Origin of the sequence: Mycobacterium sp. 1274761.0 (genome assembly GCF_001668615.1) — a bacterium.
Lineage (GTDB): Bacteria > Actinomycetota > Actinomycetes > Mycobacteriales > Mycobacteriaceae > Mycobacterium.
The window spans coordinates 1-56668 of sequence record NZ_LZMC01000108.1 but is presented as its reverse complement, the minus strand read 5'-3'; the positions used below and the strand labels follow the sequence as shown (position 1 = coordinate 56668).

Genomic DNA, 56668 nt, shown 5'->3' with positions numbered 1-56668 from the left:
ACTCCGAGCTGCCGATGAGCACGCTGGTCCTACACATCAACCGGGAGGTCATCCATCACGGCGCCGAAATCGCCTGTGTCCGAGACCTTTACGCGAACCAGAAGGAGAACTAGCCCATGCCAGGAATGCCCCCGCCGGCCGCCGACGAACGCCAGACGTTGATCGAGTTTCTTCGCCACCACCAGAACGCCTTCTTCGCGGCGGCCTACGGCCTGACCGATGAGCAGGCCCGCTCGACGCCATCGGTCAGCGCGCTGTCCATCGGAGGCCTAATCAAGCACGCCGCCGGCGTGCAGCACAGCTGGACGGCGCGGGTGACCGCGGCACCCGACTCACCGCCCCGCGACGACCGGCCTTTCAGCGAACAGGCCGCCGAATACCAGGACCAGTACGTGATGCGCGACGACGAGACGCTCGACGATCTGCTGGCCCGACTGACCGCCCAGAACGAGGCGACCGTGGCGGCCTTCGCCGACGTCGACCTCGACACGGCGGTCCCCGTCCCACACGATGTGCCGTGGTTCCCGCAGGATCTGGACTTCTGGAACGTGCGGTGGGTCGCGATGCACCTCGTCGAGGAACTGGCCCGGCACGCGGGTCATGCCGACATCATTCGCGAATCCATCGACGGCGCAACGATGTACGAGCTGATGGCCGCCCACGAAGGCTGGCCCGAGACCGACTGGATCAAACGTTGGAAGCCGACTACGCGGTAGAAAGGATCCAATGCAGACCCGAACAGGCACTGCGCGCTGCGGCGACGTCGCGTTGTTCTACGAGGAACTCCGTCCTTCTCGCTCCTCGCGTGCGCGGTGTGACCCCGACGCGCCGCCCGTCGTGCTGATCATGGGCGTCGGGGCGCAGCTCGCGCAGTGGCCGGACGGCTTCTGCGAGCGGCTGACCCAACAGGGCTACCGCGTCATCAGATTCGACCACCGCGACACCGGCCTGTCCACGAAGATGAGCGGCACACGAGCCGCCGGATCCGTCTACCCACGGGTGGCGCGCTATGTCGTGGGCCGACGAAGTCGCGTGCCGTACACGCTCGTCGACCTTGCCGATGACGTCCGGGGCCTGCTTGACCACCTCGACATCGACCGCGCCCACATCGTCGGCGCGTCGATGGGCGGGATGATCGCCCAGGTGTTGGCGGGCAGCCACGGCGACCGGGTGGCGTCGCTGGGCCTGATCATGTCCGGTTCGGGCAAGCCGCTGTCCGCGCTGCCGCGCTGGCGGGTGATCAAGCTGGCGCTCAGGGCGCCCGGCAAGGACGCCCCATGGGAGGACCGGCTGGCCAATGAGGTGCGCAACATCTCAATCATCAACGGCCCCAACTTCTTACCGTCGGTCGACGAACTGAGACAACGCGTTGAGATGCTGCGCGCCCGAAGCGATTACCCGCAAGGCATGCTGCGGCAGTTCGACGCAATTCTGGGCACCGGCAGCCTGATGCGCTACACCCGCGCCGTCACCGCGCCAACCGTCGTCATCCACGGCACCGCCGACCCGCTGGTGCGCCCGCGCAACGGCCGCACGTTGGCGCGTGTCATCCCCGAGGCGCGCTTCGTCGTCGTCGACGGCATGGGTCACGATCTGCCCGAGCCGGTGTGGCGGCCCATCGTCGAGGCCCTCACGGAGAATTTCGCACTGGCGGCCTAGAGGACCAGTGCCACCGCGTGGTCGACGACGGCGTCCAGGTCATCGCCGAGGTTGCCCGCCAGCCACTGCTGGGCGAGCTCGGCCATCGCGCCGGTGAAGATCGCTGCACCGACTGCGGCGGCGACGGGGTCGGACTTCGCGGAAAGCCGACCGCCCTCGCTCAGCACGCCCTGACGAAGAAGTTCCTGCGCGGCCGCCCGCCGCTTGGCCAGCACTGGGTTGGCCCGCGCCTCGGTGAAGAGCACCTGGCCGCGGCGCGGGTCGGCCGAGCTGAAGCCGAGCACGGCGGCGATGCCGGCCCGCGTGCGGGCCCGCACCGAGTCGTCGGCCTGCTCGATCGCGGCCCCGACGACACCGACCAGCTCGGCACTGACTCGGTCATACACGGCGCCAAGAAGCTCGTCGACGTCGGCGAAGCTCTGGTAGAAGTAGCGGGTGTTGAGCCCGCATTCGCGGCACACCGACCGCACCGATACCGCCGACTCGCCCTCGTCACCGAACAGCCGAAAAGCCGCGTCGACCAGCAACGCACGCCGCTCGGCGCGGCGGTCCGATAGCGGCACACCGGCCCAGCGCGTGGGGCTCGACATCGGGCCAGACTACGTCGACCCGGGTCTGGTCACGCCTGTACCCAAAAGGTATTCTGGTTACAGGCGTGACCAGAAACGGAGACATGCATGTTCCTGCCGCATCAATTCGCCGGCCAATTGCTGAACAAGAAGTTCGACGCCGCCATCCGCCGCCACTACTTCAAGGGCATGGAGTTCGCGGCGCCGGTCGGCGATCCGGGCTGGTTCGGGCCCGGCAGTGCGGTGTGGCACGTGCACTCGCACATGCACGCGTTGATCTTCGGCCTGCAGTGCGCGGCCTATATGGAACGCCTTGACCCGTCGATCTACTGGATGGGCATGCACCATTCCCGGTTGGTCAAGCGCGACCCCGAGACCGGGGAGGGCCGACCGGTGATCGACCCCGCTGGCGCGGCGGTGCGACTGGGACACTCAATCGCGTTCTTCATCGGGACCGCGTACGGCTCAACGGAAAGCGCCGAGCGGCTGGCCAAGTCGGTGCGGGCCATGCACCACACGATCAAGGGCACCCGCCCAGACGGCGCCCGCTACGACGCCGACGACCCCGACTGGTTGCGCTGGAACTACGCCACGGTGGTGTGGGGGCTGGCCACCGCTCATGAGATGTATCACCCACAGCCCTTGCGCGGCAAGAAGATTGACCGCTACTACGGTGAGTTCGTGCGCGTTGGGCACGCGCTGGGCGGCACCGATCTGCCCGCCACCAAGGCCGAGACGCTGGACTGCCTCGAGTCATACCTGCCGAGGCTGGCCGTCACCCACGGGACCGCGACAGCGACGGGCCCCGGACTGCCGATGGCCCAGAGCGCGATCGACTGGGCGATCCGGGACACGTTGCCGAAGTGGGCCGCGGAGCTGGTGCAGCACACCAACCCGAACATCGTCGAGCGCACGGCCCGGCGCGCGGCGGTGTGGACCGTCATCAACGGGTTGACCGCCGCCACTGGCCCCATCCCCGAGTTCCGGCAGGCCGAGGCACGGGTGAAGGGCGGCACCCCCGTGCCTCACACGCTGCCGACCTACGTGCCGGGCAGCGATACCGTGCTCAGCCGCGCCGAGGTCGAGCACAGCTTCGCCTGAAGCCGACGTTCACCGGCGTTTAGTCGGCGATCGATGGGGCTATGCGCTGTGGGCGCACCGGTGGCCAAGCCACCACAACCGCACGTCATTGTGACCCCGTCCACAGGTTTTCGCGGGTCGAAGTCGATTTTGAGAGACTGTAAGGCATGAGTGCCACGCAAAAAACGCAGCACCGCGAGGTGGCCAAGCTCGCCCGGGTCCCGTTGCCCCTTGAGGCCGCCCGCATCGGAGCGACGGGTTGGCAGCTCACCCGCACCGGCGCACGGGTCGTCACCAAGCTCGCCGCCCGCGGCTCGCTGCAACAAAAGATCATCTCCGAAATCCCGAAGACGTTCGCCGACCTCGGCCCCACCTACGTCAAGTTCGGCCAGATCATCGCGTCCAGCCCGGGCGCGTTCGGCGAACCGCTGTCCCGGGAGTTCCGCAGCCTGCTCGACCGGGTGCCGCCCGCCGACAGCGACGAGGTCCACAAGCTGTTCGTCGAAGAACTCGGCGATGAGCCCGGCAACCTGTTCTCCAGTTTCGACGACAAGCCCTTCGCGTCGGCGTCGATCGCGCAGGTCCACTACGCGACCCTGCACACCGGCGAAGAGGTCGTCGTCAAGATCCAGCGGCCCGGCATCCGTCGCCGCGTAGCCGCCGATCTGCAGATCCTCAAACGCGGCGCGCGACTAGTCGAGCTAGCGAAACTGGGCCAACGGCTGTCCGCACAGGACGTCGTCGCCGACTTCGCCGACAACCTCGCCGAGGAACTCGACTTCCGCCTTGAGGCGCAGTCGATGGACGCCTGGGTGTCCCACATGCACGCCTCTCCGCTGGGCGCCAATATCCGTGTCCCGCAGGTCTATTGGGATTTGACCAGCGCACGCGTGCTCACCATGGAGCGCATCCAGGGCACCCGCATCGACGACGTCGCCACCATCCGCAAGAAGGGATTCGACGGCGAAGACCTGGTAAAGGCGTTGCTGTTCAGTGTGTTTGAGGGCGGGCTCCGGCACGGGCTGTTCCACGGCGACCTGCACGCCGGCAACCTCTACGTCGACGACGACGGCAAGATCGTGTTCTTCGACTTCGGCATCATGGGCCGCATCGACCCCCGCACCCGCTGGCTGTTGCGCGAGCTGGTCTACGCGTTGTTGGTCAAGAAGGACCACGCCGCCGCCGGCAAGATTGTGGTGCTCATGGGCGCCGTCGGCACCGTCAAGCCCGAGGCCCAGGCCGCCAAGGACCTGGAGAAGTTCGCGACGCCGCTGACCATGCAGAACCTTGGTGACATGTCGTATGCCGAGATCGGTAAGCAGCTCTCGGCGTTGGCCGACGCCTACGACGTGAAGTTGCCCCGCGAGCTGGTGCTGATCGGCAAGCAGTTCCTCTACGTCGAGCGCTACATGAAGCTGCTTGCGCCTCGGTGGCAGATGATGAGTGATCCGCAGCTGACGGGTTACTTCGCCAACTTCATGGTCGAGGTCAGCCGCGAATACGAGGATCCGGAGAAGTCGGTCGAGGGGGTCGAGGGGGTGGAAGCCTAAGTGGAGATCCGCACGGGGACAGCGAAATCCGGCGACCCAAAAGACCCGATCGACATCTACTACGAGGACATGGGCGACCCGAATCATCCTCCGGTCTTGCTCATCATGGGGCTCGGCGCGCAACTGATGTTGTGGCGCAACGGGTTCTGCGAGAAGCTCGTCAACCAGGGCCTTCGGGTCATCCGCTACGACAACCGCGATGTCGGCCTGTCGACCAAGATCACCGGCCGTCATACGGGCGCGGCGTTGTTGCCGCGAATGGTCCGCTCGTTCCTCGGCCTGCGCAGTCCGGCGGTCTACACGTTGGAGGACATGGCCGACGACGCCATCGCCCTGCTGGACCATCTCGGCATCGAGCGCGCGCACATCGTCGGCGCCTCGATGGGCGGGATGATCGCGCAGATCGTCGCGGCCAGATTTCCTCAGCGCACCCAGACCCTGGGTCTGATCTTCACCAGCAACAACCAGCCGCTGCTCCCGCCGCCGGGCTATCAGCAGCTGCGCGTGCTGCTGCAGCGGCCAGCCGACTCGTCGGAGGAAGCGATCATCGCCAACGCGGTGCGCGTCGCCAACATCATCGGCAGCCCCGGCTACCGGCAGTCGGAGGAAAGACTGCGCGCCGACGCCGTCGAGGGTTACCAGCGCTCCTACTACCCCGCCGGCATCGCTCGGCATTTCGCGGCCGTGCTGGGCAGCGGCAGCCTGCTGCACTACGACCGCCGGATCACCGCACCGACAGTGGTCATCCACGGCAAGGCCGACAAGCTCATGCGCCCGTTCGGTGGCCGCGCCATCGCCCGTGCCATCAAAAACGCCCGCCTGGTGCTGATCGCCGGCATGGGCCACGACCTGCCCGAAGAGCTGTGGGACCAGATCGTCGGCGAACTCAAGACGAATTTCGCCGAAGCCCGCTGACCAGGCAGTTTCGCCGATTCGGCGGTTGCGGGGAAATGGGTTAGCATTCCGACCCGGGGGAAGTGCAACCGGGGTGATCCGGAATTGAACTATTGCGCCTCCCCGGGCAGTGTTTCGGTGACATCTTTCGAGAACTGCCTTCGCGATCTAGAGAGGCACCACACATGGCCGACAAGGGCAAAGCGAGCCTGAAGCCGCACTTCGAAGACGTTCAGGCGCACTACGACCTGTCTGACGACTTCTTTGCGCTGTTCCTGGACCCGTCGCGGACCTACAGCTGCGCGTACTTCGAGCGCGACGACATGACGCTCGAGGAGGCACAGCGGGCCAAGGTCGACCTGGCGCTGGGAAAGCTGGGCCTCGAGCCGGGGATGACGCTGCTCGACGTCGGCTGTGGCTGGGGCGCGACGATGATGCGTGCCATCGAACGCTACGACGTCAATGTCGTTGGCCTGACGCTGTCAAAAAACCAGGCCGCCCACGTCGAGAAGGTCTTCGAGCAGTCCGACAGCCCCAGGACCAAGCGGGTGATGCTGAAGGGCTGGGAGGAGTTCGACGAGCCCGTCGACCGCATCGTGTCGATCGGCGCCTTCGAGCACTTCGGCTTCGACCGCTACGACGATTTCTTCAGGTTCGCCTACGAGGCGATGCCCGACGACGGCGTGATGTTGCTGCACACCATCACGGCGCTCACCGGTCCGCAGATGGTCGAACGCGGTATGCCGCTGACCTTCAACTTCGCCCGGTTCGTCAAGTTCATCATCACCGAGATCTTCCCCGGCGGCCGGCTGCCGTCGATCGAGAAGGTCGAAGACCACAGCAGCAAGGCGGGTTTCACGCTGACGCGCCGCCAGTCGCTGCAGCCGCACTACGCCCGGACCCTGGACATCTGGTCCGACAACCTCGAGGCCAAGAAGGACGAGGCGATCGCCATCCAGTCCGAGGAGGTCTACGAGCGGTACATGAAGTACCTGAGGGGTTGCGCCGACGGCTTCCGGGTCGGCTACATCGACGTCAACCAGTTCACACTGGAAAAATAGATGGTCGACCGGACCGCGGCGTCGACGAAGAAGCGCAAGAGCGTCGACGAGGTCAGGGCACACTACGACCTCTCCAACGAGTTCTTCCAGCTCTTCACAGACCCGTCGGTCACCTACAGCTGCGCGTACTTCCCCCGCGAAGACATGACGATGGAAGAGGCGCAGATCGCCAAGCTTGATCTGAGCCTCGGCAAGCTGAACCTGAAACCCGGCATGACGCTGCTCGATGTGGGCTGCGGCTGGGGCTCGATGATGAAGCGCGCGCTGGAGGTCTACGACGTCAACGTCATCGGCGTGACGCTGTCCAAGAACCAGTACGAGTTCTGCCGGCGGGTCCTCGCCGAGGCAGACACCACGCGGTCCTACAAGGTGCTGCTGGCCGACTGGTCGGAGGTCCAGGAGCCGGTTGACCGGATCGTCGTGGTCGAGGCGTTGGAGCACTTCGGGTTCGAGCGCTACGACGACTTCTTCAAGTTCGCCCACGACCTGATGCCCGACGACGGCGTGATGATGGTGCACGCGATCTGCGGGCTCACCCCCCAGGAGATGAAGGACCGCGGAATCCCGCTGACGTTTTCGTTCGCGCGCTTCATCAAGTTCGTGATGACCGAGATCTTCCCCGGCGGACGGCTGCCCTCTGTCGAGAAGGTGGAACAACACTCGACCAAAGCCGGGTTCACAGTGACCCGCATCCAGTCACTGCAGTCCGACTTCGCCAAGACATTGGACATGTGGGCCGAGGTGTTGGAGTCCCGCAAAAACGAGGCCATCGCCATCGCGTCCGAAGAAGTCTATGAGCGGTATATGAAATTCCTGCGCGGCACCGCCGACGGTTTCCGAATCGGCTACGTCGACATCAACCAGTTCACGCTGGAAAAATAATTCAAATTAATAATCGTCGAATTTCGCCGGCCGACCGGCCGCCACGTCAATGGCTTCGAGGTGGTCATCGCGTGTATGGTCGTTCAAATTATTAGGGAGGCGAGTTGACGGAGACGGTCGCGCGCACGGGTCAGATGAAGCCCCACTTCGAGGAAATTCAAGCGCATTACGACCTTTCCGACGACTTTTTCGGGCTATTTCAAGATCCGACACGGACCTACAGCTGTGCGTACTTCGCACGCGACGACATGACGCTCGAAGAAGCCCAAATTGCCAAAGCAGATCTGAATCTCGACAAACTAGACCTGAAGCCTGGCATGACACTGCTCGACATCGGGTGCGGGTGGGGCGCGACGATGAAGCGGGCGCTGGAGAAATATGACGTCAACGTGGTCGGCTTGACGTTGTCGAAGAACCAGCACGCCTACTGCGAGCGCCTGCTGAGCACCGTAGATACCGACCGCTCGCATGAGGTGTTGCTGCGCGGCTGGGAGCAGTTCAGCCAACCCGTCGACCGCATCGTGTCCATCGAGGCCTTCGAACACTTCGGTTTCGAGCGCTACGACGACTTCTTCTCCAACGCGTTCGAGATCCTGCCCGACGACGGGCGGATGACGATCCAGAGCAGCACCGCGTTCCACCCCGACGACTACGTGGCGCGCGGTAAAAAGCTGACGTTCGATGTGGCGCGGTTCATCAAGTTCATCATCACCGAGATCTTCCCCGGCGGCCGCATCCCCACCGCCAAGAAGATGGTGCAGCATGGCCAGAAGGCGGGATTCGTTGTGCCCGAATGCCTTTCATTGCAGCCGCACTATGTCCGCACGCTTCGCACCTGGGCCGACACTTTGGAGGCCAAGAAGGCCACGGTGTTGGACGTATGTAGCGAGGAGATATACGACAGGTACATGAAGTACTTGCGCGGCTGCCAACATTATTTCGCCGACGAGATGCTCGACTGCAATCTCGTCACCTATCTGAAGCAAGGCGCCGCGGCCTAGCCGCCAGCGCCTTTCCTGGGCCCCTAACGGGTGCCCAGCGTCCCGTCGAGGTACTCCGCGCGGCACGCCCGTCGAGCCAGCTTGCCGCTGGTGGTGCGCGGGATGACACCCGCGGCGACCAGCCGCACGTCGTACACGTTGACGACGTGCTTGCGAGACACTGCCCGCCGGACAGCGTCGGCGATAGGTTGTGGATCGGCACGGCCCGCTCCGGGACCCCGCTCGGCGACGATGATCAGCTTTTCGCTCGTGTCGGTCGGCGAACCATTGGGCAGCTCTCGCGCCGGCACTGAGAACGCCGCCACGAAGCCGGCTCGAATGGCATGGGATGACTCGGCGACGGTTGCTTCGATGTCCTGCGGATAGTAATTGCGTCCATCGACGATGACCATGTCCTTGATCCGGCCCGTGATGTAGAGCTCGCCGTCGATGTACACGCCTAGGTCGCCCGTGCGTAACCACGTCGCATCGTCGTCGGCCCCGTCCGCGTGGGTTCCGGATTCGAGCCGGGACTGCAGCTTGTTGCCGAATGTGTGCTCGGTCTCCTCCGGCCGTGCCCAGTATCCACGACCGATGTTGTTGCCGTGCAACCAGATTTCGCCCACACACTCGTCGGGCAGCTCTTCACCGGTCTCGGGATCCACGATCGCGGCCCATTGGCTCACCGACACGTGTCCGCAGGACACCTGGGCCAGGGCGGTGGGTGCGTCGGGCTCGACGCGAACTGCGCGCCCCTTGCCCAACTGCTCGCGATCAAGATAGATGGCCGTCGGCTCAGTCTCCGGACGAACCGACGAGACGAACAATGTCGCCTCCGCCATCCCGTAGGACGGACGCACTGCGGTTTTCGAGAGGCCGTACGGCAGAAACGCCTCGGTGAATTTGGTGATCGAATCGAGGCTCACCGGCTCTGAGCCGTTGATGAGAATCACATTGCTGAGGTCCACCTCATCGTTTTTGGGCAGGCCGCGCTGTGCAACCAGCTCGAAAGCGAAATTCGGTGCGGGAGAAACGATGCGGCAGGACCGCGATGCGGCGTGCAGCATCTGAATCCACCGCCCGGGCCTACGAACGAACGCCATCGGCGACATGAAGGTCAGGTGGCCGGCGTAGAGGACAGGGAACACGACCATTATCAGTCCCATGTCGTGATACATCGGCAACCAGCTGGCGCCGTTGATGTCCCAATCGCCCTCGAGGCCGATTGCGTGGACCATCTGCAGAAAATTGGTTCCGGCGGCGCGGTGGCTGATCTCGACTCCGGCCGGCGCACGGGTCGAGCCGGACGTGTATTGCAGGTAGGCGATGTCGTCGGTGTCCAGTTTGGATGGCGCGAACGTGGCGCCGACCGAGTCTGGAATGGCGTCGACGGCGATGATGCGCGGCCTAGTTTCACGCGGCATCAGCCGCACGAACTTCTGGACCGCCTCACTTGCCGAGGTGGTCGTCAGCACCGCCGCAGGCAGAGCGTCGGTGAGCACGGCATCCAGGCGTTCGGCGTGGCCCGGCAGCTCCGGTGCGAACAGCGGAACCGCGATGTTGCCCGCCTGGATGGCGGCGAAGAAGCACGTCACGTAGTCCAGACCCTGCGGGCACAAGATTGCCACCCGATCGCCACGCGTCGTCACCTGCTGGAGCCGGGCACCAATGGCTTGGGACCGGACGCCCACCTGGCTCCAGGTCATGTCGATCGGCGTTCCGTCGGGGTCGTGGCTGTAGTCGATGTAGCGGTAGGCGAGGTCGTCACCGAACTCGTCGATGTTGTGGTCCAGCAGCTGGGACAGGCTGAGGTCATCCGGCAACCGGATGCCTCCGTCGGCATCAAAGTAGGGCTCGGCCTTAAGCCGGCCCGCCCATACCGGGGCTGCCCCATCCACAGACGCACGTTCCATAAGCGCAGTCTAAGAGATGAAGCGCCCTAGTCGTGAATCGGCGCGGACTATATGGGTGACGCATCCTCGTTTGGCCGACGCCACCGGTTGCCGCCTGGTGTGAAGCGGCCTGATCGTCTCGAAACGGTCACAATTGCCCCGGTTTTGACAGCGACTGTCAAAAGATGAGAGGTTCTGCCATATTTGGGTCGCGGCGGACCGTCGCGGACTGCTACGTGACTCATCCGGGTTTCAGACCACGTGACCGGGCTACTCAGCGGTCAGGTCTTCGGGGAGGGTACAGCTGATGTCCAAGCAATTGACGCCGCATTTCGAAGAGGTGCAGCACCATTACGATTTGTCTGACGACTTCTATCGGCTCTTCCTCGACCCTACCCAGACCTACAGCTGCGCGTACTTCCGGAACGAGGGAATGACGCTCGAAGAGGCCCAGATCGCCAAAATCGATCTTGCTTTGGGCAAGCTCGACCTGCGGCCCGGCATGACGCTGCTCGACATTGGTTGCGGATGGGGCGCCACGCTGCGCCGCGCGGTCGAAAAGTACGACGTGAATGTGGTCGGTCTCACACTGTCTAAGAACCAGGCCGCCCACACGCAACAGGTTCTTGACGAGGTGGACACCACACGCAGCAGACGCATCCTGCTCGAGGGCTGGGAGCGCTTCGAGCAACCCGTCGACCGCATCGTGTCGATCGGCGCTTTCGAACACTTTGGCAGCGACCGCTACACCGACTTCTTCCGTAAGGCATTCGAGCTGCTGAGTGACGACGGCATCATGCTGCTGCACACGATCGTGCGGACCACGCTGCAGGAACGCCGGCGCAAGAACATCCCGTTAACCCCTGAGGTGGTTCACTTCTCGCGCTTCATCCTGGCCGAGATCTTCCCCGGCGGCTGGCTGCCGACGATCCCCGTGGTCGAGGAGCACGGGGAACACGCGGGTTTCACCGTGACCCGTGTGCAATCGCTTCAGCCGCACTACGCAAAGACGCTGGATATGTGGGCCGCCTCGCTGAAAGCCAACCGGGACAAGGCGATCGAGATCCAGTCGCAGGAGGTCTACGACCGCTACATGAAGTACCTGACCGGTTGTGCGGACCTTTTCCGGCAGGGCTACACCGACGTCTGCCAGTTCACGATGGAGAAGCCGGGCCGCTAGGTCAGCGGCACGTCGAGGATCGGCCGACCCACGTCGGCGTCGGGGCCGTCGAAATGCCACCACTCGCCGGAGTACACGGTCAGCCCGCCGGCTTTCATGCCGTCGCGCAGCAGCGCCCTGTTGGCCTGCTGCTGCGCGCTCACCCCTTCGGTCGCGAAAGCCTGTGCACGTGGCGAGAAGTCGTCGAAACCAGTGCCCATATCGACGGGCCAGCCGTAGTGCGCGTCGGCCAGCGTGACGTCGACGGAACGACCCGACTCGTGGCTGCGCGCCATGGTGCCGGGCCGCGCGACCCAGTTCGGGTCGGACACGGCGGCGAACATTTCGACCTGCACCGCATGCGGGCGGTAGCAGTCCCAGAACACCAGCTTCACGCCCCGGGCCCGAAGCGCGTCGGCTGCCTTGACCACTCCGGGTGCCAGCGATTCGTGCACCAGGCATCGCGCGTCGGGCGGATACAACGGCTTGCCGACGAAGTTGTCGGCGGTCGCATAGCGAAGATCCACCACGGCGTCGGGAACGACGCTGTGGACGTCGACGAAGCCGGCCTGCGCCGCGGTGGCGGGCTCGGCAGCGGCAACTGGTGCGCCGGCCAGCGCCAGCGTGACGAAACCCGCTGCGAGCCTACGCACTTCGGCTCCGGCTTCGCCTACGCCTCGGCGAAGTTGCGGGTGACCGACGGGTCGACTGGGATGCCGGGGCCGGTGGTCGTCGAGATGACGATCTTCTTCAGGTAACGACCCTTCGACGACGACGGCTTGGCCCGCAGGATCTCGTCGATCGCGGCGCCGTAGTTCTCGGCAAGCGACTTCTCGTCGAACGACGCCTTTCCGATGACGAAGTGCAGATTGGCCTGCTTGTCGACACGGAAGTTGATCTTGCCGCCCTTGATGTCGTTGACGGCCTTGGTGACGTCAGGGGTGACGGTGCCGGTCTTGGGGTTCGGCATCAGGCCACGCGGGCCGAGGATACGGGCGATGCGGCCGACCTTGGCCATCTGATCGGGCGTGGCGATCGCAGCGTCGAAGTCGAGGAAGCCGCCCTGGATCTTCTCTATCAAGTCGTCGCTGCCGACCACGTCGGCGCCTGCGGCCTCGGCCTCGGCGGCCTTGTCGCCGACGGCGAACACCGCGACGCGGGCGGTCTTACCGGTACCGTGCGGCAGGTTGACCGTGCCGCGCACCATCTGGTCGGCCTTGCGGGGGTCCACGCCGAGGCGGATGGCGACCTCGACCGTCGCGTCCTGCTTCTTCGAGGACGTCTCCTTGGCCAGCTTGGCGGCCTCCAGCGGCGAGTACAGCCGCGCCCGGTCCACCTTCTCGGCGGCTTCGAGATATGCCTTGCTTGTCTTGCTCATTGGTGTCTCCTAGTTGCTGAGTTGTGGTTTGCGGGCCGATGCCAGCCCTCCCACGTCTTCCTGGTTGTTGAGTCTGCGTTCACGGCGATGCTTACTCGCACTTTGCGCCGTCAGCGCAGACTCACCGTCGAATCACTTGTGCTATTCGACGGTGATCCCCATCGACCGGGCGGTGCCGGCGATGATCTTGGCGGCCTGATCGATGTCGTTGGCGTTCAGGTCTTCCTTCTTGGTCTCGGCGATCTCGCGCACTTGATCCCAGGTCACCTTCGCGACCTTGGTCTTGTGCGGTTCACCCGAACCCTTCTGCACGCCTGCGGCTTTCAGCAGCAGCTTGGCCGCCGGCGGGGTCTTCAGGTTGAACGTGAAGCTGCGGTCCTCGTAGACGGTGATCTCCACGGGGATGACGTTGCCGCGCTGATTCTCGGTCGCGGCGTTGTACGCCTTGCAGAACTCCATGATGTTGACGCCGTGCTGGCCGAGCGCGGGACCGACCGGCGGGGCGGGATTGGCCTGCCCGGCCTGGATCTGCAGCTTGATCAGCCCGATGACTTTCTTCTTCGGGGCCATGCTCTTCCTTTCCTTGGCGAATTCGGCGTGATTTCCTGCGCTCAGCGCGGGTTTTCACGCCTAAATCGCTAGATCTTGGCGACCTGGTTGAAGGTCAGTTCGACGGGTGTTTCGCGGCCGAAGATCGACACCAGCACCTTGAGCTTCTGCTGTTCGGCATTGACCTCGCTGATCGAAGCCGGCAACGTCGCGAACGGGCCGTCCATGACTGTGACAGACTCACCGACCTCGAAATCAACCTCGATGGGTGCCCGCTCTATTCCACCGGTCTCGGCGGCGGCGGCCGTCGAAGCGGCCTTGCCCGCCTTCTTCGCCGGACCCTGCGGCAGCAGGAACTTGACGACGTCGTCCAGCGCCAGCGGCGACGGCCGCGACGTGGCGCCGACGAAACCGGTGACGCCCGGCGTGTTGCGCACCGCGCCCCACGACTCGTCGTTGAGCTCCATGCGGACCAGGATGTAGCCGGGCAGCACCTTGCGGTTGACCTGCTTGCGCTGGCCGTTCTTGATCTCGGTGACCTCTTCGGTGGGCACCTCGACCTGGAAGATGTAGTCGCCGACGTCCAAGTTCTGCACGCGGGTTTCGAGGTTGGCCTTCACCTTGTTCTCGTAACCGGCATACGAGTGGATGACGTACCACTCGCCCGGCTTGAGCCGCAGCTCCTTCTTGAGCGCGACGGCCGGATCCTCGTCTTCTTCTTCTTCCGGTTCGGCCGGGGCCGCATCCTCGGAGTCCTCGGAGTCGAGCGGCGCATCCTCGACGGCCTCGGCCGCAGTCGTCTGCTCGAGAGACTCGGCGGCCTCGTCTGCGATCACGGTCGCCGGGTCCGCGGCTTCAGCCAGCGCGTCGGACACGCTCGAGGCCGTATCGCCGTCGAAGCTAGTCACTTGTCAGTCCTCTCAATATCCTCAGTCAGCCGAACACCATCATCACGACCTTGGCCACGCCCAGGTCGACGAGTCCGATCAGCGTCACCATGAACGCCAGGAAGAACAGCACGACGGCGGTGTAGGTGACCATCTGCTTGCGATTCGGCCAGATGACCTTGCGGAGCTCGTTGAAGACCTCGCGCAGGTAATTGATGACGTAGGTGATCGGGTTGCGACGCGGCCCGGCGGCGGCCTTCTTGACCTTCTTCTTGCCCCTACCGACGTCCTCGAGAGCGGGCGCTTCCTGCGCGCCAGTCGAGGCGTCGGCCCCGCGTCGCGACCGCTTGCCGGTGGGTCGGACCGGCTGCTGCGTCACCACAGCGCCCGAGGAGCCAGCACCTTCGCGCTCGTCGCTCACCGCATGCCTTTCGTCGTGTTCGCGTGGGGTCATCTTCCAGTGTCCACACTTGTCGAGTATTCGCCTTCAGCAGGGGCGACAGGACTTGAACCTGCAACCTGCGGTTTTGGAGACCGCTGCTCTGCCAGTTGAGCTACGCCCCTTCACGATGGCACTGCCACCCGTTCGGGACTCACACAATTTGCGCGCTCCCCGATCGGCCGATCTGCAAACCGACGGACAGCGCGCTTGACTGGGAAAATCCCGAGGTCCGAGTGTACATCGGGCCTGGTCTTTGTTACTAATCCGACTCGGCAGCAGGGTCGTCGGTGTCGGGCTGAACCGGTGGAGCCGTCCGCACGACCTGGCCGGTTTCGCGGTCGTACTTCAGCGATATCGAGTTGTCGCCCTCATGGCCCATCAGCGTCGTGAACGCCTCCAAGTAGAGCTCGCCGTTCTCATCGAGCGCCAGGTTCCTGGTGACGACGATGTCGGCGCCGAACCGCTCGTCGACGGAGATGACCTCCATCCGGCCCCACACCTTGTCGCCGGCCAGCAACGGCTTGTGGTACTTGAACCGCTGGTCGACCTGCACGATCTGCATGGTGTCGAAGCCGGTGTCGACCTTGCGGAAGAAGTCCTTCTGCATGGTCAGCGCGAACGTCGACACGAACGTCAGCGGCGCCACCAGCGCCTGGTGGCCGAGCTCGGCCGCGGCCGCTTCGTCATGCGACGCCGGCTCGAAGTCCTTGATGGCTGTGGCGAACTCGCGGACCTTTTCCCGGCCTACGACGAAGTAGTCGTGGTATTCGTGAACCATTCCCCGAATATCGGTTTTAATCGCCATGCCGCTACGCCAGCTTCGCACTGGCAACGGCGCGGCCGAAGATCTTCTTGCCGCCACTGGTCGCCGACAGCGCGAGCGTCACCACTTTCGTTTCCGGGTCAGCGGACTTCACCTTGCCGCCGAACACGATCTCGGCACCGACGCCGTCGTTGGGCACGGGGACGACGGCGGTGAAGCGGACGTTGTATTCAGTCACCGCGGCGGGGTCGCCGACCCAGGAGGTGACGTATCCGCCGCCCAGGCCCATGGTCAGCATGCCGTGCGCGATTGCGGTATCCAGCCCGACCTGCTTGGCGATCTCGTCATCCCAGTGGATGGGGTTCAGGTCGCCCGAGACACCCGCGTAGTTCACCAGGTCTTGCCGGGTCAGCTGGATCACCTTCTCGGGAAGCTGGTCGCCCACCTTCACCGAATCGAACTTACGCAGAGCCATCGTTGAAGCCACCTTGTTCTCCGTCTTCGGCTGTACGGCCCGCCAGGGTCGTATAGCACTCTTGGACTATCTCGCCGTCCTGATTCGTGACGATGTTCTTGGTCACGATGATGTCCGCCCCGAACGACTGGCGAATCGAGTGCACGTAGGTATCACAGTAGAGGCGGTCGCCGGCCTTGATCGGCTTCAAGAACTTCAGCGACTGGTCGACCTGAACGATCTTCTCGTCCTTGATCGCGACGTCGTTGGCCTGGAACATCGCCAGCTGCGCCTGATATCCGAACACCGAGATGAACGTCAGCGGCGCCAGCAGCGCGTCGTAGCCGAGCTCGGCGGCCGCTTGTTCGCTGAAAAAAGAGGGATCGTCGTTCTTGACCGCGACAGCGTATTCGCGGATCTTCTCCCGCCCCACCTCGTAATGGTCGGGATAGCGATAGTGCAACCCGACGAGTTTCTCCGACAGTGTCACGGCTAGTGAATCTACCTAGTTGTCTGAAGCACCCAAAGGCAGCGACTAACGCGACTCTTTGTGGGGTTGATGCTTGCCGCAGTTCGGGCAGAACTTCTTGATCTCGAGCCGGTCGGGGTCGTTCCGTCGGTTCTTCTTGGTGATGTAGTTGCGGTGTTTGCACACCTCGCAGGCCAACGTGATCTTTGGCCGAACGTCGGTACTGGACGCCACGTCAACTTCTCCCTCTCACTGGGAAGTCGAACTTCCCTACTTGTCGATCTTGTAGCGATGGCCGGACTCGAACCGGCGACCTAACGATTATGAGTCGTTCGCTCTAACCGACTGAGCTACATCGCCCTGCGTCGCCAGTGGTCCCGGCGCCCACCGAGCCCCCTAACGGAATCGAACCGTTGACCTTTTCCTTACCATGGAAACGCTCTGCCGACTGAGCTAAGGGGGCCTGGCCCCGCGGTTCATGCTCGCGGGCCTTAAAGAGGGTACATTCTCGCCGATTAGGTCGCCAAACCGCTTATCAGAGCCACGACCGCGGTGGCGTGGTAGGACAGACCCATGCCGGACACGGTGTTAGCAGCGGAAACCCCTCGGGTGGCGGTTTACCTCGATTTCGACAACATCGTGATCTCTCGCTACGACCAGGTGCACGGTCGCAACTCCTTTCAGAAGGACAAGGCGCGCGGCCTGGACAAGGACAAGCTGACCACGGCCCGCGTCGATATCGGCGCGATCATCGACTTTGCGTCGTCGTTCGGGACGCTGGTGCTGACACGCGCCTACGCAGACTGGTCGGCCGACGTGAACGCCGACTACCAGAGCCAGCTCGTCAGCAGGGCCGTCGATCTGGTCCAGCTGTTCCCTGCCGCGGCCTACGGCAAGAACGGCGCCGACATCAGGCTCGCCGTCGACGCCGTCGAGGACATGTTCCGGCTGCCAGACCTGACCCATGTGGTGATCGTCGGCGGCGACTCCGACTACATCGCGCTCGCGCAGCGGTGCAAGCGGCTGGGCCGCTACGTCGTCGGCATCGGCGTGGCGGGGGCCAGCAGCCGGTCGCTGGCCGCCGCATGCGACGAGTTCGTCACCTACGACGCGCTGCCCGGTATCCCGACGGTCGCGCCGGCCCCGGTCAAGAAGGCCACAAAGCTTACGAAGTCGAGGGCCCCCGACGACGAGCCCGAACCCGCCGACCCGCAGGCCGCGGCGACCGGGCTTCTGGAACGGGCACTGCGCATCGGCCACGAGAAGGACGACGCCGACTGGCTGCACAACTCGGCGGTCAAGGCGCAGATGAAGCGGATGGACCCGTCGTTTTCCGAGAAGTCGTTGGGGTTCCGCTCGTTCAGCGATTTCCTGCGCTCCCGCAGCGATGTCGCCGACCTCGACGAGAGCAGCACCATCCGCATGGTGCGGCTGCACAAAGCGGACGAATCGGACTGACGCCCTAATCTGTTCGACATGACCGAACGCCTCTATTTTCGGCAGCTGCTGTCGGGCCGCGACTTCGCGCAGGGCGACATGATCGCCGCGCAGATGCGCAACTTCGCCTACCTGATAGGCGACCGCGAGTCCGGAGACACCGTCGTCGTCGATCCGGCCTACGCTGCCAACGACCTCGTCGACATCCTCGAGTCCGACGGCATGAAGCTCTCCGGCGTGCTGGTCACCCACCACCACCCCGACCACGTCGGCGGTTCGATGATGGGCTTCGAGCTCAAGGGCCTCGCCGAGCTGCTCGAGCGCCGCAGCGTGCCCGTACACGTCAACTCCCTTGAGGCCGACTGGGTTTCACGGGTCACCGGTATCGCCCGCAGCGACCTCACCGCACACGAGCACGGCGACAAGGTCAACGTCGGCGACATCGAGATCGAGCTGCTGCACACGCCTGGACACACGCCGGGCAGCCAGTGCTTCCTGTTGGACGGCCGGCTGGTGGCGGGCGACACGCTGTTCCTCGAGGGCTGTGGGCGCACCGACTTCCCCGGCGGCGACGTCGAAGCCATGTTCCGCAGCCTGCAGCAGCTCGCGCGGCTGTCGGGCGACCCGACGGTGTATCCGGGGCACTGGTACTCGATGGAGCCCAGCGCGGCGCTGTCGGACGTCCGGCGCACCAATTACGTGTACCGGGCCACGAATTTGGATCAGTGGCGAATGCTGATGGGCGGCTGATCTTTAAGTAGGGTTCTGACCACGGCCGTGCTGCCGTGCCTGCGCGCCCGCGGGCGCCCAACAGGGAGGGAATGCACTCGATGACGACAACGCCCCCGCCCACGCCCTCGGGCTGGTATCCCGACCCCGAACAGGCCGGCCAGCTTCGCTACTGGGACGGCACCGCATGGTCCGAGCACCGATCCCCCGCCCAGGAGCCGCCCACTGCGGCGCCGCAGGATCCGGACGCCGAAGCAGAGCCGGCCGCTGAGCCCGAACCGCCGGCAACCGAGCAGCCGACGACCGAGGTACCGCTGCGCGAGTGGTCGTTCGAACCGCCGCCGCTTGAACCGGAAGCCCCGCCCCGACCGCCGTGGGAGCCGGACGCGCCGGCCGAACCGACGTCGGCACCCACACCCGAGCCGACGGGGGCGTCGTCGCTGCCGCCGGTCAGTGAGCTGTCGACGGAGAAGGTGCCGCTGCGCGACTGGACGGCCGAGTCGACGCCCGAGTCCGCACCGTATGCCGATGCCACCTCGACCACGCCCGCCGAGCCGCCGGCCGTCGAGCCACCGGCGGGCACCGAACCGCGACAGGCCGTCGACAACCGCAAGCTGGTTCTGGGCTACGGCGGAGCGGTCGCCGCGCTGCTGCTGGCATTGGTCCTCGCGGCGGTCTACGCATTCGTCATCCACAAGCCCGACACCGTCGATATCGCCTCGCCCAACAACGAAACGGCCACGACCACACCGGAAAACACGACGCCATCGGAGGGGCCGACCGAGGCGCAGGCGCCACCGCCTGGGGCCAGCGCCACCGACGGCCCGCTCACGTTCACCGTCACCGGCGTCGACCGCGGCCCCACCATCACCGATTCCGAGAACGAGTTTCTCACCAAGGACGCCCAAGGCGAGTTCATCGTCGTTCATCTCACGGTGCAGAACACCAGCCCGGACGCAGGTCAGTTCCTCGGCACGTTCCAGAAGCTGAACGCCGGCGGACAGGTGTTCACGGTCGACGACCAGGCCACGTTCTACGTGGGCGGCGGCTTCGTCGACGTGCCGCCCGGCAGCCAGTTCGACGTCGGCCTGGCCTACGACGTGCCACCCGGAACCACGCCTGAATCCATCGAGCTGCACGCCGATCCGACGAGCCCGGGCGTCGTATTGCCGCTGTCGTAGCCACCGACGCTTGCCACTCGGCGTCGAGCGGTGTCTGCACGCCAGATTTGAATCGTTACAGCATCCGTCTGCAAACCCATTCAGCGAACGCTGACGGTGTGCCGAGGCCCTCGACAACGACTAATCGGCGACATCTCGCGCGGATATACCCCTGCAGCTGCGGCCCAACGACGAGATCGGTTACGACCGAGGTGGTTGACATCGCGATTCGTACGGCAAAGATTCGAGTACCGCAATACGCAAGACACGGCCGCGGTTGCCTGGCAAACTCTGGTGTGTCAACGCCTCGAGTAATGGCGGCGTGTGGTCAGGGAGTTTGCTATGAAGAACCTCATACTGTGCTTCGACAGCACAACCGATCGTCCGGGTCCTCGAGACGCCTCCAATGTCGAAGCCACCTACCGGCTACTCCAGTCCACCGCCGACGACCGCCAGCTGACGTGGTACGACGCGGGTCCGGCGAGCCTCAGCTCCCCGCAACTGTTCAACCCGACCGCGCGGCGCTGGCGCCGCAACGCCGCCGCCGCCGCCCGTAGATCCGTCGTCGACGCGTACTTCTTCCTCGTCGACAACTGGGAACCCGAGGACCGCATCTTTCTTCTCGGCGCCGGCCGCGGCGCCTATTGCGCACGCTCGCTGGCCCGGATGCTCGCCTCGGTGGGACTGACGGCCGACTGCGACGACCATTTCGCGGAGTACGCGCTGGCGGCGTTCGCGCTTCCCACGCAGAGCCGCACCACCACCGACTGGGGGCACATTCAGCGGCTGGCGTGCGCACTCGCCGACGGTGAGGACGTCGCGGTCCCCGTGCACTTCCTCGGCTTGTGGGACACCCTGAAAGTGCCTGGGGCAATAGAGCTTTGCGAAGAGGACTGGCTGGGCAACGTCGTCTCGGGACGGCACGCCGTCGCCATTGACGGTGGCTCGGGGCCGTTCGGCGAATGCCGGATGGGCAGCGACGACGACGTCGAAGAGGTGTGGTTCCGCGGCACCCATTGCGACGTGGTCGGCGGCCCGAATGCGTACTGGCCCCTGGCCGACATCACGCTTGACTGGATGCTCGACGGCCTGGTGAATGCAGGCGCCATCGTCGGCGACAACGCCAAGCCCCGCACGCCGGCCCCCACCGAACGGGATGCCCTCGCCGAGGGTGCGCGGTCGTTGCGGTTCCGCAAGGTGCCCGAGGATGCCCTCGTACACGCGAGCGTCGACGTGTACTTGCGGTCCCATCCCGATTACTGGCGCAGGTTGCCGTGGCATCTCGTGTGGTCCGATACGGACTGGGCGGCCCGCGCTGAGCGCCTGCCGGTGCCGAACACCACGCCGCTGGCGACGGCCGTGCCGGACTCCGACGAACTCACCGCGGTCGCGTCGTAATGTCGGCAATCTGGACATACAACCTCGCCAGGCACTTGAGCCTCAATTAACTCACAAGAAATTGCTGTCACAGCAAATTCCCTGGTGCGCGATTTCGAGTGCTGACCACCTCACCAGACCGTGATATAAGCAACGCGTGGGGATTACCGGATGGTTCGGCGACCGTGCCAGCGATATAGCGAATTGGTCCCCCGGCGCGTGGACGGCGCTGGCGGCCTGGGCGGCTCTGTGCGTCACCGTCGCCGCACTGCTCTATACGTGGCGGCAATTCCAGGCTGCCAAGCAGCAGAGCGAAGATCTGTCGCAGCCCAACGTCTCCATGTATATGGAACCGAGCGCATCGGATTGGCATCTCGTCGAATTGGTGGTGAAGAACTTCGGTCAGCGGCCGGCCTACGGCATCAAGTTCGAATTCGCCACGCCGCCAACGGTGCCGCGCTACGAGAGCGCCGACCCCGATAACTACGTCGACATCGTTGCGTTGAAACTGCCCGCCGAGATCCCGTATCTGGCGCCGTCGCAGGAGTGGCGCACGGTGTGGGATTCGGCGCTGGACCGCAAGCAGCTCGGTGAGTCGATCGGCTCCCGCTTCGTCGGCGCCGTCACGTACTACGACCAGCCGAATTCGCCGCGACAGGGCAAGGGCAAGAAGGCACGCCGCCCGTACCGCACACCTGCGGTGTTGGACTGGGCGACCTTGCACCCGGTCGAACGGCTCGAGCTGCTGACCACCCACGACCTCGCGCGGCAGGAGAAGCAGAAGCTGGAGCTGCTGCGCGGGCTGCTGACCTATTACCACTACGCGACGACCGAAAGCCGTCACGAAGCCCTGCAGGCCGAGATCAACAAGATCAATGCGGCCGCCAACGAACAGCGCGACCGCTACCGCAGCCAGTTCGGCGTCCAATCCGAACAACAGCCCAACGCGCCTGCGGCGCCGGTGGCGGTCGATGAGCTGCCCGCGCGGCAGCCGCAAGGCTTTCAGAACCCTCCGCAGCCGCGGTACGACGGGCTGCCTCCCGAGTACGACGACCCGGCGCCCTACGTCGACGACGATGCCCAGACTCGGGTGATCAACGGACGTCACCGTCGCAACATCGCTGGGTGAGGTCTGGCCCTTTGTTTTCGTAACGCCGTTTCGTAACATCGATCTGAAACAAAGGCGCACGTCTTGGGAGGACCGATGACCAGCCCGGTGAACTACCAGCTCAACGAATCGGTGTCGACGATCACACTCGACGACGGCAAGGTCAACGTCCTCGGGCCGCCGATGCAGGCCGCCATCAACGGGGCCCTCGACCGCGCCGAGAAGGACGACGCGAAGGCGGTCGTGCTGGCCGGCAATCAGCGGGTGTTCAGCGGAGGATTCGACCTGTCGGTGTTCCAGTCCGGCGATGCGGACGCGGCGCTGGGCATGCTGTCGGGCGGCTTCGAGTTGGCGGTGCGGTGCCTGACGTTCCCGGCGCCGGTCATCATGGCCGCGACGGGTCCGGCGATCGCGATGGGGTCGTTTCTTCTGCTAAGCGGCGACCTCCGGATCGGGGCTCCGAAGTCGCGATGCCAAGCAATCGAGGTGGCGATCGGGATGACGATTCCGATTGCCGCGATCGAGCTGATGCGGATGCGCTTGACACCCGCAGCCTTCCAGCGTGGCGTGTCGCTGGCGTCCACGTTCATCGGTGACGAGGCGATCGCCGCCGGCTGGCTCGACGAGATCGTGGACGCCGACAAGGTGCTGCCCCGCGCACAGGAGGTGGCCGCTGAAGCGGCCGCAACACTGCATGCCGGCGCGCACCGGGCGAGCAAATTGAAGGCACGCGAATCCGCGCTGACCGCCATCCGCGCCGGAATCGACGGCCTGCCAACGGAATTCACCGCCATCTAGGCATCGACAATGCCCAGGGCGAAGCAACGCACGCCCGAGCTTCGGGATCGGGTTCTTGACGTGGCGATCACCACGCTCGGCGAAGAGGGCATCGCGCGTTTCACCACGCGACGGGTGGCCGAGCGGGCGGGCACGTCGGTGCCCGCGGTGTACGAGCTGTTCGACGACAAGGCCGGCTTGGTGCGCGCGATGTTCTTCGAGGGCTTCCGGTTGTTGGGAGCCGAACTGGGCAAGGTGCCCGAGACCGACGATCCCCGCGGCGATCTCGAGCGGCTGGTGCCGGTGTTCCGGTTGTTCTGCCGCGCCTACCCGCGGCTGGCACAGGTGATGTTCTCCCGGCCGTTCGCAGACTTCGAGCCCGGCCCCGACGAGCTGGCCGCGGGCGCGGCCGTCCGCGAAATCTTCATTGGCAGGATCAAGCGGTGCATCGACAAGGGACTGCTGGGCGGCGACCCACTGGATATCGCACACGTATTGCTCGCGCTCGCACAGGGTTTGGCGGTGCAGGAGGCCGGACGCTGGCTGGGCACAGCGCCCGAGATCGAGCGTCGATGGAAGGTCGGGGTGACGTCATTGCTCGACGGACTCGGCTGGGCGCCACCGCCACTTCGGTGAACATCGTGTAGAAAATGGGTACAGGATGGTGCGATGACCGACATACGCGGGCGGGTGTGGCGTAGCGGGAAGCCGCAGGACGACTTCGTCTTCTCGTCGATCTCCGACTATCTTGTCGAGGACGACACCTTGGTGTGGTGTGACATCTTCGATCCCGAGGCGGCGACACTGTCAGACCTCGCGCAGGAACTCGGGCTCAACAGCTGGGCGGTCGAGGATGCAGTCGGCGAGGCCGAACGCACGAAGGCCGCCGTCTATCGCACACACACCTTCTTCACGGTCTACGCGGTTTCGATCAACGAAGCCGACGACGAATCCGGTTCGATGCTCAGCACCCACCGAGTCTCCGGCTTCGTTCTGCCGCAAGGCCTCATCACTGTGCGGCTATCCCCCTGGTACGACGTCGAGTCGGTGTCTCGGCGCTTCGACGAACTCGGCGGCCAGGAATACGGTGTGGGATCCCTGGTGCACGGGCTGCTCGACGTGGTCGTCGACGGTCACTTCGAGGCGGTGCAGGCACTCGACGACGGCATCGAGGTGCTCGAGGATGACTTGTTCGACGACAACACCCCGCGAGGAGGGTTGCAGCGCAAAACGTTCCGGCTGCGCAAGGATCTCGTCGAGCTGCGTCGGGTGGTGCTGCCCATGCGCGAAGTGGTGAACTCGATTCAGCACCGCAGGCTGGACGCGAAGACCGCGCCGGAACTCGACCCGCTGTACGCCGATCTCTACGACCACGTGCTGCGGGTGTCGGAGTGGACGGAGTCGCTGCGCGACATGGTCACAACGGTTTTCGAGACGAACCTGTCATTGCAGGACGCCCGGCTGAACCAGGTGATGAAGAAGCTGACCGGCTGGGCGGCGATTATCGCGGTACCGACGGCGATAACGGGTTTCTACGGCCAGAACGTGAGCTATCCCGGCATCGAAACGGTCGGCGGCTTCGTCACGAGCACGGTGATGATCATCGTGCTGGTGGCGCTGCTGTACTGGGTGTTCAAGCGCCGGGATTGGCTGTAGCGGTCAGCACGCCGACGACCTCGGCGCCGCAGCGGTACGTCACGGTGAACCCGTCGCGGCCTTCCACCAGGGCGCTGTCGTCGTACCCGGTGCCCCAGCCGCGGTACGTCAACTCGTATTTCCCTATCACACAGGAGAATTCGGGCACATCGGCCCAGGCGGCGTGGTAACCGGCGGCCGTCGAGCCCGCGATGCGGCCCTGCTCGGTCGCGTCGCGCCAGTGCTCTGACGGTATCCGTCGTCCCGCCGTAACGTTGTAGGCCAGCGCCACGTCGCCCGCGGCGTACACGTTGGGCGCCGAGGTGTGCATGCGCTCGTCGGTCACGACGCGGCCGCCCTCGATGTCCAGACTCGCCGCCGCAGCGAGGCTGCTGTCGGGCCGCACACCCGTCGCCGACACCACCAGTTCGGCTTCCACCCTTGCGCCGCCGCCCAAGATGACACCACTGTCGTCGACGGCGGTCACCCGAGCTCCGCCGGCAAACCGAACACCGCTGTCGGACAACATCTTCGCCACGCGTTCGCCGGCATCGAGGCCGAACCTGCGCAGGACCGGCACCGGCTCAGGAGCGACGAGTGTGGTGGCCACGCCTCGCGCGGCCAGGCAGGACGCCGCCTCACACCCGATGAGCCCGCCGCCGACCACCACGGCCGATTCGGAGTTCTTGGCGGCCATCCGGAGCACCACCGCGTCGGCGAACGACCGCAGCGACAGTGCCGCTTCCCCGCCCGGCACGGCCAGCGGTACGGGTTTGGCGCCGGAGGCGAGCACGAGATGCCAGTAACCGTAGCGGCGGCCGGCGGCGGTGACGACTTCGCGGTTGCGGAGGTCGATGTGGTCGACGGTGATGCCGCGGTGCAGCTCGATGCCGTTCTGCACGAACCACTCGGGGTTGTGCAGGTCCAGCTGGGGATCGCGGCCGCAGAGGTAGGCCTTGCTCAACGGCGGCTTGGCGTAAGGCAGCGCAGCGTCGCTGGTGAGGATGCGAACGGGGATCCTGGGGTGCGCGCGGCGGAAGGTCTCGGCGGCGGTCAACCCTGCCGGACCACTGCCGATGACGATGAACCCCGATGCAACCACGCGGTGGGAGTACCACCGAAGCGGGTTTGCTATTCCACCTTCGTCGCTCAGCCCAACTCGTCGACATCCCAGACGAGACAGAACGTGTGGCCGGCCGGGTCGCGAAAGACGCGGAACGTGTCGTCCTCGTCGGCGTCGGTGACCCGGGTGGCACCGAGCGAGAGCACCTCGCGCTCAGCCTCGTCGATCTGGTCGTCGGGCACCTGGATGTCCAAGTGGAACTGCTGCGAGCCATGGGCGTCGGGGAACGTCGGCGGTTCATGCTCAGGTGAGAGCTGAAAGGCCAGCCGCCGCCCGCTCGGATCGGTCAGCACCGACCAGGTGTCATCCTCTCTGCGGAGATTGCCGCCGAGTACGGCCTGATAGAAACCCGCGAGCTGGTGGGGTTGTCTGCAGTCGACCACCACGGAGCGAAGCTTTCCGATCATGATTTCGGGGTTGCCGTTTTGCCCGATCACAAACGAGCCTGTGGCCGCGCTTGCTGTGGGACTATCTGCCCATGAATTCGGAGGACGACCCCGAGGCCAGAATCAGGGCGCTGGAACAGCCCCTTTCCGCACAGGCCCGGGCCAGCGAGTTGGGAGGCGCGAGCGCCGGTAACGCGGCCTATTTGCCACCGCCGACGTCCGCCTACGGCAGCCCCCCGCCGTATGGTGCTCAGCCGTATGGCAATCAGCCGTTCGATGTCACCTTCAACGCGCCGCCCAAGGTCACCTCGGGCATGCCGTGGCTGGTGTTCGGCATCGTCGCCGCTTTTCTGGTGGTGGGCGTCTCGATCGGCGCCTTCGTCTGGATGCACACGAAATCTGCCATGGATCGGGCGGGCGTGTCCAGCGGCGGCGGGTCCATCGACATCCAGATACCCAGCTTCCCCAGCGTTCCCGCGGTGCCGAGCATCCCGGCCACCGACCCGGACGTGCTCATCGGCGCACCGGGACAATCTCTTTCGGTGGCCGGAGTCGAGCAGCACAAGACGATCACGTGCAATGACGCCACGGTGACTGTCAGCGGCGTGCGCAACACCGTCGCCATCGACGGCCACTGTGCCGGGGTCACGGTGTCGGGCATGAACAATGTCGTCACGATCGATAGCGCGGACGCCATCGGCGCCTCCGGTTTCGACAACCGGGTCACCTACCAGACCGGCTCACCGCAGATCGATTTCACCGGATCGAATGTGGTGGAGCAGGGCTGATCGTGGAAGGCACGCCGTTCGGTCGGTACCGGCTGATCGAATTGTTGGGCCAAGGCGGCATGGGCGAGGTGTGGAAGGCCCATGACACAGCGATCGACCGGGTGGTCGCGCTGAAAATGCTGCTGCCGCACTACGCCAAGGACCCCGACTTCGAGCGGAGGTTCCGCCGCGAGGCCAGGGCGGCGGCGCGGCTGGACGATCCGCACGTCGTCCCCATTTACGACGTCGGCGAGATCGACGACCGGCTCTACGTCACGATGCGGCTGATCAACGGCCGCGACCTGCAGTCGATGATCCACACAGGGCCGTTGGAGCCGCAGCGGGCGGTCGCGATCATCGATCAGATAGCCTCAGCGCTGCACAACGCCCATAGGGTGGGACTCGTCCACCGCGACGTCAAGCCGTCCAACATCCTGGTCGATGGAAACGACTACGCCTATCTCATCGATTTCGGTATCGCCCGCGCCGCGACCGATACCCGGTTGACGTCTGCCAGTTCGGCCATCGGCACGTGGGCCTACATGGCGCCGGAACGGTTCAATTCCGGTGATGTGCACCCGAGTTCGGACATCTACGCCTTGGCCTGTGTGCTCTACCAGTGCCTGACGGGCCAGCAGCCGTTCCCCGGCAGCACCCTCGAGCAGGTCGCCGTCGGGCACATGGTCACCCCGCCGCCGAGACCGTCCGAGCGTGCTCCGATCCCGCCTGCCATGGACCGCGTCATCGCGACCGGGCTCGCCAAACAGCCCGCCGACCGTTACCCGACAGCGGTCGAAATGGCCTCGGCCGCAAAGGAAGCCGTCACCGGCAGTGGTTCATCGAGTGCGTGGGCCGCGCCTGCCCCCGCACCGAGCCCCGGTGCGCTCAGCTGGCCGGAACAGCCGTTCACCCAGATCGGTAACACGCCGGCGCCCTACCCGGCGTCGGCGCCCACCCAGTTCAGCGGGCCACATCACTTCCACCAGCAGCACCCTCAGGACCCGAAGAAGTCCGCGGGCAGTCGGCACGGAATCCTCGTCGGCGCACTGGTATTCGTCGTGACGTTGGTCGTCGTCGCCGGCGCGGTGGGCGTCGTCGCGTTCACTCAGCGAGACAGGTCTGCCGCGAGCGCGCCTCCCGCCTCGTCAGTTAACAGTAGTGACTTCACCGGCAACTACCGCGCAGACTATGGGCCCGGCACCGACCTCGGCGACACACCGGTACCGAATGCGCCTGCGACGACCAACAGTTGGAACGTCCGCTCGGAATGCGGCGCCGGCGGTTGCGTCGCGACCGCGGCCAGTGCGGGCGGCAACGCGCTGCTGTCGAACATGACGTTCGATCAGCTGGGCGGCACATGGGTGGCCGTCGGACTGGCCTCGGCACAGTGCGGCACGCCGGACCCCGTCGAGATCTGGGTCATCATGACATTGCAGCCGCAACCCGACGGGACGTTGGCCGGCGAAAGCATCAGGGCGTCGACCAACAGCGCGTGCGCAGCGAAGCGGGCCGCGAAATTTACCCGGACCGGCGATCCCGATCTCAACAAGGTGGCCAGTCCCGCCGTTCTCCCCCCGCGGACTCTCAGCCCCGCCGAGGGGCTGCACGGCAGCTATCGGCAGACTACGACATTGACCGACGGCAACGTCCTGCCAGGCAAGGTCTTGCAGACCGACACCTACTGTCTGCGCACCGGGAACCGGTGCATGAGCTTATTTCATGCCGGGGCCGAGGTCGTCACGCTGATGTTCGCCGACGACAAGTGGACCCGCAACGAACAGGGCACGTCGACGTGCCCGGCGGGCACAGCGCAGGTGACGATCACAGCCGAGTACCCGATGCCCCAGACGCTGGACGACCCGATCTCGGTGCTCACCGGACGGGGAAAGCAGACGATCGCCCCGGGTGGCCCGTGCACGGGCGGCGGGGACTTTCAGGACAGGTTCGAGCGCACCGGCGACTGAGTCACCGGCGCGGCCGCCGCGTCAGCAGGCGCAGCGCGAGAAGAAGGCGCCGGTGAAGATCGCGATGATGAGGGCTTCGGTGGTCAGGCCCATGACCGCTGTCACCACGACCGCGGAGATGCCCGCGACCCCGATGACCAGCAGCACGAGGTTCCACCACATGTGCGCGTGCGCATGGCCACGCGGCGCCGCGCGAGAGGCGCGAAGCTGGGACGCAACGACCGCACCGTTGTGCGCTTCAAGCATGTGCCGCCCTTCCGCTGTGATGACAGACACAATATAGCGCTATACGTGACCTGACTCACAACTCGACAGCCAATTCGTGATCTTGAATTCTGGTGAAATTGCCGCGTGGAGCCGTCACCCGTGTCCGGAAAGATGGGGCCGGTGGCGAGCATCAACTGGGTCCGTGCCATGTTCATCGGCGCCATCCTGGGCGGCTTCCTGTGGGCGGTGATCGTCAGGCTGGTCTCGCTGGGGCATCCGGCGGTGCCGTGGCAGGCCCGCATGGCGCTGATCGCCGGAGCGGTCAATGGCGCAGCGCTCATCGTCGGTTGGCTGCGCTGGCGTTCCGCGACCGACGAGCGGGGCCGGTCGCTGGCCGCGGCGCTGTGGACGGTGCCGTTCATCGGGATCGCGGTCCTCATCTCGCTCCTGGTTTTCCAAGCCGCCGGCGAGCTGGTTGGCGCGTGACATGGACGAAATCGAATGGTCGAAAGCCAAAACCCGGCCCATCGGAGGTTTTGAGCACGCCCATCCCCTGGCGATCTTCACCGGGTTCGTCGTCGGGATCGCGTGCACACTTCTGGTCGGCATCTACCTATGGTGGTACGCGCTGATCGTGCCGTTTCTGATCGGCGGCGGCACGGTATTGTTCCGGCGCACGCAGGGATTCGGGCTAGGCGTTGTCGCTTCGGGCTGCGCGGCGGTCGTGTTCGTGGCGACACTAGCGGTGCTATTTATTGCATTCTGACTTTGGACGTAATGCTGCAGAGCGGACGCGATCGACGGCAGAGTTGGTGCCATGAGTGACAGGACGACATGTGCCGTTGTCGGCGGCGGTCCGGCGGGGCTGTTTCTCGGGCTGCTGCTGGCCCGCGCCGGCGTCGACGTCACCGTGCTGGAGAAGCACTCCGACTTCCTGCGTGACTTCCGCGGGGACACAGTGCATCCGGTGACGATGCGCCTTCTCGACGAACTCGGCCTGTTCGACCGGTTCGACGAGCTGCCGCACAGCCGGGTCGAAAAAGGACAGTTCGTGGTCGATGGCCGCACCTACACCCTGGTCGACTTCCGCCGGCTGAGGCAGCAGCCGCACCCCTATGTCGCGATGGTGCCGCAGTGGGACCTGCTGGATTTGATCGCCGAAAGCGCTTCCACTGAACCGACTTTCAACCTGCGCATGAACACCGAGGCGACCGGGTTGCTGCACGACGGCGATCGGGTGACCGGTGTGCGCTATACGGGCGCCGACGGTCCCGGTGAACTGCGGGCCGATCTCGTGGTGGGGTGCGACGGCCGCACGTCGGTCGTCCGCAGTGAAACGGGCCTGCCGATCCGCGAATACCCGGTGCCGTTCGACGTGTGGTGGTTCCGTTTGCCTCGGGAACACGACGGGGAGTATTCGCTGATTCCCCGCACGAAACCCGGTCGGGCGTTGATCATGATCCCGCGGCAGGGCTACTTCCAGATCGCCTACCTGATCCCCAAGGGCTGCGACGCGGAGCTGAGGGCCCGTGGAATCGAGGCGTTCCACCAGGAACTGGCGGAGTTGATTCCCGAAACGTCACCAGCGGCGATCACGTCGTTGGACGACGTCAAGGTGCTCGATGTCCGGCTGGACTTGTTGCGCCGCTGGCATGCCGATGGCGTGTTGTGCATTGGCGATGCCGCACATGCGATGTCGCCGGTGGGCGGCGTCGGTATCAACCTGGCCATCGCCGATGCTGTTGCGGCTGGGGGCATTCTGGCCGACCCGCTGCGCAAAGGCCGCTTGACCGTTAAGGATCTGGCGGCCGTGCATCGTCGTCGGATAGTGCCGACCGTCGCCGTGCAGACGCTGCAGCGGGTGCTGCACCGCAATGTGATGGTTCCGGTGCTGCAGGGGCGGGAGGCGAGACCGCCCGCGGGGCTGCTGAAGCTGATCGAGCGGCTCCCCCAGCTGACGGCCATCCCTGCCTACATCGTGGGCGTGGGTCTATTGCCTCAGCATGCACCGGGCTTCGCCCGGCGGTAGCGCATCAGGTGTTGATGGCGCTGCCTTTGCGCCACTCGTTCCACGGCACGCTCCAGTCGCCGCCTTGGGCGAGGGTGAGCGGGGGCCCGCCGGTGCCGTGCACTTCGACGATGTCACCGGGCACCGAGAAGTTGAAGAACCAGGCGGCGTTCTCGCCGTTGAGGTTCAAGCAGCCGTGTGAGGTGTTGGTGTTTCCCTGCGCCCAGACGGTGGCGTTCAGCTGGTGCAGATAGATGCCGTCGATGCTGATCTTCGTGGCATAAGGGACGGTGGTGCGGTAGCCGCCCGAGCCGACCAAGCCGTAGGTCGTTGAGTCCATGATCACCGGGTTGCCCTTGTCGAGCACGGTGTAGGTGCCCGGCGGCGTCCAGAAATGCAGCGTCCTGCCACCGACGGTTTCCGTCCCGCCCTTGCCCATCGACGTGGGCATGGTGCGCACCAGCTTGCCGTTGTCGAAGACGCTGACCTGCTTGGTTTTGTCGTCGGCAATCGACACGTGCGCGTTGCCGATCTTGAAGGAGACGTGCTGGTCTTCCTCGCCATAGAAGCCGTCGCCGAGGTCGGCTCCGTAGATGTCGGCGGTGACGTCGACCGTCGTGCCTGGCGCGTAGTACTTTTCGGGCCGCCAGTGGGCGTTCTGGTCGTCAATCCAGTTCCAGGACCCGGTGACACGCGGGTTGGTGGTGACGTGCAGGCGTTTCTCGGCGGCGGCCTTGTCGGCGACGGGTTCGTCGAAGTGGGCGACGACGACCATGCCGACGCCGTAGGTGTTGCCGTCGACCAGTGGGCCGCCATTGATCGTGTTGAGGTACACCGCCGTCTGGTAGTCGGGTGACACGGTGGTGAAGCTCGACGTCTGACGCGTGGGCATACCGCTGGGGCCGCGCGCGTTGATGGTCATGGTGTAGGTGCGCCCGTAGCCGAGTTGTTGGGTGGGGTGCCAACCCTTTTTATCGGGAGTGAGCGCGCCGGGGATGGTCGTGCCGCTCTCGTTGACCATTGTGACGTTGTCGAGCGTGCCGTCGAAGGCGGTGATGGAGACGGGTGCGGCTGGGTTGACGTCTTCGGCCAGCGACTGCGGGAAGACTCCGATCGCGGCGGGCTTCGGCGGTTGCGCTTCAGGGGCGGAGAGGGTCTGCGCGGCGCTGGCTACTCGGCACTGTGTGGAGCACGAAGCGGTGGTGTCGGCGACGTCTCCGGCAAGCAGCACTACCGCCGCCAGTGCGATGGCGGCGGAGCCGATTCGGACGCGACGAGACCAGGGCAAAAGTTCTCCAATGTGAGTCGGCAAGGGCCGGATGATCGATCAGCGTGATGCTGATCGGATCCCCACTATAGGGCGTCAGGAAACACGCCGCCCTTGGTACGGGTTAAGCGTCGGTATCGAGTTCGAATACGGGGATAACGCGTTCAGTGCGCTTCTCGTAATCGGCGAAACCCGGCGCGCGCTGCTTGATGATCTCGTAAATCCGGTCGCGTTCGGCCCGCGGAAGTTCGCGGGCTTTGATGGGCTTTTTCGGGGCGTCGCCGATCTCGACCTGGGCGTCGGGGTGGGCCCGCAGATTGAAGACCCACGCGGGGCTGCTATCGCGGCCGGCCGCGGATCCGACGATGTAGATCTTGTCGTCGATGTCGAAGTAGCCGATCAGGTTGAGCCGCTCGTGCCCGCTCTTGGCGCCGGTCGAGGTCAGCAGCAACAGCGGGAAGCCTTCGAACTGCCCGCCCACCTTGCCGGCGTTACGGCGAAATTCTTCGATGTTGCGTTCGTTGAACTCGCGCTCGGAGGCCATGTCGTCGGGCATGGCTCCATCCTGACATGTCAAGGCGGGCGCTCCCGTCACACTGTTGCCGCGACCGGCGGCCCGATCTCCTCGCCGAGCGCCCGGATCACCCGCGCCAGCTCGTCGACCAGCCAGCTTTCGCTGCGATGCCGGTAGACCTCGAGAAGTGACCGGTAGTACCACAGATGGTCCTGCGGATCGGCAGTGTTGAAGCGCTGCCACACCCGCGGACCCTCGCGGCGCAGGTCCCGCAGGATGGCGCGCGCGTTGTCGAGCTTGTCGGCCATCGACACCCGGATTGTGCTGTCCGACGCCTCATGCAGATGGTTGATGTAGTTCTCCTTGCGCTGACGCCACGGCGGCTTCGGTGTGACGACGGTGTCGCTGCACTCCTCGACGATCGCTGCGACGTCAGCGCCGAATCGCTCCTCGATCTCGGCCAGCGTCGCCTCACCGCCCTGGTCTTCGGCGGCGTCGTGCAGAAGCGCCGCGATCGCCTCGGTCTCGGTGCCGTCGGCCTCGATCACCAGACCCGCCACCGACAGAAGATGCCCGATGTAGGGCACCTCGCTGGCCTTGCGGGTCTGCGCGTTGTGCAACTCGGCCGCGTACCCGAGCGCCTCGTGAAATTTCGGCCCCAGCCGCGGCTCTGTCGTTCTCTCGCTCATATCGTCCTTCCGTGACCGAGGGGCGAGCCGCCACAATGTCGGCCTGACAGCGTCGCCGTGCCTATATATGCCTGGCGGCGCTCTCAGAGCGACATTGTGTCAGCGATTCGCCGGTCCGACGCCGTAGTGTGACCATCGATGGCGTTTCACATCCATCGTGCTGAACGCACCGACCTGCTCGCCGACGGACTCGGTGCCCTGCTCGCCGATCCGCTGCCCGACCCCTTCACCGAGGAAGTCGTCATCGTCCCCGCCAAGGGCATCGAACGTTGGCTCAGTCAACGGCTGTCGCACGTCCTCGGCCGCGGCACCGGTCACGACGGACGCCGAATCGTCGGCTCGGCCGACGGCGTCTGCGCGGGCATCTCGTTCCGCAATCCGCGCTCGCTCATCGCTGAGATACTGGGGCTGATCACCGGCACCACCGACGATGACCCCTGGCATCCCGACGCACTCGTCTGGCCGCTGCTCGAGGTCATCGACGCCAGCTGCGACGACAGCTGGTGCAAACCGCTCGCGACACACCTCGGACACTTCGAGGCAGGCGAGGAACGCGAACTACGGATGGGCCGCCGCTACGCCGTCGCACGGCGGCTGGCCGGGCTCTTCGCCTCCTACGCGCGCCAGCGTCCGAAACTGCTCATCGACTGGGAAAACGGCGCCGACGACGCAGTCACCGCTGATCTCGCATGGCAGCCCCACCTGTGGCGTGCGGTGCTCAACCGCGTCCAAGCCGATCCACCACACATCCGGCACGCCAAAACGCTTGCCACACTGCAGGAGTCGCCCATCGATCTGCCTGAGCGAATATCGCTCTTCGGCCACACCCGCCTGCCCACCACCGAGATCGAACTGCTCGAGGCGCTCTCCACCCACCACGACCTGCATCTGTGGCTGCCGCATCCCAGCGACAACCTGTGGCAATCGCTGGCCGACGTCCACGGCCAGATTCCCCGCCGCACAGACACCAGCCACCGTCAGGTGGGCCATCCGCTGCTCGCCACCCTCGGCCGTGACCTCCGCGAGCTACAGCGCGGCCTCCCCCTCGAGCCGCAGACCGACGAGTACCTCGGCGGCCGCGACCATCCCGAAACTCTGCTGGGCTGGCTGCAGTCCGACATCACCGCCAACGCCGTGCGACGCGACGGCCGGACACACACGCGCGACGACCGCTCGGTGCAAGTGCACAGCTGCCATGGCCCCGCGCGCCAAATCGATGTTCTCCGTGAGGTTTTGCTCGGCCTTCTCGCCGACGACCCCACGCTCGAGCCCCGCGACATCCTCGTCATGTGTCCTGACATCGAGGCGTATGCACCGCTCATCGTAGCCGGCTTCGGGCTCGGTGACATGATCAAGGGCATCCATTCCGCGCACAAGTTGCGGGTCCGTCTGGCCGACCGCTCGCTGGTGCAGACCAACCCGCTACTCGGCGTCGCGTCGCAACTGCTCGCGCTGGCCAGCGGCCGCGTCACGTCCAGCGAGGTGCTCAATTTCGCGCAGGCCGCACCGGTACGGGCCCGCTTCGGTTTCACCGACGACAACCTCGAAGACATCACCCGCTGGGTGCGACAGGCCAACATCCGCTGGGGTTTCGACCGTGACCACCGCAAGCCCTACGGGGTCGACTTCATCCAGAACACATGGCGTTTCGGCATCGACCGCATCTTGGCCGGCGTCGCGATGTCCGACGACTCACGCGCCTGGATCGACACCACCCTGCCGCTCGACGATGTCAGCAGCAACCGCGTCGACCTTGCCGGCCAACTCGCCGAATACATAAGCCGGCTGGAGGACGTCGTCGACTCCCTCACCGGCGCAAAGCCATTGCACCGGTGGCTCGCTGCGCTGGAGACGGGCATCGACCGGCTGGCCCACGTCGATGACGACGATGCCTGGCAGACCAGCCAGCTGCAACGCGAGTTCGCCGATGTGCGTACCAACGCGGGGCCGCGGGCCGAGACCACCATGCGTCTGCCCGACATCCGCGCGCTGCTGGACCGTCACCTGGCCGGACGGCCGACACGGGCCAACTTCCGCACCGGCACCCTGACGGTGTGCACTATGGTGCCCATGCGGTCGGTGCCGCACCGGGTGGTATGCCTCGTCGGCCTCGACGATGGTGTGTTCCCGCGGCTCGGCGTAATGGACGGGGACGACGTACTGGCCCGCGACCCCATGACCGGCGAACGCGACATCCGTTCCGAGGACCGGCAATTGCTGCTGGACGCGATCGGCGCCGCCACCGAGAAGCTCGTCATCACCTACACCGGCGCCGACGAATACTCTGGCCAGGAGCGCCCGCCCGCAGTACCACTGGCCGAGCTGCTCGACACCCTCGACCTCACCACCGAACACGAGGTTCGCCGCGCCGTCGTCGTCAAACATCCGTTGCAGCCCTTCGATACTCGCAACGTCATCCCCGACGCGCTCATCCCTGACGAACCTTTCACCTTCGACAACACCGTGCTGAACGCGGCCAAGGCTCGCACCGGCCAGCGCGCCGAGAAGCCGCCGTTCATCTCCGGCCCGCTGCCCGCTCCCCCGCCCGACGACGTGGTGCTGGCCGATCTCGCTGCGTTCTTCCGCGACCCGGTGAAGGGCTTCTACCGCGCGTTGGACTACACGCTGCCGTGGGAGGTCGACGGTGTCGAGGACGCCATGCCGGTCGACATCAACGCGCTGGAGGAGTGGACGGTCGGCGACCGGATGCTCGACGACATGCTGCACGACATGGAGCCTGACCAGGCGCGGCAAGCCGAATGGCGGCGCGGCACATTGCCTCCGGGACAGCTCGGCTGGCGCAAGGCCACCGAGATCCGGGACCAGGCAATTCTTTTGGCCGAGGTCGCCCGCGGCTACCGCAGTGCCAGAGCCGACGCGGTCGACGTCGACATCGACCTGGGCGGGCGACGCCTCACCGGCACCGTCTCCCCCGTGTTCAGCGAGCGGCTGGTGGCGGTGACGTACTCCAAGCTCGACGGCCGTCACCTGCTGCAGTCGTGGATTCCCCTGTTGGCGTTGCTCGCTCACGATCCGAGCCGGGATTGGGCTGCAGTATGTATCGGCCGCGCCAAGCGGGGCACGACACCGCGTCAGGAGATGTTGCGCCGCCCGGCGGAACCGGCGCGAGACCTGCTCGCCGATCTTGTGGATATGTACGACGCGGGACGCCGCGAGCCACTCCCGTTGCCGGTCAAAACGTCCTACGCCTGGGCCGAAGCCGTTCACACCCACGGCGACCCGCAACGGGTCGCGGGCTACCGGTGGAAATCCGACCGCTATCCCGGTGAAGACGCCGAACCGGCACATGTGCGGACCTGGGGTGAGGGGGCATGGCTGCGCGTGCTCATCGACGCGGGCCTCGGCGACTACGCCTGCCGGCTTTGGCTGCCGATGCTGAGAGCGATGGACGGCTGATGCGCACGTGAGGAGCACAAGAATTCGATGCGCACGTGAGGAGCAGAAGAATCTGATGCGCACGTTCGATCTGTTGGGCCCGCTGCCCCCCGCGCGGTCAACCACCGTGCTGGAGGCGAGCGCGGGCACGGGTAAGACGTTCGCGTTGGCGGGCCTTGTCACCCGGTACATTGCCGAGGGCGAGGCGACGCTGGACCAGATGCTGCTCATCACGTTCGGCCGAATGGCCACCCTCGAACTCCGGGATCGGGTGCGCCGCCAAATCGTCGACTCCGTTGTGGCTTTCGACGATCCGAGGCAAGTCGGTGACAACCAGGTCATCGAGCACCTGCTGAAGTGCGGCGACGACGAGCGGTTGTTGCGTCGCCAGCGGTTGCGTGACACGCTGGCCGCGTTCGACGCCGCGACGATCGCCACTACCCACCAGTTCTGCCAGACGGTGCTCAAGTCGCTCGGGGTGGCCGGTGACAGCGACTCGGGTGTCACGTTGGTGGAGAGCCTCGACGAGCTGGTCACTGAGATCGTCGACGACCTGTACCTGCGCCACTTCGGGCACGAGCGTGACGACCCGCAACTCAGCCACGGCGACGCGCTGCGGTTGGCCCGCGAGGTCGTCAAGCATCCGGCGACCGAGCTGCGGCCGCAGGACCCGCCGCCGGATTCCCGGGCGGCCGTATGCGTCGCGTTCGCGAAAGACGTTCTGTCCGAACTGGAAATCCGCAAGCGCCGCCGCGGCATCATCAGCTACGACGACCTGCTCACCCGGCTGGCCGATGCGCTCGACGCCGACGACTCCCCGGCCCAGCTGCGGATGCATCAGCGATGGCCCATCGTCATGGTCGACGAGTTCCAGGACACCGACCCGGTACAGTGGAAGGTGATCGACCGCGCCTTCACCAAACGCTCGACGCTGATCCTGATCGGCGACCCCAAGCAGGCGATCTACGCGTTCCGCGGCGGTGACATCGTCACTTATCTCAAGGCGGCCGAGACGGCAGGCGTACGCAAGACGCTGAACAAGAACTGGCGCAGTGACGCCGCGTTGGTGCAGCGGCTGCAGACGCTGCTGGGCGGCGCCCACCTCGGCGACCCGAGAATCGTCGTGCACGACGTCGAAGCGCGGTACCACAGCTCTCGGCTCGCGGGCGCGCCGTGCACCGATCCGCTCCGGCTGCGCGTCGTCAAACGGGACCTGTTCGGCTGCAAGGGAACCCGCACCATCGCGATATCGGATCTGCGTCAGCACATCCCGAAGGACCTGGCGGCTGACATCGGCGAACTGTTGACCTCCGGTGCCACGTTCGACGGACGACCGCTGGAGGCACGCGACATCGCGGTGATCGTGGAGAGCCACAAGGATGCCCGCGCCTGCTATCGCGCGCTGTGCGCGTCCGGCATCCCGGCGGTGTACACCGGCGACTCCGACATCTTCAACTCCGCGGCTGCCGAGGATTGGCTGTGCCTGCTGGAGGCATTCGACCAGCCGCATCGGCCGGGCATGGTGCGCGCAGCCGCGGCGACGATGTTCTTCGGTAAGACCGCCGACGAGTTGGTGTCCGGCGGCGACGGGTTGACAGACGAGATCGCGGAATCACTGCGGGAGTGGGCCGGCCACGCCCGCGAACGCGGTGTCGCCGCCATCTTCGCGGCCGCGCAGCTCAGCGGGATGAGCGACCGCGTGCTGTCCTGGCAGGGCGGCGAGCGGCAGATGACCGACCTGGCGCACATGACCCAGCTGCTGCAGGAGGCGGCCCACCGCGAGCAGTTCAGCCTGCCCGCGCTGCGCGACTGGCTGCGCGAGCAGCGTGAAGAACGCAGCGGCGCAACCGAACGTGCGCGACGACTGGACCATGACGCCGCAGCGGTGCAGATCATGACGGTGTGGGTGGCCAAGGGTCTGCAGTTCCCGGTGATATACCTGCCGTTCGCGTTCAACCGCAACGTGCAGGCCCGCGAGCTGGTGTTGTTCCATGACGGCGACCAGCGGTGCCTGCATGTCGGCGGCGACGACAGCTCGGACTTCAACGCGGTGGCGGCGGCCGGCCGTCACGAGGATGCCAGCGACGACAGCCGGCTGATGTATGTGGCGATGACGCGGGCGCAGTCACAGGTGGTGGCGTGGTGGGCGCCTTCGTGGGACGAGCCGAACGGCGGCCTGTCGCGGCTGCTGCGCGGGCGACGGCCAGGCGAGGCGGAGGTGCCGGATCGCGTGTCGCCGGACAAGGTTTCCGACGACGACGCGATGGCGCGGTTCACGGAGTGGGAGGCCGCGGACGGGTTGGTGATCGAGGAATCGGTGGCGCGTCGGGTGCCTTCCTTGCCCGCTGAACAGCCGCGCGGGGATCTGGACGTGCGGCACTTCCATCGGGCGATCGACGCGGCGTGGCGCCGGACGTCGTACTCGGGGCTGATCCGCGCCGCGGAGACCACGCCGGTGAGCAGCGAGCCGGAGGTGATAGAGCTGGACGACGAGGTCGCCGAGATTCCGTTGACGACGACGGCGGTCGGCGCGGATGTGCCTTCGCCGATGGCGCATCTGCCCATGGGCGCGAAGTTCGGCACGCTGGTGCACGCGGTGCTGGAGACGGCCGATCCGTTCGCGGTCGATATGGCCGCGGAGTTGGAGGCGAAGATCCGCGAGCACATGGCGTGGTGGCCCGTCGACGTCGCCCCTGCCGATCTGGCCGCCGCGATGGTGCCGATGCACGACTCTCCCCTGGGCCCGCTCGCCGGCGGGGTGACGCTGCGGCAGATCGGGCTGGCCGACCGGATGCGTGAGATGGATTTCGAATTCCCTTTGGCTGGTGGTGATCTCAGGTCAGCCGCGCCGGACATCCGGCTCTCGCATGTCGGCGAACTGCTGGGGGCGCATCTGCCCGCTGGCGACCCGTTGGCGTTGTACGCCGATCGACTGACGGGTCCCGCGTTGGGCGGTCAGCCGTTGAAGGGGTATCTGTCCGGGTCGGTCGACGCGGTGTTGCGGATCGCCGACCGCTATATGGTCGTCGACTACAAGACGAACTGGCTCGGTGATCCGTCGGAGCCGTTGACGGCCGCCGACTACGCGCAGCCCCGGCTGGTCGAGGCGATGCTGCATTCGGACTATCCGCTGCAGGCGCTTCTGTACAGCGTTGTGCTGCACCGCTTTCTGAGATGGCGACTGCCTGAGTATGTGCCCGACAGACATCTGGGCGGAGTGATGTACCTGTTTCTGCGGGGAATGTGCGGGCCCGACACGCCGGTGGTCGACGGCCACCCGGCAGGAGTGTTCAGCTGGCAGCCGCCGTCGCTATTGATCACGGCGATCTCCGACCTGCTCGACGTTGGACGGGCGGCAGCATGACGACCGTGGAATGGCGCCGGCCGCTCGGGGTCACGGGTCTGCTGCAGACGTTCAGCGATGCCGAGGTGCTCGAGTCGCCCGATGTACACGTGGCACAGCGGCTTACCGCGTTGGCCAAGGAGGACGACGAGAGCGTCGCACTCGCGGTCGCGGTGGCGGTCCGGGCGTTGCGGAACGGTTCGGTGTGTGTGGACCTGCGTTCGGTCGAGGCGCAGGTGGGGGTGGACGGTCTGCCGTGGCCTGACATCGACGCGTGGCTGGCCGCGATCCAGGCAAGCCCGCTCGCCGGCGCGCCGCCGGTCTTGCGTTTGTACGGCGACCTGCTGTACCTGGATCGGTATTGGCTAGAGGAACAGCAGGTGTGCGATGACGTGCACAGGATGATCGCGGTCAAGCCGCAGAAGGTGTCGCCTGATATCGACCGCCTATTTCCCGTCGGCTTCGAGGAGCAGCGTGCCGCGGCGAAAGTGGCACTGTCGCAGGGTTTGACGGTACTGACCGGTGGTCCCGGCACCGGCAAGACGACGACGGTGGCGCGGCTGCTGGCGCTGCTGGCCAGCGGGACGCGATTGCGGGTCGCGCTGGCGGCGCCGACGGGCAAGGCCGCCGCGCGACTGCAGGAGGCGGTGCAGCTGGAGGTCGCGAAGCTCGACGCTGCCGACCGGGACGCCTTATCGGGCATGCATGCGACGACGTTGCACCGGCTGCTGGGCAGCAGGCCAGACACGTCGGCGAGATTCCGCCACAACCGCGGCAACCGATTGCCGCACGACGTCATCGTGGTCGACGAGACGTCGATGGTGTCGCTGACGATGATGGCGCGCCTGCTGGAGGCGGTGCGCCCGGACGCGCGGCTGATCCTGGTGGGCGATCCAGATCAGCTGGCGTCGGTGGAGGCGGGTGCGGTGTTGGCCGATCTCGTCGAGGGACTGGACGATTCGAAGTTGGCCGCGCTGAAGACCCCGCACCGGTTCGGCGAATCGATCGGGGCGTTGGCGGCGGCGATCCGGGACGGCGATGCCGACCGAGCGCTGGAGGTGCTGCGTGCCGGCGGTGAGAACATCGAATGGATTGACACCGACGAGCCGTCGGAGCATTTGCGCGAAGTCGTTGTGCCGCAAGCACGCCGGTTACGTCAAGCGGCGATTCTGGGCAACGCCGAGGTGGCGCTGCAGACGCTCGACGAGCATCGGCTGTTGTGCGCCCACCGGCGCGGCCCTTACGGCGTGCGGTTCTGGAATCGACAGATCGAGCGCTGGCTGTCGGAGGAGACCGGCGAACCGATCTGGTCGGACTGGTACGCGGGGCGGCCGGTGCTGGTGACGGCGAACGACTACGGGCTGGGCTTGTACAACGGCGATACGGGTGTGACGGTGGTGCGCGAAGGCGTGCTTCGGGCGGTCATCGCCGGATCGGAGCAAAAGGAGTTCGCGACCAGCAGGCTGTCGGACGTGGACACGCTGCACGCGATGACGATCCACAAGAGCCAGGGTAGCCAGGCCGACGAGGTGACAGTGCTGTTGCCGCAAGAGGATTCGCGGCTGCTGATGCGCGAGCTGTTCTACACGGCGGTCACGCGCGCCAAGGAGCGGGTGCGGGTCATCGCGTCGGAGCAGGCGCTGCGCGCGGCGGTCGAACGACGGGCCGTCCGCGCGTCAGGTCTGGCGCGCCGATTGCGCGGCTGAGCTACCCGCAAGGCGCGCAAGGCCACCGAGTACGGCAAGCCGGTGTTCAGCGCCGACGAGTTCCTGGCCTGGGCGGCCGAGCAGTAGCTACCCGCCGGCTCCCCCGCCAGCGCCGGCGGCGCCCCCACCAGCTCCGCCTCCGCCGCTACCTCCGGCCGCGCTGCCTCCGCCGCCGCCACCGCCACCGCCACCGGATTGATCGCCGGCGGTGGTATTCGGGCTTGCCTGGTTCGGGCCCGTCGACCCCGATGAGCCTTCATTCCCGCCGCCGCTACTACCAGTGCTGGCGGGCGGACCCACTTCGGCCGGTGAGACGCCTGGCGGCTGGATCCAGCCGAGGATGTCCTCAAAGCCGTCGTTGAAGACGACGCTGTTGGGCTCGGCGCCGACCACGTCGAAATAGACCTTGCCGGTGCTACTGCCGCCCTGCCCGATGGGCCCGCCTATGCCGGAGACGCTTTCGAGAACGTGGTAGTTCTGCCCATTTTCGGCGCGGGCGTTGAACCAGTTGGCCGCGGGAGTGACCGTGCCGACGAGCGCGTCGGCCGTCACCGTCGCCTCCCAGAGCCGGCCGGCGACCGGATACGGAACCGGGTCGGAGCTCGGCCGGAAGCCCGTGACGGTGTAGCCGATCAACGGGCCGTTCAAAGTTTTCAGCGTCTCCTGAACGCCGAAGACTTTGATGTTGCTGGTGGCCGACGCGGGCGGGGCTGCGCTCAACCCGACGATGAGTGTCGTCGCCGCAACCGTTCCCGCCAGATTTTTAAGCTTCACCGCAGAACCGCCCCCTTTGCCGATCCGGTAGTCCACCGCGACCAATACCCGCGTGACCTGCGCGGCAAACTCGCGGCGGCGTATTGTCCCACCGTGCACGTCGACGTGATGACGGTTCCGCAGCCATTGACCAAGATCGGCGAACTGGCCCAGAAGGTGCAGGCCAGCGGGTTCGACGGGCTCTTGTTCACCGAAACGGGCCGGACGGCCTATCTCAACGCGGCGGTGGCGTCACAGGCCGCGCCCGGCCTGGAGCTGTCGACGGGTGTGGCGGTGGCGTTTCCACGCAGCCCGTTCGTGTCGGCCGCGACGGCGTGGGAACTGCAGGAGGCCACGGCCGGGAAGTTTCGCCTCGGGTTGGGCACCCAGGTCCGCACGCATGTCGTCCGGCGGTACGGCGTGGTGTTCGAGCGTCCCGGCCCGCGGCTGCGCGACTACGTGCGCGCGGTGAAAGCCTGCTTCCACGCATTCCGCACGGGCAGGCTCGATCACCACGGCGACTTCTACGACCTCGACTTCATCACTCCGCAGTGGAGCGCGGGGCCCATCGACGCGCCCGATCCGAAGGTCGACATCGCGGCGGTCAACCCGTGGATGCTGCGGATGGCGGGTGAGGTCGCCGACGGCGTCCACGTCCACCCGCTCGGCGAGCCCGGCTACATCGCACGTCACGTCGTGCCGAATGTTGCTGAGGGAGCCCAGAAGTCGGGCCGCAGCGTGGCCGACGTCGCGCTGATCGTGCCGGTGATGACGATCGTCGGCGACACCGACGAGGAACGCGCCAAGGAGCGCGAGCTGGTCCGCACGAGCCTGAGCTTCTACGGCAGCACGCCGAACTACGCGTTCATCTGGGACGAGGCCGGGTTCGAGGGGACGACGGCACGCATCCGCGAGAAGCAGAAGGCCGGCGATTTCGCCGGCATGGCCAAGCAGATCACCGATGACCACATCGCCCGGTTCGCCACCGAGTCGACATGGGACGGCCTGGCCGATGTGCTCATCGAGAAGTACGGCGAAACTGCCACGCGCATCGTGCTTTACAACGCGCTCAGCGATCCGGACCGCATCGAGCGGTACGGCGCGGTGGCGCGACACCTCACCACGGGATGACGCTGTCGATGCTGACGAACATGCCGCGGCCGGTGGCGTCGTTGCTGAAGCGGGTGCCGTCGAACGACGGCTCCACGGTCCAGCCGTTGATCCGGAAGATCTGGCCGTAATCCAGCACTACCTCGTCGCTGTCCACGCCGCCGATGTTGCCCTCGCCGTAGTTGAACGTGCCGTCGGCGTCGAGGCCGGCGACGTTGACGTTGCCGGGGCCGCTCTGGCTGCGCGGTGCGCCGGGGAAGCCGTCGATGCTGGTCCGTTCGCACCCGACGTGGTCCGCGCTGATGACGCACCGCACGGCGCCGGACACGGTGCGGACATGTTGGTACTCAGGAGCCGCTGCGACCAGCGGTGCGGCAGCAATCGTCGACACCACGGCCATCGCTGCTATGACCGGCAGCTGTTTACGGGACACGGCCACCTCCGCAATCGATAAGCGATTATTGACGCCTGCTGCGGCGTGCGGGCGGGAATCGAAGACGCCCCCCAAGGGGTTGTGCGGTCTGGACAGGTACCGTACTGTCAACTAGGTTGATATTGATCGACTGTTGAAATACGTGTCACGCTCGTCGAAAGGCCATGGATGCAGCGGTTTTCACTCGGAAACCGCTTGAAGCGTCGGTGGATGCTGCTGGTGGCGGTGTTCGTCGTCGCGGTAGCGGGCTTCGCGGTGTTCCGCCTCAACGGCATCTTCGGCTCCCGTGACGTCACGTCCACCCCGAGCGGCGCGGCCAACGAGATCGTGCCGTTCAATCCGAAGCACGTCGTGATGGAGGTGTTCGGTCCCCCGGGCACCGTCGCGACCATCACCTACACCGACGTCAACGCCCAACCGCAGCGGGTCGACGGCGCGACGCTGCCGTGGGCCTACGACACGACCACCACCCAACCGGCCGTTTTCGTCAACGTCTCCGCCCAGGGCGACAGCGACTCCATCGGGTGCCGCATCATGATCGATGACGTCGTCAAGGACGAGAGAACGGTCAATACGCTGAACGCCTTCACCTACTGCCTGGACAAGTCCGGATGAGCCACCACGTGGCGCAGGCAGCCGAACGCCGGACGATGACGGACCACGTCGCCACCTGGATCCGTCGGCTCTGCGTGCCGATCGTCTTGTTCTGGGTCGCCGTCGCCGCGTTGTCCAACGTGCTGGTGCCGCAGCTCGAGAAGGTCGGCGAAGTACACAACGTCGCGCTGAGCTCGCCGGATTCGCCATCGCTGCAGGCTTTTCAGCGCATCGGTGAGGTATTCGGCGAGTTCGACTCCGACAGCGCGGCGATGGTGGTGCTCGAGGGCGATCAACCGCTGGGCGCCGAGGCGCACCGCTATTACGACGAGCTGGTCAAGCGGTTCAACGAGGACCGCACCCACGTCCAGCACGTGCAGGACTTCTGGGGCGATCCGCTGACCGCGGCGGCCTCGCAGAGTCCCGACGGCAAGGCCGCCTACGTCCAGGTGTTCCTGGCGGGCAATCAGGGCGAAGCGTTGTCGCTGGAGTCGGTGGACGCGCTGCGCGACATCATCGCCAAAACTCCTGCGCCGCCTGGCATTCACGCCTACGTCGCGGGTTCGGCCGCACAGATTGCCGATCAGTTCGAGGTGGGCAACGAGGGCACTCTGATGGTGACCCTGTTGACCGTCGGCGTCATCGCGATCATGTTGCTGATCGTCTACCGCTCGCCGGTGACGATGATCATCGCGCTGGTCACGGTGCTCATCGAGATGTCGGCCGCGCGTGGGATCGTGGCGTTCCTGGCCGACAGCGGGGTAATCGGCCTGTCGACGTACTCGACGAACATCCTCACGCTGTTGGTCATTGCCGCCGGCACCGACTACATCATCTTTCTGCTCGGCAGGTATCACGAGCGTCGAAACGAGGGCTGGGACCGACAGCTCGCCTTCCACGACATGTACCGCGGGACGTCGCACGTCATCCTCGGCTCGGGCTTGACCATCGCCGGCGCGGTGTTCTGCCTGTACTTCACCCGGATGCCGTATTTCCAGAGCCTCGGGGTCCCGGCAGCGCTCGGCGTCCTCGTCTCGTTGATCGCGTCGCTGACGCTGGCGCCGGCAGTGTTGGTGGTCGCCAGCCGCTTCGGGCTGCTCGAGCCCAAACGTAAGACGGCCAAACGGGGTTGGCGCCGGATCGGCACGGCGATCGTGCGGTGGCCGGGACCGATCCTGGTCGCCACGCTGGCGCTCGCGTTCGTCGGGCTGTTGTCGCTGTCGGGCTACAAGGTGAGCTATGACATCAGCCGCTACATGCCGCCCAGTGCGCCGTCGAACGTCGGATACGCCGCCGCCGAGCGGCACTTCTCCAAGGCTCGGCTGAACCCCGAGCTGCTGATGGTCGAGGCCGACCATGATCTGCGCAATCCCACCGACATGATCCTGCTGGAGCGGGTGGCCAAGGCGGTCTTCCACACCCCCGGCATTGCGCAGGTGCAGTCGATCACTCGGCCGCTGGGCACGCCGCTGGACCACACGTCGATTCCGTTCCAGCTCAGCGCCAACAGTGCTGCACAGATCAACAACCTTCCCTACCAACAGGATCGGGCCGCGGATATGCTCAAGCAGGTCGGCGTGATCAACGACTCGATCGACATTCTGCGTCAGCAGTACGCCTTGCAGCAGCAGTCCAGCGAGATCACCCACGAGCAGAGCGAGGCGTTCAAGCAGACGGTGGCGGTGGCGCAGGATCTGCGTGACAAGATCGCCAACTTCGACGACCAGTTCCGGCCGCTGCGCAACTACTTCTATTGGGAGCCGCACTGTTTCGATATTCCGATGTGTGCGGCGCTGCGGTCGCTGTTCGATGCACTGGACGGTGTCGACGCGTTGACCGACCAGCTGGCCAATGTGTCGGGAAGCATCGCCAAGCTCGACGAGCTGCAGCCGAAGCTGCTGGCGCTGATTCCGCAGCAGATCGCATCGCAGCAGACCAACCGCGACCTGACGATGACGAACTATGCGACAACGTCGGGGATCTATGACCAGACCCAGGCGGCGCTGGAGAACGCGACGCAGTTAGGCGCCGCGTACGACGCGTCGAAGACCGACGACTCGTTCTATCTGCCGCCGGAGGCGTTCAGCAACCCGGAGTTCTTGCGTGGGCTGAAACTGTTCCTGTCGCCGGACGGCAAGGCGGCGCGGATGATCATCACCCACGACGGGGATCCGGCAACGCCCGAAGGCATTTCACACATCGACGCCATCCGGCACGCGGCCAAGGAGGCGGTCAAGGGCACACCGTTGGCGGGCTCGCGAATCTACATCGGCGGCACGGCGTCGACGTACAAGGACATCGCGGAGATGGCGCACTATGACCTGATCATCGCCGGCATCGCATCGCTCAGCCTGATCCTGCTGATCATGATGTTCATCACGCGGAGCCTGGTCGCGGCGCTGGTGATCGTCGGCACGGTGGCGTTGTCCTTGGGCGCCTCGGTGGGGCTGTCGGTGTTGGTGTGGCAGCACCTATTGGGCATCGACTTGTATTGGGTGATATTGCCTTTGGCGGTGATCCTGCTGTTGGCGGTGGGGTCGGATTACAACCTGCTGCTGGTGTCCCGGTTCAAGGAGGAGATCCACGCGGGCATCAACACCGGCATCATCCGGTCGATGGCCGGCAGCGGTTCGGTGGTGACGGCGGCGGGGTTGGTGTTCGCCTTCACCATGGCGTCGTTCATCTTCAGCGACCTGTTGGTGCTGGGTCAGATCGGCACCACGATCGCGCTGGGCTTGCTGTTCGACACGCTGATCGTGCGGTCGTTCATGACGCCGTCGGTCGCGGCGCTGCTCGGCCGGTGGTTCTGGTGGCCGGTGCGGGTGCGCCAGCGGCCGGTGCCCGTCAAGTTCGGCGACGAGAGCACGCGCCAGCTGTCGCTGTTCTAAACGGACGAGCGCCGAAACGCTGAGCCGCGTTCGCTGTCGAGGTAAGTGTCGGCCTTGTTCTTCAAGAAGAACACATAGACGACCAGAGACACCGCGATGCAGACCGTCACGTACACGATGAACAGCGGCACTTGGTTATTGGCCTTCAGCGCCTGATAGATCAGCGGAGCGGTGCCACCGAAGATCGAGTTGGCCAGGGCGTAGCCGACGCCGACGCCGAGCGCGCGCACATGTGCGGGGAACAGTTCGGACTTCACCAACGCATTGATCGAGGTGTACCCGGTGAGGATGACGTAGCTTCCGGCGACGAGGAAGAACGACGCGATCGGCGAGCGCAGGTCGGGCAGATATGCGATCAAAAGGTAGGTGTAGAACAGCCCACCGACGCCGAAGAACACGAGCAGCGGTTTACGGCCGACCTTGTCACTGATCAGCCCGCCGATGGGTTGCAGCAACATGAGGAAAATCAGGCCGAGCAGGTTGATCCAGGTGGCGGTCATCGCCTGACCCTTGTAGGCGGTCTTGACCATCGCCGGGGCATTGACGCTGTAGGTGTAGAACGCCACAGTGCCGCCCAGCGTGATGAGAAAGCACAGCAGTAGCGGCTTCCAGTAGCGGGTCAACAGTTCACGCACGGATCCAGCTTGTGGCTCCTCGCCGGCCTTGACGCCCTCGATCACCTCTTCGCTGAGCGACTCGTCCATGGTGCGGCGCAGCCAGAACACCACCAACGCGGCGACGCCGCCGATGGCAAAGGCAATGCGCCAACCGAATTCGCGCAATTGGTCCTCGCTCAGCACGGCCTCGATGATCAGCAACGTGAACTGAGCAAGGACGTGTCCGCCGATGAGCGTGACGTACTGGAACGAGGAGAAGAAGCCGCGCCGCTCGCGGGTCGCGGCCTCGGACATGTAGGTCGCGGAGGTGCCGTATTCGCCGCCGGTGGCGAAGCCTTGCAGGAGACGGGCGAGGATGAGGACGACGGCGGCGGCGCCCCCGATGCTGGTCTGCGACGGGACCAGGGCGATGAGCATCGAGCATGCCGCCATGAGCGAGACGCTGGCGGTCAGCGCGGCCCGGCGACCGCGCCGGTCGGCGAACCGCCCGAAGAACCAGGAGCCGACCGGTCGCATGACGAAGGTGATGGCGAAGATCGCGTACACATAGACCGTGGAGTTCTTCTCCGACTCGTCGAAGAACTGGCCCTCGAAGTACGGCGCGAACACCGTGTAGACGTAGACGTCGTACCACTCGACGAGGTTGCCCAGCGATCCCCGGATCGTGTTCCAGATGGCCCTGCGGGTCGCGGCAGGACTCGACTGCGGGTGTTCGGCTTCCGTCGAGGTGGTCACGGTCAGTGACGTTAATCCAAGGCGTTATCGAAAAGCGTTGTTCATCGTTATGAGGAATCACCGACGGCCTCGCGCGCGAGTCAGCGAAGTTGCTGCACGATGTCCTTGAGCAGCGCGACGGGGGCGCGCCAGACTTATTAGTCGGGAGCTACGGGCACGGGGAGGTGCACATGCGCCAGCCAACGTTCGCACTGGCGGTTGCCGCCATCGGCCTCTCGATCGCCGGGTGTGCCAGCTCGGTAGGTAACGCCGAACCGTCGACCACTACCCCGTCCAGGATTCCGCGGCCACTCGTGGAGCGGGAGCTCGCGCCGTTGCTGTTGAACCCCGACCAGGTGAACGTCGCAATGGGGACGACGGGGATGGCGGTCACCAATCAGCAGTCGGCGATGTCGGACAACAGCGCCACGATGGCGCCACCGGAGTGCTTGGCTATCGACGGCGCGGCGGAGGCGCCGGTCTATGCCGACAGCGGCTTCTGGGCGGAGCGCGATCAGAGCCTGAACAACGGCGACAAGTTCACGCACTATCTCAAGCAGGCGGTGGTGTTGTTCCCGACCATCGAAAAAGCCGGCGAGTTCCTCAAGGAGTCCGCCGAGCGGTGGCCGGCCTGCCACGAGTACACCCACACGCAGAGCGGGACGCGATGGACGGTCGGGCCGATCGCCAACGCCGACGGCATATTGAGCGTCGTCGCCACCGAACAGGAAGCCGCCGCCCCCGGGTGGGGATGCGGGCGTGCGCTGGCCCACCGGAACAACATCATCATCGACGTCAACACGTGCAGCGCCAAACCGGCTGATTCGGCAGTGCGGATCGCCAAGCAGCTCGCCGACAATGTCACCGCGCGGTGGTGAGCGCCGGCATCCGAGCCTAGAGAACTCGCAAAACTCGCCGGTGCGGCGATCCCTGCGCAGTCTCGATGGTCATACGTAGCGCCACCAGTGCAGCAGGAGGAGTCCCGCCGCTCATCGGCGACGTGCTGACCGGTCCCAGCCCGCTATCTCACTCACTGGTCACCGTTCGTCAAGGCGTTCGCCGGAAATACCTCGACCGCCGACGCGGGCCGCTGCGATCGCGACAATCTGCCCGCCTACCAGGGCTGCCGGCTACAGCCTGCCGGCAATGAAGCTTGCGGCTTGATCCACTAATCCCGAGCCGAGGTATGAGGGCTGCAAATGCGACGGCCAATTAACACCTCTCCCACAGATTGGATCGCCGTCTGCGCACTGGTCGATCGTCCGACCAGCGAAGGCGGGGGCCGGGCCGAGTCGCTTGGCGCCGTTACCGAACAACGCGACCGCGGCGACGTGCTGGTTCACATCCGGCGGCAATGGATTAGCCCTGGTCATGAGATCAGCCGCCGTCGCACCCAAGGAATACCCGCCGAGCACCATGCGGGTATTCGGGCAACTTCGTGCCATGGACTGAACGTGGGAGCTCATATCGCTGGCGCCGCTGGCGGCACCCAAGTCGGCGGGATAGTTCACTCCATACACCCCCACCGACAGGGCCACCTTGGACCGCAGCGAATTGACGAGCGCATCGCCGATCGCGCCGACGCCGGGCGGCTCCTGTCGGCCGCGAGCGAAAACCACTTCGACATCGGGGCATGCCGCCGATGCCGCCGGAATCAGCGTCGCTGACGAAAAGGGCTGCGCGGCCGGAGCAAGAATCAATACCGCGGCGAGCACCGCGGCGGCCGCCAGGCTGAGGACACGAGGTGCCATGGCGATAGGCCCCATGAAACAGTATTCGGAGTAGCAGTGGCGAACGTTACGGCGCACTCAGAGCGACGATGCAGTCCTGGCAGCCAGTCGCATAGCGGGCACGTCGACGCACGCGGCGGCGAGTAATCACTCGCGGTCCGAGGGTTCCAGTTCGTTTCGCAGAACCTTGCCCGCCGGGTTGCGTGGAATCGTCTTCACGATCGTGATATCGCGCGGCTGCTCGAATCGAGCCACCTTGCCCTTCAGGTACTTTCGGATGAGTTCCTCCTCAACGGTGGCACCATCTTGGGGCACGATGAACGCGGCAAGCCGTTGTCCGTAGTCCTCGTCGGGCACCCCGATCACTGCGTGGTCGGCCACGTCGGGATGTTCGGCGAGCGCATTCTCCACGGCCCGCGGGTAGACGTTCTCGCCGCCGGAAACGATCATGTCGTCGGCCCGTCCGACGATGAACAAGCGGCCCTCTGTATCGACGTATCCGGTGTCACCCGTGTCCATCATGTTGTCGACGACGTCGCGTTTCTCGCCGCCGGTGTACGCATCGAAAGTCAGGTCGCCTCCCACGAAAAGCCGGCCGGTTTGTTCCGGGCCGACCACCTTGCCGTCGTCGTCGAGGATCCGTACCGCGCACCCGACCACCGGCCGGCCTACGGTCTCCGGCGCCTCGCGCAGATCCGCCGGCGTCGCGAGGGCGCCGATGCCGACCTCCGACGAGCCATAGGCGTTGTAAATGATGTCGCCATAGGCGTCCATAAATCGTTTGGCCAGAGTGGGATCGAGCCTGGCTCCGCTAGATATCACGATTCGCAGCGCCGACAACGGATTTCGTGCCCGCACCTCGTCGTCGAGGTCCAAGATCCGCGCTAGCATCACCGGCACCGCCGCCATTGCCTCGGCCCGGTGCTCCGAAGCCTGAACCAGCGCCGCTTCGGCCACGAAGCGAGACCGCGTGAGCACAGTGCCGCCCAGGCCGATTGTCAAGATCAGGATGCCGAAGCCCAGCCCGTGGAACATGGGCACCGGAATCGCAACCCGCGAGCCGATTCGCAGCCCCGTACGATCCAGGATCGACGCCCCGATACCCAACGCCATCCCGATCTCGGGTTTGCGCGGCACACCCTTCGGCGTACCGGTCGTGCCGGATGTCAGCAGGACGATACGGCCCGCCGACCTCACCGATGGCCGCGAATTGCCTTTAGAAACAGCATCACTCGCCGCATCCACGACGCCTACGCCTGCCGCACTCGCGCGCTCGGCGAACTCGGCGTCACAGATCACCGTCCCGATCTCGTGAGAGCTCAGCGCGTCGGCCAAAGCCTTCTTCTGGAACTCGGTGTTCAGCATCACCACGTCGGCACCCGTAAGCGCGGCCGCGAACACCGCGGTCACGAAGCCGCGTCCGTTGCGGCACAGCACTCCGACCGCCCCGCCCCGTCCCACTCCACGCTCCTGCAGCGAGGTCGCCAATGATTCAACGTGCGAGTGCAATTCGCGGTAAGTGATCGCGCCGTCGTCGTCGACCATCGCGTCGCGGTCAGGCCACCGCGCCGCTGCCATTCCCATCAACGTGACGAGGTTCGCACGTCCCCGCGCCACCTCACGAACAAAGCGCGGCAACACCAGCGGCCCCGGCGGTACCCACAGTCGCGAGCGAAACAGCGCCCGCAAGCCCGTCGTCACCAAGCTTTCGGTCATCGGCGGTGCGTTTCGGAATCGCTTGTGCGCCGGTACCATACCTGAGTCACACGCTCCACCGGCGACCGCAACAGCACGGTGGCCACCTCGGCTGGCCACAACCACCACGGCGCAATCGTTCGCGGCCGCTCGATGATCGCCTTGGCGATAATGTCGGCAGCCTGATCGGGATCCAGGCCAGGGACCTTGCGCAAGCTCTCAGTCGGCTCGATCATCCTCGTACGGATCAACGCCATGTAGATCGTCGTTACGTCGATGCCGTCGGCGTGCAGTTCGGCTGCGACGCTGCGCAGCCACATGTCGAACGCACCCTTCGATGCCTGGTACGCCCCCCACCGCGGACCCGGCGGGACGCGGACCCCGACGCTGGAGACATTCACGATGTGCCCGCTGCCGCGCGCGCGCATCGCGGGCAGCAATCCGAGTAGCAGCCGGATCGGGCCGAGATAGTTGATGCCGACGGTGCGGTCGAAATCATGTGGTCGGTCGTACTGGTCGTGCAGCGATCGCCGGATCGACTTACCGGCGTTGCTCACGATGATGTCCGGCGCACCGTGCTCGTCGAGGATTCGTGCCGTCAGGGCATTGATGGTGTCCGCGTCGCTGAGGTCGCCCGGATAGCTCGCAGCGTGTCCGCCGCGCGCGCTGATCGTCGTCTCCAACTCCTCGAGCTTGTCAGCCGACCGTGCCGCCAAGAGCACCGTCGCCCCTGCATCGGCGAGCTTGCGGGCGGCGGCCTCGCCGATGCCGAAGGATGCGCCGGTGACAAGGACGGTTGTACCGGCCACGGCCTCCCGCAAAGGTTGCGGGTCGGAAACGCGAGACGGATTCACGACCGCCTCGATGAGTTTCCCCGTCAGGCTCACCTGGGACGGCTTCCCGGAACGGGCGTGCTGCAAACGAGCGACTACGGCGCGAGTGGACGCCCGGACATACGCGTCCGCGACTGACTCCGATGGCACACAGATCGAAGCCAGAACGGAGCGCTACTGGCCGGCCTCGATCGCCGCGACCTTTTCGCGGGCTTCCTCGCCGCAAATCTCTTGAAGGCTGACCGGTCCCGCTGCCACCATGTCGTCGACGCGCCGCTTGAGGTCTCCGGATGCGAGATAGGCGTAGAGGTCTGCGCCCGGGCAGGACGTCGCCGCAAAGTCCTTGTGTCCGCTCAGCGTGTCTGTCGGAATGTTGAACCGTTGAGCAGCCCAAGCGAATACGAGCGCAGCGCTGTTGACCTGCTCTTGGGTCGCGACCTCCTGGTCGAAATCCCCCTCGCATAAAACAAGGAAGTGTCCGGTGGGGTTGTATTCCGTTGCGGTATCCCCGACCAGGTCCGGCTCGCGTAGGTGATAGATGTTTCCGTTGCGGTCCACACCGACGTGGTAGGCGATATCGATCCAGCCGCGCTCGCCCTGGTGCAGGCGCTGATGTTGACGGAGACGTCCGGGCGCGTTGGCGTTGTCGCCGAGAACTGCGCCGGTGTGATGGAGCGTCATCCGGCTCAGCTTGTGCGTCACCCCGCCAGGCAGCGGTGGTTTGGCCCCCCACGCATCACGGCACAACATGACTCCCGACGGTGCAGCAGCCGTCGGCGTTTGCACCGGCACCGGCACCGGCGCGGCGGGTGGCATCGCGGGCGCGGCCGCAACGCTGTTGGCGTCTAGCCATCTCGGGGCAAGAGTCGCAGCCGCTGCACCCAATCCACCTGCGCCGGCCAGCCACAGCAGCCGTCGACGTCCGAGAAGCCCCCGGTGGCCGGCGTCTCCTTCCGGTGAAGGCGCTTTCATGCCGCTACCTTACGGAATGCAGCGAAGCGGCCCAGTGGATCACAGCATCGGAAGACGACCGATTCAGGTTGGTCATCCGAGTAGCTACGGGCGAGGAGCGCATCGACGAGATCGCCGCGCGACTAAACGCTGTTGCCGAACTTCATCTTGAACTATCTCGCCGATCGGATGGAGATGGCGCACTCGATCGAAGGTCGGGTGCCGTTCCTGGACCATCGGGTGGCCGAAGCGGCGCCCCGCGTGCCGGTGAACATGAAAGTGAAAGGCATTCGGGAGAAGCATGTTCTGCGCGAAGCGACGAAGGACGTGTTGATTCCCGAGGTGTACGACCGGCAGAAGCATCCGTTCACCACACCTCCGACGAGAAACTCGAACGACCCGATGCTCGAGTTCTACCGCGATACGTTCACGTCGCAGGCGGCGAAGGACCAGCCGATCTTCGACATGAAGAAGGTGTCGACAGCGCTCGATCAGCTGTTGGAAGTACCCGATGATCAACGCATCGCGGTGGAAGGCAGTCTGCAGCGGGGGCGAGCGTCGTGGTGATGCAGGAGCTGTTTTCCCTGGCGGGAGCCCCGGTAAGCCGCTCACTCTGCGGCAAACCGGTCTGAAGCGGGTACAACCGTCAGGTGTCTGCAGACGATTCGATGCGCCGCGCGGCTAGTGACCTGCCCGACGCTGATGCGGCGGCGCCACCGAGTTACGGATTATTGGCCCGCGAGTGGCGCACGATGGCCGAGTTCGCGGCGGCCCGCCGTGCGATCAAGGACCTAACGGGCTGGCCAACGGGTGACGGACATCCCGTCCTGGTGCTGCCCGGGTTCCTCGCTGGCGCGCCGTCGACGCAGTTTCTGCGTCAGCTACTGCGGAGACTCGGATATCGCACATATGACTGGCGGTTGGGTTACAACCTCGGAGTGCGCCCAAGCATGATCCAGCGGTTGCCCGCGCGGCTGGACTACATCCGGTCACACAACGACGGCCGCAAGGTCAGTGTTATCGGGTGGAGCGCCGGCGGCATCTTCGCTCGCGAGGTTGCCCGGCTCAAACCGAACGACGTCAGGATGGTCATCACGCTTGGCTCGCCCATCCGCGGAAACCAGCAAGCGACCCATGCCTGGCGAATGTGGCGCCTGCTCAATCGGAATTCGCAATCGCGCGATGTGGTATCCGAGGCGGCGCGCATCGCGCGGGAGGAACCTCTCCAAGTTCCCACCACCTGCGTCTACAGCAAGTCCGACGGCATCGTGGCCTGGCAGTGCTGCCTCAGTAGGCCCGCCGCCGAGACTGAGAATGTGGAAGTCCACTGCAGCCATCTCGGCTATGGCCACAATGTGGAGACTCTGCGAGTGATCACTGATCGGCTGTCCCAGCCGGAAGGGCAATGGCGGCCATACAGGAGGCAGGCGCCGCCACGCGGGTGATCTTTCACGGCGACATCGTCGCGGCCAATCACTGGACGCTTGTATTTCGCCGGTCGGGCACCCACAGCGACCATCTAGCTTCACCTCGACGGTGGACCATGACGAGGCTTATCCGTTCTTCGTACGAACTTGTGTATGTGGCCCGGCTACCCTCGGGCGGCAAACGTCGAACTGTTCGTCTGACTTCGGTCGGCTCCGGCCGTGCAGCATTTTCTATTACGACCGCGACCGCAGGGGTAATCAATGCCGCATGACGGAACGCAGCATGGCGGACGACTCCTCAGAACAAGTTCCTGGCCAACAGACCAACGAGAGTTCAATCGGCGAACGCCGCACCGATCGCAAAGAGGAAAGCGAGGAAGAGCGCGGGGGGCTGGGAAGAGACGCCTCATCCAATTGAAGTTGTGGACGACGCCCGGCTCTTCGGCCAAGCGAGCGTGCGCAGTGTAAATGCTGGCTTCTGTGACTGCGGCATGCAGCTGTCGTTTTTCGGGGCCTGTGCCAATTGCGACTACGCTTTGATGTTCGAAACTGCGGCCGAAGCTGACCGCTGATCGCCTAGTTGTTGGTGGGTGGGGGTTGGGGTTCGAAGGGGTCATACCACCACCATTGGGCGCGTTCGCCGCTGGAGCCGTGGCAGGGGG

The 56668-nt window shown here is 65.5% G+C and carries 56 protein-coding genes and 3 tRNA genes (1 of these 59 cut by a window edge); 32 read left to right on the top strand and 27 right to left on the bottom strand.

What is annotated here, in order from left to right; translation table 11 throughout:
• The 3 genes in view from A5651_RS21940 to A5651_RS21930 are tightly spaced (at most 10 nt apart) and all read left to right on the top strand, a layout consistent with a single transcriptional unit that may run on beyond the window.
• A protein-coding gene (locus A5651_RS21940; protein ID WP_066985988.1) for a DinB family protein crosses the window boundary here: on the top strand, positions 1-113 show its final stretch. The gene continues 412 nt to the left of window position 1, outside the view; the window shows 113 of its 525 coding nt (coding positions 413-525); the start codon falls outside the window, past its left edge; its stop codon occupies positions 111-113.
• Between the two features lie 3 nt (positions 114-116).
• Complete coding sequence (locus A5651_RS21935) at positions 117-716, top strand: DinB family protein (RefSeq protein ID WP_066985985.1); 600 nt, start codon at positions 117-119, stop codon at positions 714-716.
• Between the two features lie 10 nt (positions 717-726).
• Positions 727-1659: an alpha/beta fold hydrolase gene (locus tag A5651_RS21930; protein ID WP_066985982.1), complete on the top strand. Its 933-nt coding sequence runs from the start codon at positions 727-729 to the stop codon at positions 1657-1659.
• Here A5651_RS21930 and A5651_RS21925 read toward each other — a convergent pair.
• Positions 1656-2249, bottom strand: a complete 594-nt coding sequence (locus A5651_RS21925) for a TetR/AcrR family transcriptional regulator (protein ID WP_066985979.1) — start codon at positions 2247-2249, stop codon at positions 1656-1658. The genes A5651_RS21930 and A5651_RS21925 overlap by 4 nt on opposite strands.
• A gap of 87 nt (positions 2250-2336) precedes the next feature.
• Here A5651_RS21925 and A5651_RS21920 point away from each other — a divergent pair, with 87 nt between their 5' ends.
• From A5651_RS21920 to A5651_RS21895, 6 genes are all read left to right on the top strand, one after another.
• Positions 2337-3329: an oxygenase MpaB family protein gene (locus A5651_RS21920; RefSeq protein WP_066985976.1), complete on the top strand. Its 993-nt coding sequence runs from the start codon at positions 2337-2339 to the stop codon at positions 3327-3329.
• 146 nt (positions 3330-3475) lie between these two features.
• Entirely contained in the window at positions 3476-4858 is a 1383-nt protein-coding gene (locus A5651_RS21915; RefSeq protein WP_066985973.1) for an AarF/ABC1/UbiB kinase family protein, read from the top strand.
• On the top strand, positions 4859-5773 hold the full coding sequence (locus A5651_RS21910; RefSeq protein WP_066985970.1) for an alpha/beta fold hydrolase: 915 nt from the start codon (positions 4859-4861) through the stop codon (positions 5771-5773).
• Between the two features lie 164 nt (positions 5774-5937).
• A complete protein-coding gene (locus tag A5651_RS21905; RefSeq protein WP_066985967.1) occupies positions 5938-6813 on the top strand; it encodes a cyclopropane mycolic acid synthase family methyltransferase in 876 nt (291 codons plus the stop codon).
• Complete coding sequence (locus A5651_RS21900) at positions 6814-7695, top strand: cyclopropane mycolic acid synthase family methyltransferase (RefSeq protein WP_066985965.1); 882 nt, start codon at positions 6814-6816, stop codon at positions 7693-7695.
• A 134-nt stretch (positions 7696-7829) separates the two neighbouring features.
• Positions 7830-8696: a cyclopropane mycolic acid synthase family methyltransferase gene (locus A5651_RS21895; protein WP_066985962.1), complete on the top strand. Its 867-nt coding sequence runs from the start codon at positions 7830-7832 to the stop codon at positions 8694-8696.
• Between the two features lie 23 nt (positions 8697-8719).
• Here A5651_RS21895 and A5651_RS21890 read toward each other — a convergent pair whose 3' ends face one another.
• The gene (locus A5651_RS21890; RefSeq protein WP_066985961.1) at positions 8720-10588 is read right to left on the bottom strand and encodes a fatty acyl-AMP ligase; all 1869 of its coding nucleotides are present in this window, start codon (positions 10586-10588) and stop codon (positions 8720-8722) included.
• Positions 10589-10874: 286 nt separating this feature from the next.
• On the opposite strand from A5651_RS21890, the gene A5651_RS21885 reads away from it, so the two are divergent.
• Complete coding sequence (locus tag A5651_RS21885) at positions 10875-11747, top strand: cyclopropane mycolic acid synthase family methyltransferase (RefSeq protein ID WP_066985958.1); 873 nt, start codon at positions 10875-10877, stop codon at positions 11745-11747.
• Here A5651_RS21885 and A5651_RS21880 read toward each other — a convergent pair.
• The 12 genes from A5651_RS21880 to A5651_RS21825 form a co-directional block, all read right to left on the bottom strand.
• Positions 11744-12379: a M15 family metallopeptidase gene (locus A5651_RS21880; RefSeq protein ID WP_066985955.1), complete on the bottom strand. Its 636-nt coding sequence runs from the start codon at positions 12377-12379 to the stop codon at positions 11744-11746. The genes A5651_RS21885 and A5651_RS21880 overlap by 4 nt on opposite strands.
• 17 nt (positions 12380-12396) lie before the next feature.
• Positions 12397-13104 carry a 50S ribosomal protein L1 gene (gene rplA, locus A5651_RS21875; protein WP_066985952.1) on the bottom strand — a complete coding sequence of 236 codons (708 nt, stop codon included), beginning with the start codon at positions 13102-13104 and terminating at the stop codon, positions 12397-12399.
• Between the two features lie 141 nt (positions 13105-13245).
• A complete protein-coding gene (gene rplK / locus A5651_RS21870) occupies positions 13246-13674 on the bottom strand; it encodes a 50S ribosomal protein L11 (protein ID WP_066985949.1) in 429 nt (142 codons plus the stop codon).
• 68 nt (positions 13675-13742) lie between these two features.
• The gene (nusG, locus tag A5651_RS21865) at positions 13743-14561 is read right to left on the bottom strand and encodes a transcription termination/antitermination protein NusG (RefSeq protein ID WP_066985946.1); all 819 of its coding nucleotides are present in this window, start codon (positions 14559-14561) and stop codon (positions 13743-13745) included.
• A gap of 25 nt (positions 14562-14586) precedes the next feature.
• Positions 14587-14961 carry a preprotein translocase subunit SecE gene (secE, locus tag A5651_RS21860; protein WP_066986028.1) on the bottom strand — a complete coding sequence of 125 codons (375 nt, stop codon included), beginning with the start codon at positions 14959-14961 and terminating at the stop codon, positions 14587-14589.
• Between the two features lie 70 nt (positions 14962-15031).
• Positions 15032-15104, bottom strand: a tRNA-Trp gene (locus A5651_RS21855).
• 137 nt (positions 15105-15241) lie between these two features.
• Positions 15242-15787, bottom strand: a complete 546-nt coding sequence (gene hadC, locus A5651_RS21850; protein WP_066985944.1) for a (3R)-hydroxyacyl-ACP dehydratase subunit HadC — start codon at positions 15785-15787, stop codon at positions 15242-15244.
• A gap of 4 nt (positions 15788-15791) precedes the next feature.
• Positions 15792-16220, bottom strand: coding sequence for a (3R)-hydroxyacyl-ACP dehydratase subunit HadB (gene hadB / locus A5651_RS21845; protein ID WP_066985940.1), 429 nt, complete (start codon positions 16218-16220; stop codon positions 15792-15794).
• Complete coding sequence (gene hadA, locus A5651_RS21840) at positions 16207-16689, bottom strand: (3R)-hydroxyacyl-ACP dehydratase subunit HadA (RefSeq protein ID WP_066985937.1); 483 nt, start codon at positions 16687-16689, stop codon at positions 16207-16209. The genes hadB and hadA overlap by 14 nt, the downstream gene beginning before the upstream one ends.
• 45 nt (positions 16690-16734) lie before the next feature.
• On the bottom strand, positions 16735-16902 hold the full coding sequence (gene rpmG / locus A5651_RS21835) for a 50S ribosomal protein L33 (protein ID WP_059101288.1): 168 nt from the start codon (positions 16900-16902) through the stop codon (positions 16735-16737).
• Positions 16903-16954: 52 nt separating this feature from the next.
• A tRNA-Met gene (locus tag A5651_RS21830) sits at positions 16955-17028 on the bottom strand.
• Between the two features lie 30 nt (positions 17029-17058).
• Positions 17059-17131, bottom strand: a tRNA-Thr gene (locus A5651_RS21825).
• A gap of 110 nt (positions 17132-17241) precedes the next feature.
• Between A5651_RS21825 and A5651_RS21820 the strand changes: the two genes are divergently transcribed.
• From A5651_RS21820 to A5651_RS21785, 8 genes are all read left to right on the top strand, one after another.
• Positions 17242-18126, top strand: a complete 885-nt coding sequence (locus A5651_RS21820) for an NYN domain-containing protein (protein WP_066985934.1) — start codon at positions 17242-17244, stop codon at positions 18124-18126.
• Positions 18127-18144: 18 nt separating this feature from the next.
• Positions 18145-18855, top strand: a complete 711-nt coding sequence (locus tag A5651_RS21815) for an MBL fold metallo-hydrolase (protein ID WP_066985932.1) — start codon at positions 18145-18147, stop codon at positions 18853-18855.
• Positions 18856-18935: 80 nt separating this feature from the next.
• Positions 18936-20015 (top strand): DUF4352 domain-containing protein, encoded by a 1080-nt coding sequence (locus A5651_RS21810; protein ID WP_197496732.1) that lies wholly within the window; start codon positions 18936-18938, stop codon positions 20013-20015.
• Positions 20016-20336: 321 nt separating this feature from the next.
• Positions 20337-21392: a DUF2235 domain-containing protein gene (locus A5651_RS21805; RefSeq protein ID WP_066985926.1), complete on the top strand. Its 1056-nt coding sequence runs from the start codon at positions 20337-20339 to the stop codon at positions 21390-21392.
• 136 nt (positions 21393-21528) lie between these two features.
• Positions 21529-22500, top strand: coding sequence for a hypothetical protein (locus tag A5651_RS21800; RefSeq protein ID WP_369803987.1), 972 nt, complete (start codon positions 21529-21531; stop codon positions 22498-22500).
• A gap of 75 nt (positions 22501-22575) precedes the next feature.
• Entirely contained in the window at positions 22576-23277 is a 702-nt protein-coding gene (locus A5651_RS21795; protein ID WP_066985923.1) for a crotonase/enoyl-CoA hydratase family protein, read from the top strand.
• Positions 23278-23286: 9 nt separating this feature from the next.
• On the top strand, positions 23287-23892 hold the full coding sequence (locus tag A5651_RS21790) for a TetR/AcrR family transcriptional regulator (RefSeq protein WP_066985920.1): 606 nt from the start codon (positions 23287-23289) through the stop codon (positions 23890-23892).
• 33 nt (positions 23893-23925) lie between these two features.
• Positions 23926-24912 (top strand): magnesium transporter CorA family protein, encoded by a 987-nt coding sequence (locus tag A5651_RS21785; protein ID WP_066985917.1) that lies wholly within the window; start codon positions 23926-23928, stop codon positions 24910-24912.
• Here A5651_RS21785 and A5651_RS21780 read toward each other — a convergent pair.
• Together A5651_RS21780 and A5651_RS21775 are read right to left on the bottom strand one after the other, a co-directional pair.
• Positions 24890-25993, bottom strand: coding sequence for an NAD(P)/FAD-dependent oxidoreductase (locus A5651_RS21780; protein WP_066985914.1), 1104 nt, complete (start codon positions 25991-25993; stop codon positions 24890-24892). The genes A5651_RS21785 and A5651_RS21780 overlap by 23 nt on opposite strands.
• Positions 25994-26040: 47 nt before the next feature.
• Positions 26041-26421, bottom strand: a complete 381-nt coding sequence (locus A5651_RS21775; protein WP_066986022.1) for a VOC family protein — start codon at positions 26419-26421, stop codon at positions 26041-26043.
• Positions 26422-26492: 71 nt separating this feature from the next.
• Here A5651_RS21775 and A5651_RS21770 point away from each other — a divergent pair, with 71 nt between their 5' ends.
• Together A5651_RS21770 and A5651_RS21765 are read left to right on the top strand one after the other, a co-directional pair.
• The gene (locus tag A5651_RS21770; RefSeq protein ID WP_082943913.1) at positions 26493-27188 is read left to right on the top strand and encodes a DUF3060 domain-containing protein; all 696 of its coding nucleotides are present in this window, start codon (positions 26493-26495) and stop codon (positions 27186-27188) included.
• Positions 27189-27190: 2 nt separating this feature from the next.
• Entirely contained in the window at positions 27191-29131 is a 1941-nt protein-coding gene (locus tag A5651_RS21765; RefSeq protein WP_066985911.1) for a serine/threonine-protein kinase, read from the top strand.
• 21 nt (positions 29132-29152) lie between these two features.
• On the opposite strand, the gene A5651_RS21760 is transcribed toward A5651_RS21765, so the two are convergent.
• Positions 29153-29377 (bottom strand): hypothetical protein, encoded by a 225-nt coding sequence (locus A5651_RS21760; protein WP_066985908.1) that lies wholly within the window; start codon positions 29375-29377, stop codon positions 29153-29155.
• 105 nt (positions 29378-29482) lie between these two features.
• Here A5651_RS21760 and A5651_RS21755 point away from each other — a divergent pair, with 105 nt between their 5' ends.
• From A5651_RS21755 to A5651_RS21745, 3 genes are read left to right on the top strand one after another with little or no spacing between them, the layout of a single operon-like run.
• A complete protein-coding gene (locus tag A5651_RS21755; RefSeq protein ID WP_156663110.1) occupies positions 29483-29824 on the top strand; it encodes a hypothetical protein in 342 nt (113 codons plus the stop codon).
• Position 29825: 1 nt separating this feature from the next.
• A complete protein-coding gene (locus A5651_RS21750; protein ID WP_066985902.1) occupies positions 29826-30104 on the top strand; it encodes a hypothetical protein in 279 nt (92 codons plus the stop codon).
• A gap of 51 nt (positions 30105-30155) precedes the next feature.
• Positions 30156-31367, top strand: coding sequence for an FAD-dependent oxidoreductase (locus A5651_RS21745; protein ID WP_066985900.1), 1212 nt, complete (start codon positions 30156-30158; stop codon positions 31365-31367).
• A gap of 4 nt (positions 31368-31371) precedes the next feature.
• On the opposite strand, the gene A5651_RS21740 is transcribed toward A5651_RS21745, so the two are convergent.
• From A5651_RS21740 to A5651_RS21730, 3 genes are all read right to left on the bottom strand, one after another.
• On the bottom strand, positions 31372-32634 hold the full coding sequence (locus A5651_RS21740) for an Ig-like domain-containing protein (protein ID WP_066985896.1): 1263 nt from the start codon (positions 32632-32634) through the stop codon (positions 31372-31374).
• Between the two features lie 103 nt (positions 32635-32737).
• Entirely contained in the window at positions 32738-33169 is a 432-nt protein-coding gene (locus A5651_RS21735) for a nitroreductase/quinone reductase family protein (RefSeq protein WP_066985893.1), read from the bottom strand.
• 35 nt (positions 33170-33204) lie between these two features.
• A complete protein-coding gene (locus A5651_RS21730) occupies positions 33205-33816 on the bottom strand; it encodes an HD domain-containing protein (RefSeq protein ID WP_066985890.1) in 612 nt (203 codons plus the stop codon).
• Positions 33817-33954: 138 nt separating this feature from the next.
• Here A5651_RS21730 and recC point away from each other — a divergent pair, with 138 nt between their 5' ends.
• The 3 genes from recC to recD are packed head-to-tail and all read left to right on the top strand — an operon-like array spanning position 33955 to position 42261.
• Entirely contained in the window at positions 33955-37233 is a 3279-nt protein-coding gene (gene recC, locus A5651_RS21725) for an exodeoxyribonuclease V subunit gamma (RefSeq protein ID WP_066985887.1), read from the top strand.
• A 55-nt stretch (positions 37234-37288) separates the two neighbouring features.
• On the top strand, positions 37289-40576 hold the full coding sequence (gene recB / locus A5651_RS21720; RefSeq protein ID WP_066985885.1) for an exodeoxyribonuclease V subunit beta: 3288 nt from the start codon (positions 37289-37291) through the stop codon (positions 40574-40576).
• Entirely contained in the window at positions 40573-42261 is a 1689-nt protein-coding gene (gene recD, locus A5651_RS21715; protein ID WP_066985883.1) for an exodeoxyribonuclease V subunit alpha, read from the top strand. Before recB ends, recD begins: the two co-directional genes overlap by 4 nt.
• Before the next feature lie 87 nt (positions 42262-42348).
• On the opposite strand, the gene A5651_RS25070 is transcribed toward recD, so the two are convergent.
• The gene (locus A5651_RS25070) at positions 42349-43035 is read right to left on the bottom strand and encodes a DUF1942 domain-containing protein (protein ID WP_197496730.1); all 687 of its coding nucleotides are present in this window, start codon (positions 43033-43035) and stop codon (positions 42349-42351) included.
• 93 nt (positions 43036-43128) lie between these two features.
• Between A5651_RS25070 and A5651_RS21705 the strand changes: the two genes are divergently transcribed.
• Positions 43129-44145 carry a TIGR03617 family F420-dependent LLM class oxidoreductase gene (locus tag A5651_RS21705; protein WP_066985876.1) on the top strand — a complete coding sequence of 339 codons (1017 nt, stop codon included), beginning with the start codon at positions 43129-43131 and terminating at the stop codon, positions 44143-44145.
• On the opposite strand, the gene A5651_RS21700 is transcribed toward A5651_RS21705, so the two are convergent.
• Positions 44132-44557 carry a hypothetical protein gene (locus A5651_RS21700; protein ID WP_156663108.1) on the bottom strand — a complete coding sequence of 142 codons (426 nt, stop codon included), beginning with the start codon at positions 44555-44557 and terminating at the stop codon, positions 44132-44134. The genes A5651_RS21705 and A5651_RS21700 overlap by 14 nt on opposite strands.
• A 168-nt stretch (positions 44558-44725) precedes the next feature.
• Here A5651_RS21700 and A5651_RS21695 point away from each other — a divergent pair, with 168 nt between their 5' ends.
• Both A5651_RS21695 and A5651_RS21690 read left to right on the top strand, forming a co-directional pair.
• Positions 44726-45172, top strand: coding sequence for an MmpS family transport accessory protein (locus tag A5651_RS21695; RefSeq protein WP_197496728.1), 447 nt, complete (start codon positions 44726-44728; stop codon positions 45170-45172).
• Positions 45169-48039 (top strand): MMPL family RND transporter, encoded by a 2871-nt coding sequence (locus tag A5651_RS21690; protein ID WP_082943908.1) that lies wholly within the window; start codon positions 45169-45171, stop codon positions 48037-48039. Before A5651_RS21695 ends, A5651_RS21690 begins: the two co-directional genes overlap by 4 nt.
• On the opposite strand, the gene A5651_RS21685 is transcribed toward A5651_RS21690, so the two are convergent.
• Positions 48036-49391, bottom strand: a complete 1356-nt coding sequence (locus A5651_RS21685) for an MFS transporter (RefSeq protein WP_066985868.1) — start codon at positions 49389-49391, stop codon at positions 48036-48038. The two genes, A5651_RS21690 and A5651_RS21685, sit on opposite strands and share 4 nt — an antisense overlap.
• Before the next feature lie 170 nt (positions 49392-49561).
• On the opposite strand from A5651_RS21685, the gene A5651_RS21680 reads away from it, so the two are divergent.
• Entirely contained in the window at positions 49562-50248 is a 687-nt protein-coding gene (locus A5651_RS21680) for a sensor domain-containing protein (RefSeq protein WP_066985866.1), read from the top strand.
• A gap of 252 nt (positions 50249-50500) precedes the next feature.
• Here A5651_RS21680 and A5651_RS21675 read toward each other — a convergent pair whose 3' ends face one another.
• The 4 genes from A5651_RS21675 to A5651_RS25770 all read right to left on the bottom strand — a co-directional run bounded on the left by A5651_RS21675 (position 50501) and on the right by A5651_RS25770 (position 54600).
• Complete coding sequence (locus A5651_RS21675; protein WP_156663107.1) at positions 50501-51121, bottom strand: cutinase family protein; 621 nt, start codon at positions 51119-51121, stop codon at positions 50501-50503.
• 126 nt (positions 51122-51247) lie between these two features.
• Complete coding sequence (locus A5651_RS21670) at positions 51248-52816, bottom strand: AMP-binding protein (protein WP_066986010.1); 1569 nt, start codon at positions 52814-52816, stop codon at positions 51248-51250.
• The gene (locus A5651_RS21665) at positions 52813-53682 is read right to left on the bottom strand and encodes an SDR family NAD(P)-dependent oxidoreductase (protein ID WP_066985860.1); all 870 of its coding nucleotides are present in this window, start codon (positions 53680-53682) and stop codon (positions 52813-52815) included. The genes A5651_RS21670 and A5651_RS21665 overlap by 4 nt, the downstream gene beginning before the upstream one ends.
• 120 nt (positions 53683-53802) lie before the next feature.
• Entirely contained in the window at positions 53803-54600 is a 798-nt protein-coding gene (locus A5651_RS25770; RefSeq protein WP_197496726.1) for a peptidoglycan recognition family protein, read from the bottom strand.
• Between the two features lie 132 nt (positions 54601-54732).
• Between A5651_RS25770 and A5651_RS21655 the strand changes: the two genes are divergently transcribed.
• Complete coding sequence (locus tag A5651_RS21655; RefSeq protein ID WP_066985857.1) at positions 54733-55146, top strand: asparagine synthase-related protein; 414 nt, start codon at positions 54733-54735, stop codon at positions 55144-55146.
• Between the two features lie 83 nt (positions 55147-55229).
• Positions 55230-56024, top strand: a complete 795-nt coding sequence (locus tag A5651_RS21650) for a triacylglycerol lipase (RefSeq protein WP_156663106.1) — start codon at positions 55230-55232, stop codon at positions 56022-56024.
• Positions 56025-56668: the final 644 nt, after the last annotated feature.

What these genes read in the sequence shown, in the direction of transcription:
- A5651_RS21935 (WP_066985985.1), top strand. Translation starts at nt 117, where the DNA reads ATGCCAGGAATGCCCCCGCCGGCCGCCGACGAACGCCAGACGTTGATC.
- A5651_RS21930 (WP_066985982.1), top strand. Translation starts at nt 727, where the DNA reads ATGCAGACCCGAACAGGCACTGCGCGCTGCGGCGACGTCGCGTTGTTC.
- A5651_RS21925 (WP_066985979.1), bottom strand. Translation starts at nt 2,249, where the DNA reads ATGTCGAGCCCCACGCGCTGGGCCGGTGTGCCGCTATCGGACCGCCGC.
- A5651_RS21920 (WP_066985976.1), top strand. Translation starts at nt 2,337, where the DNA reads ATGTTCCTGCCGCATCAATTCGCCGGCCAATTGCTGAACAAGAAGTTC.
- A5651_RS21915 (WP_066985973.1), top strand. Translation starts at nt 3,476, where the DNA reads ATGAGTGCCACGCAAAAAACGCAGCACCGCGAGGTGGCCAAGCTCGCC.
- A5651_RS21905 (WP_066985967.1), top strand. Translation starts at nt 5,938, where the DNA reads ATGGCCGACAAGGGCAAAGCGAGCCTGAAGCCGCACTTCGAAGACGTT.
- A5651_RS21900 (WP_066985965.1), top strand. Translation starts at nt 6,814, where the DNA reads ATGGTCGACCGGACCGCGGCGTCGACGAAGAAGCGCAAGAGCGTCGAC.
- A5651_RS21895 (WP_066985962.1), top strand. Translation starts at nt 7,830, where the DNA reads ATGAAGCCCCACTTCGAGGAAATTCAAGCGCATTACGACCTTTCCGAC.
- A5651_RS21890 (WP_066985961.1), bottom strand. Translation starts at nt 10,588, where the DNA reads ATGGAACGTGCGTCTGTGGATGGGGCAGCCCCGGTATGGGCGGGCCGG.
- A5651_RS21885 (WP_066985958.1), top strand. Translation starts at nt 10,875, where the DNA reads ATGTCCAAGCAATTGACGCCGCATTTCGAAGAGGTGCAGCACCATTAC.
- rplA (WP_066985952.1), bottom strand. Translation starts at nt 13,104, where the DNA reads ATGAGCAAGACAAGCAAGGCATATCTCGAAGCCGCCGAGAAGGTGGAC.
- rplK (WP_066985949.1), bottom strand. Translation starts at nt 13,674, where the DNA reads ATGGCCCCGAAGAAGAAAGTCATCGGGCTGATCAAGCTGCAGATCCAG.
- hadC (WP_066985944.1), bottom strand. Translation starts at nt 15,787, where the DNA reads ATGGCGATTAAAACCGATATTCGGGGAATGGTTCACGAATACCACGAC.
- hadB (WP_066985940.1), bottom strand. Translation starts at nt 16,220, where the DNA reads ATGGCTCTGCGTAAGTTCGATTCGGTGAAGGTGGGCGACCAGCTTCCC.
- A5651_RS21820 (WP_066985934.1), top strand. Translation starts at nt 17,242, where the DNA reads ATGCCGGACACGGTGTTAGCAGCGGAAACCCCTCGGGTGGCGGTTTAC.
- A5651_RS21815 (WP_066985932.1), top strand. Translation starts at nt 18,145, where the DNA reads ATGACCGAACGCCTCTATTTTCGGCAGCTGCTGTCGGGCCGCGACTTC.
- A5651_RS21810 (WP_197496732.1), top strand. Translation starts at nt 18,936, where the DNA reads ATGACGACAACGCCCCCGCCCACGCCCTCGGGCTGGTATCCCGACCCC.
- A5651_RS21805 (WP_066985926.1), top strand. Translation starts at nt 20,337, where the DNA reads ATGAAGAACCTCATACTGTGCTTCGACAGCACAACCGATCGTCCGGGT.
- A5651_RS21795 (WP_066985923.1), top strand. Translation starts at nt 22,576, where the DNA reads ATGACCAGCCCGGTGAACTACCAGCTCAACGAATCGGTGTCGACGATC.
- A5651_RS21790 (WP_066985920.1), top strand. Translation starts at nt 23,287, where the DNA reads ATGCCCAGGGCGAAGCAACGCACGCCCGAGCTTCGGGATCGGGTTCTT.
- A5651_RS21785 (WP_066985917.1), top strand. Translation starts at nt 23,926, where the DNA reads ATGACCGACATACGCGGGCGGGTGTGGCGTAGCGGGAAGCCGCAGGAC.
- A5651_RS21775 (WP_066986022.1), bottom strand. Translation starts at nt 26,421, where the DNA reads ATGATCGGAAAGCTTCGCTCCGTGGTGGTCGACTGCAGACAACCCCAC.
- A5651_RS21770 (WP_082943913.1), top strand. Translation starts at nt 26,493, where the DNA reads ATGAATTCGGAGGACGACCCCGAGGCCAGAATCAGGGCGCTGGAACAG.
- A5651_RS21760 (WP_066985908.1), bottom strand. Translation starts at nt 29,377, where the DNA reads ATGCTTGAAGCGCACAACGGTGCGGTCGTTGCGTCCCAGCTTCGCGCC.
- A5651_RS21750 (WP_066985902.1), top strand. Translation starts at nt 29,826, where the DNA reads ATGGACGAAATCGAATGGTCGAAAGCCAAAACCCGGCCCATCGGAGGT.
- A5651_RS21745 (WP_066985900.1), top strand. Translation starts at nt 30,156, where the DNA reads ATGAGTGACAGGACGACATGTGCCGTTGTCGGCGGCGGTCCGGCGGGG.
- A5651_RS21735 (WP_066985893.1), bottom strand. Translation starts at nt 33,169, where the DNA reads ATGCCCGACGACATGGCCTCCGAGCGCGAGTTCAACGAACGCAACATC.
- A5651_RS21730 (WP_066985890.1), bottom strand. Translation starts at nt 33,816, where the DNA reads ATGAGCGAGAGAACGACAGAGCCGCGGCTGGGGCCGAAATTTCACGAG.
- recC (WP_066985887.1), top strand. Translation starts at nt 33,955, where the DNA reads ATGGCGTTTCACATCCATCGTGCTGAACGCACCGACCTGCTCGCCGAC.
- recB (WP_066985885.1), top strand. Translation starts at nt 37,289, where the DNA reads ATGCGCACGTTCGATCTGTTGGGCCCGCTGCCCCCCGCGCGGTCAACC.
- recD (WP_066985883.1), top strand. Translation starts at nt 40,573, where the DNA reads ATGACGACCGTGGAATGGCGCCGGCCGCTCGGGGTCACGGGTCTGCTG.
- A5651_RS21695 (WP_197496728.1), top strand. Translation starts at nt 44,726, where the DNA reads ATGCAGCGGTTTTCACTCGGAAACCGCTTGAAGCGTCGGTGGATGCTG.
- A5651_RS21690 (WP_082943908.1), top strand. Translation starts at nt 45,169, where the DNA reads ATGAGCCACCACGTGGCGCAGGCAGCCGAACGCCGGACGATGACGGAC.
- A5651_RS21680 (WP_066985866.1), top strand. Translation starts at nt 49,562, where the DNA reads ATGCGCCAGCCAACGTTCGCACTGGCGGTTGCCGCCATCGGCCTCTCG.
- A5651_RS21675 (WP_156663107.1), bottom strand. Translation starts at nt 51,121, where the DNA reads ATGGCACCTCGTGTCCTCAGCCTGGCGGCCGCCGCGGTGCTCGCCGCG.
- A5651_RS21670 (WP_066986010.1), bottom strand. Translation starts at nt 52,816, where the DNA reads ATGACCGAAAGCTTGGTGACGACGGGCTTGCGGGCGCTGTTTCGCTCG.
- A5651_RS25770 (WP_197496726.1), bottom strand. Translation starts at nt 54,600, where the DNA reads ATGAAAGCGCCTTCACCGGAAGGAGACGCCGGCCACCGGGGGCTTCTC.